The 57,671-nt window shown below is 39.0% G+C and carries 52 protein-coding genes and 1 pseudogene (2 of these 53 running past the window's edge); 31 read left to right on the forward strand and 22 right to left on the reverse strand.

Annotation, left to right across the window (positions count from 1 at the left end):
• From A6E06_RS03610 to A6E06_RS03620, 3 genes are all read left to right on the forward strand, one after another.
• A protein-coding gene (locus A6E06_RS03610) for a glutamate decarboxylase (protein ID WP_065591676.1) crosses the window boundary here: on the forward strand, positions 1-1,326 show its 3' portion. Its footprint begins 69 nt before the window's first position; only the last 1,326 of its 1,395 coding nucleotides appear in the window; its start codon lies off the left edge, out of view; its stop codon occupies positions 1,324-1,326.
• A 99-nt stretch (positions 1,327-1,425) separates the two neighbouring features.
• Entirely contained in the window at positions 1,426-3,303 is a 1,878-nt protein-coding gene (locus A6E06_RS03615) for an aspartate:alanine exchanger family transporter (protein ID WP_065591677.1), read from the forward strand.
• Positions 3,304-3,533: 230 nt separating this feature from the next.
• Complete coding sequence (locus tag A6E06_RS03620) at positions 3,534-4,388, forward strand: pirin family protein (RefSeq protein ID WP_255312048.1); 855 nt, start codon at positions 3,534-3,536, stop codon at positions 4,386-4,388.
• A gap of 68 nt (positions 4,389-4,456) precedes the next feature.
• Here the strand turns inward: A6E06_RS03620 and A6E06_RS03625 are convergent, their stop codons facing one another.
• The gene (locus A6E06_RS03625) at positions 4,457-4,660 is read right to left on the reverse strand and encodes a hypothetical protein (RefSeq protein WP_065591679.1); all 204 of its coding nucleotides are present in this window, start codon (positions 4,658-4,660) and stop codon (positions 4,457-4,459) included.
• A gap of 184 nt (positions 4,661-4,844) precedes the next feature.
• On the opposite strand from A6E06_RS03625, the gene A6E06_RS03630 reads away from it, so the two are divergent.
• Entirely contained in the window at positions 4,845-6,764 is a 1,920-nt protein-coding gene (locus A6E06_RS03630; protein ID WP_255312049.1) for an alpha/beta fold hydrolase, read from the forward strand.
• Between the two features lie 36 nt (positions 6,765-6,800).
• Here A6E06_RS03630 and A6E06_RS20085 read toward each other — a convergent pair.
• Positions 6,801-6,938 (reverse strand): annotated as a pseudogene (locus A6E06_RS20085) (LysR family transcriptional regulator); the annotation flags it as partial.
• A 40-nt stretch (positions 6,939-6,978) separates the two neighbouring features.
• Here A6E06_RS20085 and A6E06_RS03635 point away from each other — a divergent pair.
• A complete protein-coding gene (locus tag A6E06_RS03635) occupies positions 6,979-7,284 on the forward strand; it encodes a monooxygenase (RefSeq protein WP_065591680.1) in 306 nt (101 codons plus the stop codon).
• A 133-nt stretch (positions 7,285-7,417) separates the two neighbouring features.
• Here the strand turns inward: A6E06_RS03635 and A6E06_RS03640 are convergent, their stop codons facing one another.
• From A6E06_RS03640 to A6E06_RS03650, 3 genes are all read right to left on the reverse strand, one after another.
• Positions 7,418-8,371, reverse strand: a complete 954-nt coding sequence (locus tag A6E06_RS03640) for a DUF2860 domain-containing protein (protein WP_065591681.1) — start codon at positions 8,369-8,371, stop codon at positions 7,418-7,420.
• 138 nt (positions 8,372-8,509) lie between these two features.
• Positions 8,510-9,319: an AraC family transcriptional regulator gene (locus A6E06_RS03645; RefSeq protein WP_255312050.1), complete on the reverse strand. Its 810-nt coding sequence runs from the start codon at positions 9,317-9,319 to the stop codon at positions 8,510-8,512.
• A gap of 13 nt (positions 9,320-9,332) precedes the next feature.
• The gene (locus A6E06_RS03650) at positions 9,333-9,935 is read right to left on the reverse strand and encodes a LysE family translocator (RefSeq protein WP_065591682.1); all 603 of its coding nucleotides are present in this window, start codon (positions 9,933-9,935) and stop codon (positions 9,333-9,335) included.
• A 149-nt stretch (positions 9,936-10,084) separates the two neighbouring features.
• On the opposite strand from A6E06_RS03650, the gene blaALI reads away from it, so the two are divergent.
• Positions 10,085-10,825: an ALI family subclass B1 metallo-beta-lactamase gene (blaALI, locus tag A6E06_RS03655; protein WP_176713270.1), complete on the forward strand. Its 741-nt coding sequence runs from the start codon at positions 10,085-10,087 to the stop codon at positions 10,823-10,825.
• Between the two features lie 65 nt (positions 10,826-10,890).
• Here blaALI and A6E06_RS03660 read toward each other — a convergent pair whose 3' ends face one another.
• Positions 10,891-11,517, reverse strand: coding sequence for a DUF1993 domain-containing protein (locus A6E06_RS03660; RefSeq protein WP_255312051.1), 627 nt, complete (start codon positions 11,515-11,517; stop codon positions 10,891-10,893).
• A 496-nt stretch (positions 11,518-12,013) separates the two neighbouring features.
• Between A6E06_RS03660 and brnQ the strand changes: the two genes are divergently transcribed.
• Positions 12,014-13,318: a branched-chain amino acid transport system II carrier protein gene (gene brnQ / locus A6E06_RS03665; RefSeq protein WP_065591827.1), complete on the forward strand. Its 1,305-nt coding sequence runs from the start codon at positions 12,014-12,016 to the stop codon at positions 13,316-13,318.
• Positions 13,319-13,600: 282 nt separating this feature from the next.
• Positions 13,601-14,068, forward strand: coding sequence for a DUF2127 domain-containing protein (locus tag A6E06_RS03670; protein ID WP_065591684.1), 468 nt, complete (start codon positions 13,601-13,603; stop codon positions 14,066-14,068).
• A gap of 105 nt (positions 14,069-14,173) precedes the next feature.
• Here the strand turns inward: A6E06_RS03670 and A6E06_RS03675 are convergent, their stop codons facing one another.
• Both A6E06_RS03675 and A6E06_RS03680 read right to left on the reverse strand, forming a co-directional pair.
• The gene (locus tag A6E06_RS03675) at positions 14,174-16,930 is read right to left on the reverse strand and encodes a hypothetical protein (RefSeq protein WP_065591685.1); all 2,757 of its coding nucleotides are present in this window, start codon (positions 16,928-16,930) and stop codon (positions 14,174-14,176) included.
• A 199-nt stretch (positions 16,931-17,129) separates the two neighbouring features.
• Complete coding sequence (locus A6E06_RS03680) at positions 17,130-17,735, reverse strand: porin family protein (protein WP_065591686.1); 606 nt, start codon at positions 17,733-17,735, stop codon at positions 17,130-17,132.
• Between the two features lie 332 nt (positions 17,736-18,067).
• Between A6E06_RS03680 and A6E06_RS03685 the strand changes: the two genes are divergently transcribed.
• The 7 genes from A6E06_RS03685 to A6E06_RS03715 all read left to right on the forward strand — a co-directional run bounded on the left by A6E06_RS03685 (position 18,068) and on the right by A6E06_RS03715 (position 27,758).
• Positions 18,068-18,976 (forward strand): winged helix-turn-helix domain-containing protein, encoded by a 909-nt coding sequence (locus tag A6E06_RS03685; RefSeq protein WP_065591687.1) that lies wholly within the window; start codon positions 18,068-18,070, stop codon positions 18,974-18,976.
• The gene (locus tag A6E06_RS03690; protein WP_065591688.1) at positions 18,967-19,449 is read left to right on the forward strand and encodes a hypothetical protein; all 483 of its coding nucleotides are present in this window, start codon (positions 18,967-18,969) and stop codon (positions 19,447-19,449) included. Before A6E06_RS03685 ends, A6E06_RS03690 begins: the two co-directional genes overlap by 10 nt.
• Positions 19,450-19,810: 361 nt before the next feature.
• Positions 19,811-21,124, forward strand: a complete 1,314-nt coding sequence (locus A6E06_RS03695; protein ID WP_065591689.1) for an anaerobic C4-dicarboxylate transporter family protein — start codon at positions 19,811-19,813, stop codon at positions 21,122-21,124.
• A gap of 374 nt (positions 21,125-21,498) precedes the next feature.
• On the forward strand, positions 21,499-23,304 hold the full coding sequence (locus A6E06_RS03700; protein WP_065591690.1) for a choice-of-anchor I family protein: 1,806 nt from the start codon (positions 21,499-21,501) through the stop codon (positions 23,302-23,304).
• Between the two features lie 239 nt (positions 23,305-23,543).
• Positions 23,544-24,476, forward strand: a complete 933-nt coding sequence (locus A6E06_RS03705; protein WP_065591691.1) for a TAXI family TRAP transporter solute-binding subunit — start codon at positions 23,544-23,546, stop codon at positions 24,474-24,476.
• 83 nt (positions 24,477-24,559) lie between these two features.
• Positions 24,560-26,473, forward strand: coding sequence for a TRAP transporter fused permease subunit (locus A6E06_RS03710; protein WP_065591692.1), 1,914 nt, complete (start codon positions 24,560-24,562; stop codon positions 26,471-26,473).
• A gap of 184 nt (positions 26,474-26,657) precedes the next feature.
• Positions 26,658-27,758 (forward strand): transporter substrate-binding domain-containing protein, encoded by a 1,101-nt coding sequence (locus A6E06_RS03715; RefSeq protein ID WP_065591693.1) that lies wholly within the window; start codon positions 26,658-26,660, stop codon positions 27,756-27,758.
• 21 nt (positions 27,759-27,779) lie between these two features.
• Here A6E06_RS03715 and A6E06_RS03720 read toward each other — a convergent pair whose 3' ends face one another.
• Both A6E06_RS03720 and A6E06_RS03725 read right to left on the reverse strand, forming a co-directional pair.
• Complete coding sequence (locus A6E06_RS03720; protein ID WP_065591694.1) at positions 27,780-28,112, reverse strand: LysR substrate-binding domain-containing protein; 333 nt, start codon at positions 28,110-28,112, stop codon at positions 27,780-27,782.
• Between the two features lie 110 nt (positions 28,113-28,222).
• On the reverse strand, positions 28,223-29,650 hold the full coding sequence (locus tag A6E06_RS03725; RefSeq protein ID WP_065591695.1) for a methyl-accepting chemotaxis protein: 1,428 nt from the start codon (positions 29,648-29,650) through the stop codon (positions 28,223-28,225).
• Between the two features lie 277 nt (positions 29,651-29,927).
• On the opposite strand from A6E06_RS03725, the gene A6E06_RS03730 reads away from it, so the two are divergent.
• Together A6E06_RS03730 and A6E06_RS03735 are read left to right on the forward strand one after the other, a co-directional pair.
• Positions 29,928-30,863 carry a LysR family transcriptional regulator gene (locus A6E06_RS03730; protein ID WP_065591696.1) on the forward strand — a complete coding sequence of 312 codons (936 nt, stop codon included), beginning with the start codon at positions 29,928-29,930 and terminating at the stop codon, positions 30,861-30,863.
• 286 nt (positions 30,864-31,149) lie between these two features.
• On the forward strand, positions 31,150-32,355 hold the full coding sequence (locus A6E06_RS03735; protein WP_065591697.1) for a NupC/NupG family nucleoside CNT transporter: 1,206 nt from the start codon (positions 31,150-31,152) through the stop codon (positions 32,353-32,355).
• A gap of 97 nt (positions 32,356-32,452) precedes the next feature.
• Here the strand turns inward: A6E06_RS03735 and A6E06_RS03740 are convergent, their stop codons facing one another.
• Positions 32,453-33,226: a hypothetical protein gene (locus A6E06_RS03740; protein WP_065591698.1), complete on the reverse strand. Its 774-nt coding sequence runs from the start codon at positions 33,224-33,226 to the stop codon at positions 32,453-32,455.
• A 185-nt stretch (positions 33,227-33,411) separates the two neighbouring features.
• Between A6E06_RS03740 and A6E06_RS03745 the strand changes: the two genes are divergently transcribed.
• From A6E06_RS03745 to A6E06_RS03755, 3 genes are all read left to right on the forward strand, one after another.
• Positions 33,412-34,827 carry a coniferyl aldehyde dehydrogenase gene (locus A6E06_RS03745; protein ID WP_065591699.1) on the forward strand — a complete coding sequence of 472 codons (1,416 nt, stop codon included), beginning with the start codon at positions 33,412-33,414 and terminating at the stop codon, positions 34,825-34,827.
• Positions 34,828-34,868: 41 nt separating this feature from the next.
• A complete protein-coding gene (locus tag A6E06_RS03750) occupies positions 34,869-35,312 on the forward strand; it encodes a hypothetical protein (protein WP_065591700.1) in 444 nt (147 codons plus the stop codon).
• Positions 35,313-35,453: 141 nt separating this feature from the next.
• Entirely contained in the window at positions 35,454-35,897 is a 444-nt protein-coding gene (locus A6E06_RS03755; RefSeq protein WP_255310640.1) for a DUF302 domain-containing protein, read from the forward strand.
• 79 nt (positions 35,898-35,976) lie between these two features.
• Here the strand turns inward: A6E06_RS03755 and A6E06_RS03760 are convergent, their stop codons facing one another.
• From A6E06_RS03760 to A6E06_RS03785, 6 genes are all read right to left on the reverse strand, one after another.
• Positions 35,977-36,549: a TetR/AcrR family transcriptional regulator gene (locus A6E06_RS03760; protein ID WP_065591701.1), complete on the reverse strand. Its 573-nt coding sequence runs from the start codon at positions 36,547-36,549 to the stop codon at positions 35,977-35,979.
• Between the two features lie 159 nt (positions 36,550-36,708).
• Positions 36,709-37,617 carry a glucosaminidase domain-containing protein gene (locus tag A6E06_RS03765; RefSeq protein WP_065591702.1) on the reverse strand — a complete coding sequence of 303 codons (909 nt, stop codon included), beginning with the start codon at positions 37,615-37,617 and terminating at the stop codon, positions 36,709-36,711.
• 92 nt (positions 37,618-37,709) lie between these two features.
• Positions 37,710-38,207, reverse strand: a complete 498-nt coding sequence (locus tag A6E06_RS03770) for a peptidylprolyl isomerase (RefSeq protein ID WP_065591703.1) — start codon at positions 38,205-38,207, stop codon at positions 37,710-37,712.
• Between the two features lie 50 nt (positions 38,208-38,257).
• Positions 38,258-39,109: a class A beta-lactamase gene (gene bla, locus A6E06_RS03775; protein ID WP_065591704.1), complete on the reverse strand. Its 852-nt coding sequence runs from the start codon at positions 39,107-39,109 to the stop codon at positions 38,258-38,260.
• Between the two features lie 42 nt (positions 39,110-39,151).
• The gene (locus A6E06_RS03780; protein ID WP_065591828.1) at positions 39,152-40,069 is read right to left on the reverse strand and encodes a 1-aminocyclopropane-1-carboxylate deaminase/D-cysteine desulfhydrase; all 918 of its coding nucleotides are present in this window, start codon (positions 40,067-40,069) and stop codon (positions 39,152-39,154) included.
• Between the two features lie 81 nt (positions 40,070-40,150).
• Positions 40,151-40,495 (reverse strand): YajD family HNH nuclease, encoded by a 345-nt coding sequence (locus A6E06_RS03785; RefSeq protein ID WP_065591705.1) that lies wholly within the window; start codon positions 40,493-40,495, stop codon positions 40,151-40,153.
• Between the two features lie 71 nt (positions 40,496-40,566).
• Between A6E06_RS03785 and A6E06_RS03790 the strand changes: the two genes are divergently transcribed.
• Complete coding sequence (locus tag A6E06_RS03790; protein ID WP_065591706.1) at positions 40,567-41,034, forward strand: isoprenylcysteine carboxylmethyltransferase family protein; 468 nt, start codon at positions 40,567-40,569, stop codon at positions 41,032-41,034.
• On the opposite strand, the gene A6E06_RS03795 is transcribed toward A6E06_RS03790, so the two are convergent.
• Complete coding sequence (locus A6E06_RS03795) at positions 41,031-41,294, reverse strand: DUF2798 domain-containing protein (protein ID WP_045101833.1); 264 nt, start codon at positions 41,292-41,294, stop codon at positions 41,031-41,033. The genes A6E06_RS03790 and A6E06_RS03795 overlap by 4 nt on opposite strands.
• Positions 41,295-41,405: 111 nt before the next feature.
• On the opposite strand from A6E06_RS03795, the gene A6E06_RS03800 reads away from it, so the two are divergent.
• From A6E06_RS03800 to A6E06_RS03810, 3 genes are all read left to right on the forward strand, one after another.
• Positions 41,406-42,275, forward strand: a complete 870-nt coding sequence (locus A6E06_RS03800) for a LysR family transcriptional regulator (RefSeq protein ID WP_065591707.1) — start codon at positions 41,406-41,408, stop codon at positions 42,273-42,275.
• A gap of 107 nt (positions 42,276-42,382) precedes the next feature.
• Positions 42,383-43,159 carry an outer membrane lipoprotein-sorting protein gene (locus tag A6E06_RS03805; RefSeq protein WP_065591708.1) on the forward strand — a complete coding sequence of 259 codons (777 nt, stop codon included), beginning with the start codon at positions 42,383-42,385 and terminating at the stop codon, positions 43,157-43,159.
• Between the two features lie 217 nt (positions 43,160-43,376).
• Positions 43,377-44,282: a DnaJ C-terminal domain-containing protein gene (locus A6E06_RS03810; RefSeq protein WP_065591709.1), complete on the forward strand. Its 906-nt coding sequence runs from the start codon at positions 43,377-43,379 to the stop codon at positions 44,280-44,282.
• A gap of 120 nt (positions 44,283-44,402) precedes the next feature.
• On the opposite strand, the gene A6E06_RS03815 is transcribed toward A6E06_RS03810, so the two are convergent.
• Positions 44,403-45,386: an HAD family phosphatase gene (locus tag A6E06_RS03815; protein WP_065591710.1), complete on the reverse strand. Its 984-nt coding sequence runs from the start codon at positions 45,384-45,386 to the stop codon at positions 44,403-44,405.
• A gap of 206 nt (positions 45,387-45,592) precedes the next feature.
• On the reverse strand, positions 45,593-46,444 hold the full coding sequence (locus A6E06_RS03820) for an SIS domain-containing protein (RefSeq protein WP_065591711.1): 852 nt from the start codon (positions 46,442-46,444) through the stop codon (positions 45,593-45,595).
• Positions 46,445-46,703: 259 nt separating this feature from the next.
• Here A6E06_RS03820 and murQ point away from each other — a divergent pair, with 259 nt between their 5' ends.
• From murQ to A6E06_RS03840, 4 genes are all read left to right on the forward strand, one after another.
• A complete protein-coding gene (murQ, locus tag A6E06_RS03825; protein ID WP_065591712.1) occupies positions 46,704-47,606 on the forward strand; it encodes an N-acetylmuramic acid 6-phosphate etherase in 903 nt (300 codons plus the stop codon).
• A 59-nt stretch (positions 47,607-47,665) separates the two neighbouring features.
• Positions 47,666-49,120 carry a PTS N-acetylmuramic acid transporter subunit IIBC gene (gene murP / locus A6E06_RS03830; protein ID WP_065591713.1) on the forward strand — a complete coding sequence of 485 codons (1,455 nt, stop codon included), beginning with the start codon at positions 47,666-47,668 and terminating at the stop codon, positions 49,118-49,120.
• 153 nt (positions 49,121-49,273) lie between these two features.
• A complete protein-coding gene (locus A6E06_RS03835; protein ID WP_065591714.1) occupies positions 49,274-49,813 on the forward strand; it encodes a YaeQ family protein in 540 nt (179 codons plus the stop codon).
• Positions 49,814-49,925: 112 nt separating this feature from the next.
• Entirely contained in the window at positions 49,926-50,639 is a 714-nt protein-coding gene (locus A6E06_RS03840; RefSeq protein WP_065591829.1) for a sulfite exporter TauE/SafE family protein, read from the forward strand.
• A gap of 86 nt (positions 50,640-50,725) precedes the next feature.
• On the opposite strand, the gene A6E06_RS03845 is transcribed toward A6E06_RS03840, so the two are convergent.
• Both A6E06_RS03845 and A6E06_RS03850 read right to left on the reverse strand, forming a co-directional pair.
• The gene (locus tag A6E06_RS03845) at positions 50,726-52,678 is read right to left on the reverse strand and encodes a BCCT family transporter (RefSeq protein ID WP_065591715.1); all 1,953 of its coding nucleotides are present in this window, start codon (positions 52,676-52,678) and stop codon (positions 50,726-50,728) included.
• Positions 52,679-53,044: 366 nt separating this feature from the next.
• Entirely contained in the window at positions 53,045-53,989 is a 945-nt protein-coding gene (locus A6E06_RS03850) for a LysR family transcriptional regulator (RefSeq protein WP_065591716.1), read from the reverse strand.
• A gap of 122 nt (positions 53,990-54,111) precedes the next feature.
• Here A6E06_RS03850 and A6E06_RS03855 point away from each other — a divergent pair, with 122 nt between their 5' ends.
• The 3 genes from A6E06_RS03855 to A6E06_RS03865 form a co-directional block, all read left to right on the forward strand.
• Complete coding sequence (locus A6E06_RS03855) at positions 54,112-56,019, forward strand: alkyl/aryl-sulfatase (protein ID WP_065591717.1); 1,908 nt, start codon at positions 54,112-54,114, stop codon at positions 56,017-56,019.
• A gap of 82 nt (positions 56,020-56,101) precedes the next feature.
• Complete coding sequence (locus tag A6E06_RS03860) at positions 56,102-56,386, forward strand: hypothetical protein (protein WP_065591718.1); 285 nt, start codon at positions 56,102-56,104, stop codon at positions 56,384-56,386.
• Between the two features lie 128 nt (positions 56,387-56,514).
• A protein-coding gene (locus A6E06_RS03865) for a prolyl oligopeptidase family protein (protein WP_065591719.1) crosses the window boundary here: on the forward strand, positions 56,515-57,671 show its 5' portion. Its footprint extends 880 nt past the window's final position; the window shows 1,157 of its 2,037 coding nt (coding positions 1-1,157); its start codon is at positions 56,515-56,517; the stop codon falls past the right edge of the window.

A 57,671-nucleotide genomic window follows, 5' to 3' on the forward strand; every position in this document is an offset into this window, starting at 1 on the left:
TCCCTATCTATGCCAAAATACAAAATGCCTGAGCACGAACATGATCCTCGTCATGCTTATCAAGTTGTTCATGATGAGCTAATGATGGATGGGAATTCTCGACAGAATTTAGCGACCTTTTGCCAAACTTGGGTTGAAGATGAAGTCCACAAACTAATGGACGAATGCATCGATAAAAACATGATCGATAAGGATGAATATCCTCAAACCGCAGAGCTTGAAGCGCGTTGTGTGCATATGTTAGCCGATTTATGGAACTCTCCAGATGCAGAAAATACGTTAGGCTGTTCTACTACGGGGTCAAGTGAAGCCGCAATGCTTGGCGGAATGGCGCTAAAATGGGCTTGGCGTGAAAAAATGAAAAAACTTGGCAAACCAACAGACAAACCAAATATGATCTGTGGTCCTGTTCAAGTGTGCTGGCATAAATTTGCTCGTTATTGGGATATTGAATTACGTGAGATCCCAATGGAAGGCGATCGTCTAATTATGACGCCTGAAGAAGTGATTAAACGTTGTGATGAAAATACCATCGGTGTAGTTCCAACGCTGGGTGTGACATTTACTTGTCAGTATGAACCCGTAAAAGCAGTGCATGAAGCGTTAGATAAACTACAAGAAGATACTGGTTTAGATATTCCAATGCATATTGATGCGGCGAGTGGCGGTTTCTTAGCCCCATTCTGTGATCCTGATTTAGAGTGGGATTTCCGTTTACCTCGTGTGAAATCAATCAATGCATCAGGCCATAAATTTGGTTTGAGTCCATTAGGTGTGGGTTGGGTTATTTGGCGTGATGCGTCTGCATTGCATGAAGATCTTATTTTCAACGTGAATTACTTAGGTGGCAACATGCCTACTTTCGCGTTGAACTTCTCGCGCCCTGGCGGCCAAATTGTAGCGCAATACTATAATTTTTTACGTTTAGGTAAAGAAGGGTACCGTAAGATCCACCAAGCGTGTTACGACACGGCGGTGTATCTTTCTGCTGAAATAGAAAAAATGGGCATGTTTGACATTATTTATGATGGCAAAGGTGGTATCCCTGCAATGAGTTGGTCGCTAAAAGAAGGCGTGAACCCTGGGTTTAACTTGTTTGATCTGTCGGATCGAATTCGTTCTCGTGGTTGGCAAATTGCGGCGTATGCAATGCCACCAAAACGTGAAGACTTAGTGATCATGCGTATTTTGGTTCGTCATGGCTTTAGCCGAGATCAAGCCGATCTACTGGTTGCCGATTTAAAACATTGCATCGAGTTTTTCGATAAGCACCCAATCTCTCATGGCAGTGATGAAGTTGAATCTTCAGGCTTTAATCACGGTTAATGTTTCTTGGGCCGTTTTTACGGCCCATTTTCGTTCTAATGGGCTTCTATAAATATTAATAGAAGCCTGCTTCATCTTTATTCTATATGGGAAATAATTATGAATATGGATCAATTGAACCATGCCTTTCATTGGATGAAGTCTCAACGCCGGACTTTATTACTTACTCTGTCACTTTTTTTATTCTCTAGTCGCCTTATGGCTGCCGAGTCCGTTGAAGCGTTAGCACAACATGAAGCCTCTGGATTATTTGGGTTTTTGTTTACGTATATCGCTCATAATCCTTTTGTGTTTCTTTTCTTAAGCATTGCCATTGGTTATCCGTTAGGAAAAGTAACAATTAAAGGCATTAATTTAGGATCAACAGCAGGTACTTTGGTTGTTGGTGTTGGTATCGCGTTAACCGCTTTCTCTGTTTATGGTTTACATATTGATGCGCCGGGTTTGGTGTCTGACATCTTCTTAATGATGTTCATGTACGCCATCGGTATGAAAGTAGGACCACAGTTTTTCTCTGGATTGGCACGAGGAGGAATAGACTTTGTTGTTATTGGTCTTATTGTCGTGTTCAGTAATTTCCTAATTGTTTTCTTTGGTTCTAAATTACTGGATTTAGCACCGGGTTATGCGGCAGGGATTATTTCTGGAAGTTACACTGTAACTGCCGTGATGGGCGTAGCTCAATCTGCCATTAATTCAGGGGCAGTGAAAGCACCTGCAGGAATGACGCTTGACCAAATCAGTGCCAACATAGCCGCGGGTTATGCCATTAGTTATATTCTTTCTAGTGTCTTCATTATTCTACTTATTAAATACCTACCTGCGATGTTTGGTATTGATCCGGTGAAAGCGGGTAAAGATGCTGAAGCCGATTTTGGTGCGGGTGGTGATACAGAAGCATTACCAAGCACGAATGGTTTCTCAAACTTAGGTGTTCTTCCTCTAGATATTCGAGCGTACAGAGTTGATCACCAAGAATTAGTTGGACAGAATGTAGAAGCGTTATTTCATCGTTATCCCCATGCTGCGATCCTTAAAGTCGTTCGTGGTGATGAGGTGTTTGATGCGGTAGATAAACCACAACTTCAACTTGGAGATGTCATCGGTATCCGAGGTGACTACCATGTATTAATCGAAGGCGGAGAATCCACTGTTGGTGTTGAAGTTGATGAGCCTAGAGCGCGTAATGTTGATATCGAAGTTGCCGATATTCATTTAGGTAAGTCAGCTTACACAGGCAAAACTATCGAAGAAATGAGTAAAGAAGTTGGTTTTGGTATCTATATGAAAGCGGTGTTTAGACAAGGGCACCAACTTCCTATGCTACCTCAAACAGTGGTTGAAGTAGGGGATGTTATCCGTGTTGCTGGTTCTGATTGGTGTGTTAAACAAGCTGCTAAAAAACTGAACAGTAATCCGATTGTTGAGAGCACGTTGACAGAAACATTCTATCTAGCGCTTTCTTTATTGATTGGTTATGTATGTGGTCACTTGAGTGTCACTTTAGGTGGGATCCCATTTGCATTAGGAACTTCTGCGGGCTGTATGTTGACGGGGATTGTATTTTCATTCTTACGTACTCGTAATCCCGCATTTGGCGGACCTATGAGTGAGGGTGCTCGTAGCTTCTTACAAGATATTGGTTTGAGTTTGTTTGTTGCGGTATTAGCAGCGACGGTAGGGCCAAAAATCTTGGCTTCATTCCAAGGTATTGTGGTAATTAAAATTGCAGGTTTAGGTTTAGTCGCAGCGTTACTTCCACCATTATTGGCTTGGATTTATGGTTTGTACTTCCGCAAGATGAATCCTGCGATCCTTGCTGGTGCATGTGCTGGTGGACGTAATAGTACCCCTGCAATGAAAGGCGCTCAGGATGAATGTCAAAGCGATATGCCTGCGGTAGGCTATCCGGTTCCTTATGCGTTAACGTCTATGATAGTACTGGTTCTAGGCTATTTAACGATGGTGCTGTACTAAAAGAAACAACAGTTGCAATATTTGGTGTTAGTTAATCAATATTGCAACTGCCTTTACCTTCCATCTATGTTTCCAATTGACTCGTAAAAACACCCATCTGAATATTATTACCTTTCATATGATAATAGTGTTTTCTCAATAGTGCTGTTTATCTACCTCTGTTCAACGACTATTCTTTAAATCAAACGATAGGCACAAGCCTAAAGATAAAAGAATTGAGTGGGAGAGAGATGATGACAAATAAAAATAGAGTACTAAAAAATGTATTCCCAGGGGTAGAAACCTCTGATGGTGATGGCGTGAAACTAACGCGAATTATTGGTACGCAACAGTTGAATGTTCTTGATCCATTTTTGCTTTTAGATTGTTTTGAAAGTGATGACGCATCGGATTATATCGGTGGTTTTCCAACCCACCCGCACCGCGGTTTTGAGACCGTGACTTACCTGTTAAATGGGAAAATGCGTCATAAAGATAATGCAGGGCATGAAGGGGTTGTTGAGCCCGGAGGTGTTCAATGGATGAGCGCAGGCAAAGGTGTATTGCATTCTGAAATGCCAGAACAAGAAGAAGGGTTATTGAAAGGTTTTCAATTATGGGTGAATTTGCCTAAGGCTTCAAAAATGATGGCGCCGGCATATCAAGAGTACCCACCAGAATCAACACCAGTAGAGTTAAGAGAGAACGGGACTGAGGTTCGAGTAATTTCCGGTACAACTAATGAAGGCACGACTGGACCAGTAAAGAATACGCACATTACACCGACATATATGGACGTGAAATTGCCAGAAGGAATGACTTTTGAGCAAGCACTACCTGTTAGTCACAACGCGTTTATCTACGTGATTGAAGGGGTGTTGAATGTGGAGAATGACGTTACCAAAAAGATAGGGAAGAAATCTCTTGGAGTATTTGATGAGGGAGAACAAGTCTCGGTGATGGCGTCTGATTCTGAGACTCGATTCTTATTGATCGCAGGGCGACCATTGAATGAACCGATTGCGCGTGGCGGCCCTTTTGTGATGAATACCAGAGAAGAAGTATTGCAAGCGTTTGATGATTATAGCCAAGGTCGTTTTAACTAAAAATATCGTAGTTAATTATGCTCGTTTACGTAACAAAAAAGCCATTGTGAGTAAGATCATAATGGCTTTTATATACCTCTTTTTTTCTTTTTCTTGGGTCTTTTTTTCTCAAGTACTTTCGTGAGTAGTTTTCTTTGTGGTTCCGAAATCGGAAATCTGTCCATTAACTGGTTTTGAACACTTAAAAGTAACGTCTTTTCCCATGGTTTAAATACATCAAACTCAAGTAATATCGCATCATTTATTCTGATGAAAAATTCATAGTCGTTCATAGGACTCCTTATTATCAAAAGAACCATAACATAGATGGTTCTTAAATATCGAGTTATGAAGGAGGTTTCTTTATCCACGAGAGGAATAACCTCATTATTTATAGAAAGCCCATTTATTTCCCCGAGTTTTATAGCGATATGCCATAATAGAAGGACATAATTACTCTATCGGAAATGGTCAAATATGATGGGTGAACATTATTCGATTAGTAAAAATAACGTTGATGTTTTTCGTTTTTCTAAAAGAGACGTCGATAAAATTGCGTTAGTTACGGAAGGCGGTGGTCAAAGAGGCGTGTTTACCGCGGGAGTATTAGATAGCTTCTTACAAGCGAATTTTAACCCGTTTGATTTATTGATTGGAACCTCCGCTGGATCACTGAATTTAGCGTCTTATATCTGTGGTCATAAAGGACACGCTTATCGAATTATCGATCAAGTCACTCGCAGTCCAGATTTTTTCAAGTTATCCCGTTTTTTATTGACTGGCGAAGGGATGGATTTAGATTGGTTAATTGATAAAACAGAATCTGATATTCCACTCAATTGGAAGGTTGGGGAGGAACACCTCAATACCAAACAAGTGCTTGCCGTTGCAGCCCACGCAACCAATTTTGAAACCAAGTACTTCGACCTTTCTACCACTAATTGGAAAGACATTCTACGAGCTTCTTGTGCTATTCCTGCGCTACATAAACAGCCCGTCATTATGGATGATAATCGTTGGCTTGATGGTGGCTTAACTACCCCGATCCCAGTGCAAGCCGCGTATGATAGAGGTTTTCGTCATATTGTTGTTATTCGTACCGTACCTGTTGATTTTAAAGAAAACCATGATTGGCTGATTTCTCTCGCCAAGATGACAAAAAATAATACCTTAGATAATATGGCTGCCATGCTTGTTACTCACGAAGAAAGCTATCGTAAGACTCAAGCATTTTTAGCGAACCCACCAGATGATGTCATCATTTATGAAATTTCACCGAATCGAAGCCTTCAATCTAAGGTACTTGGTAGTACGAAAACACAATTAGATGCGGATTATCAGCACGGTAAAGAGGTGGGTAAATTATTTCTTGAGACGATTGCTCCAAAGTTGAATTTAGCGCATTTATCACAAGAACGTTTTTTAGTGAAAACACGTGAAGATCGTTTTACGGATCAAGTAAAGCAACAAGAATATAATGATCAAATTGACGCCATTTGGAATAATAAAAAATGTGGCGAAGTTTTAGGTGTCGAGCGTATTCCATTAAAATGGATCAATGTGAATCCTAACGATAAAAAGCAAACATTAGTGATTGTGAATGGTCGTAATGAAAGTTATTGGAAATATAAAGAAGCGATTCTTGAGCTAAGTCAGTATTTTAATATCTATACGTATGATCATCGTGGTCAAGGTGAATCGGGTCGAATGACACAAGATCATGAATTAGGTCATGTGGATGATTTTCATGATTATGTGATGGATCTTTATATTTTTATGGAGAGAGTCGTGCGGCCAAATTTAGAGGGCGAATGCTTTATGCTTTCTCATTCGATGGGAGCTGCGGTAATGACTCAATATTTATCAATGTTCGATCATCCAGTGAAGGCATCGGCTGCGACTTCTCCTATGTTTGGTGTATACATTTCTGGTAGGGCGCATGGCTTTAAAAAACAAACGTTAAATTTACTTGATGCGTTAGCAAATAAGCCAAATTATGCCTTAGGCCAAAGTCATTTTAAAAAGCTTCAATACAAAGATAATGTATTAACCCACAGTAAAGCGAGATATCAACTATTTCTTGATTTGTTTCTAGATAAACCACACTTAAGGCTAGGCGGGCCAAGTACTCATTGGATTGTAGAATCTATTAAAGCGGGTAAAAAATGCATCGCGAATGCGCATAAAGTAAAAATCCCTATTCTGATCTTGCAGGCAGGGGACGATTTAGTGGTGAGCAATGTTGCACAAGCTGAATTCCATGAGAAATGTCATACAAGCCATTTAGAACCCATTGCAGGTGCTTATCATGACATGTTAATTGAGAAAGATACTTACCGAGATATAGCGATTAATAAGTTACTGGATTTTTATACCAGTGATTATCGTTACTATTGATAATAAAACGTCTTTTAACATCGATGTTAGAAGGCATTATTCTCTTGTTTGAACGGATTTCATGAGTAATTGATAAAGGCATTTTGCCGCAGGGCCTGTTTTTGCTCCTTTTGGCAGAGTGAGGTGTAAGGGAACTTGATAACTGGCCGCTCCTTCTATATTCAAAATTATCAACGGTTATGCGTTGGTTTGATTTTGGCCAACCCACATAAAGATGAGTAAATTACTGCAAGTAGATTTTGATTTTACCGGTCCATTTGGTAATGAAATGACACAAATGATGACAGGCTTAGCGGAATCAATTAACCAAGAACCGGGTGTTATTTGGAAGATTTGGACGACAAGTGAGCAATCTCAACTTGGTGGTGGCATTTATTTATTTGAAGACGAAGCCTCTGCTCAAGCCTATTTAGCAATGCATACGGCACGTTTAACTAACATGGGTATCACTAATATTCGAGGCTATATCTTTGATATTAATGAATCGTTATCAATGATTAATAATGGCCCAATCGCATAATTTAATTGGATATATAGAGTAATGACTAACAAAACTTTCTTAGCTGTGCATAGCGCAATTTAGAAAAATATAGTCATTCATAAAAAAAGCCCTGCTGAATAATCTCAGCAGGGCTTTTATGTTATTCCTGACATTAGAATTTGTAGTTTAAACCTACAGTAACAATGTATTCTGATTCATCATAAAAGGTAATGTTTGAATCGGTGGAGTTATAACCCGCAAAAGAGATGAATGACCAATCTTGCCAATCCATAAACTTAGTATATTCATAAGCGGCAAATAAGCTTAACTTATTGTCTTTACGAATTTTATTATAAATAGGATTGTCTGCGCCGAAGTTTTGTTGGTTGTAGCCAGCGGTTAATACTAACTGGTGTCTTTGCATTAATTTGAAAAAACTCAGTTCAGCACCGTATTGATCGTAAGAGCTTGCTTTTCCGTCCGCAGAGGAAGATTGGTAAATAACAGAAGGTAGGACGAAAGAAGTGCGACTTAATGGTAAACGATATTGACCTTTTAAGTAGATCGTATCAGCGTCCCTTTTCAGTATATCGTCGACATCATCGTTCTCGATGTCTTTGGTGGCATAAGCGGTATCAATCGTAAAATTTGATCCCGCAATATTCTCGACTTTAAAACGAAATGCATTACCTGATGCGTCTGTTTCTTTACGAGCTGAACCGACCAAATATGGGTCAGCCCATGTCTTGCTCGACATAATGGTTGGCAGAATAGAAACATCAATCGCCATTCTTGATTCAAATTGATATTTATAACCGACTTCGAGAACAACAGTACCTGTGGCTACATCTTGACGAGTTGTACCTACGTATACTTGCTGATTTAACTCTTGACCAAACGTATAGGCAATATTACCAAGAGGAAAGGCCATAAAACCGTCGTCGCTAGAGCCTTTTTGATCCACAGAGCTAATGGTGTCATCAGCTTCAGTATTAAAGTTGGAGGTTGAAGAGGCAAACCCTGTTGTTAGTGCAATTTCACCACTAATGCCTTTTTCGTCCGCTAATTTTGCTAGCGTAGGCATACTTATTACGCAAGAAGTAAGAAATAAATAGCGTAAATTCATTCGTTGTCGTCCTTTGGTTACTACAGTGTTAATAACTACATTGAAACAGTTATAGTAGAAGTTATCAATGATGACGAACTATAAGTTGAAATTATATTTCCTTATATAAAACAACTCCCCCAACGAATCACTTTTTATTTATCTATTTTTCTTATATTGCCTCGGTGTAGCTGCAACGATACTTTTAAAATGTCGATGAAAATGGCTTTGGTCGGTAAATCCAAGATCTGTAGCGATAGAAACAATATCGTTTCCTTTTTTTAATAAGATTTTTGCTTTGTTTATCTTCATCATCATTTGATATGCATGAGGGGTTATTCCATATTGCTTTTTAAATGAATGGATAAGATAAAAATGGCTCAGGCCTGACTCTCTGGCTATTTCGGAGATTGAAATATTGTTATCGACATTATCTGAAATGTATTGGTAGGCGAGGTGAGTCGCTTGTTTTGGGATAATATTGATGAACGGTGCTTTAAGATCATTGAGAATAAGGTTTGAGAAAAAAGTGATCGCCGATTCTTCGACTAATAGGGGAGATTCATTTTCAATCAGAACTTGGCTCAATGATTGAAAGTCTTGGTACAAAGTAGAGCATCGGCTGTGTTTTTGTTTAAATAGTTGAAATTCATTTTTTTCCGTGCCGGAAATACTGTTTTGTAAATCAGTTAACCAATCCGGTTGAACAAACAGCATTTTATAGCTCCAGTTGGTGCCGGTCTTTGGGTTGCAAGAGTGCACCGCTTCAGGATTAATGATTACCGTAGAGCCAACGCTTATTTCCTGTTTTAAATTTTGATTTATGTATTCACTAACACCACTATCTACAACACCAATTGAAAACTCTGGGTGAGAATGCTTTTTATAGCAGGCGTTTGAATTGTCGGAATAACGTAATTCAAATGGTAGAACGGATGATCGTAAAAAATGCGTTTGAGAGTTAGCCAATATAACGTCCATGTTATTTTGATAGAAAGAATACATACACGACTGTCAGTGCAAGCAAAGCCCCCATGATTCGGTTAAATATTTTATAATGAATTGGGTGCTCAAGGTATTTGCCAATGGTGAGACCTAATAAAGCCCACGTCGATATACAGCAGTAACATACGATAAAAAATATCATACTAAATGCCCCGAGGTCTTCGAGTGGAATCACACCATTACTAGAAAATACGGTCACACCAGATAAAGACACAATCCAAGCTTTTGGATTTAACCATTGGCATAACAGGCCTTGGAGCATCGTTGGTGCGTCGTTTTTTTTTGTTTTATTTTGTTCTGTCTTTTTGCTCGTAGCTACTTTATAGGCGAGATAAAGTAAAAAGGCACTACCAAGGTAATTTAAAACAAGTGTTGCTGTGTGAGAGTCATCAAAGGCTTGTATCACCCCTAATCCTAATATAATAAGAATAGACACAAAACCGACGGTTGCACCAAAGATATGGGGAATAGTTCTTTTATATCCATGATTCGCGCCGGTAATGGTGGCTAGAATGTTGACTGGTCCCGGAGACAATGATGTAACTAATGCGAACATTGCCATGGCTAAAAATAGGGTCATGCGTGTGCCTTTTTTGGGGGGTAATGCCAAATAGAATAAGCGAACAGAGTATGTTAGTTATTGTACAAAATTGTTTTTTACATTTATCTAACACTTCCAAAAGGAATTATGTTGTATCTTTGTGGCACACGAAAAAAGGAATGGAATTCATGTTTAAAATTACGTTAGCGCTATTAAGTGCTGTTATTGGCTTTAATGCTTCTGCCGCAGATGAGTCAGTAAAACCACTTCAATTTGAAGAAATTACGAATAATGTTTTTTTGGTTAAATCATACCGTGAATTTAAAAATTTACAGAATCCAGATAAGCCTATTTTAATGGACGCGAACTCATTGGTCTATGTTGATGGGAAGGATGTGTATTTAATTGATACACCATGGAATGCATCGAACATGCCTCAACTGATGACGTGGATTGAAAACAGAGGCTTAACGCTAAAGAAAACCGTATTTTCTCATTTTCATGAAGATCAAACTGGTGGTTTAGAATATCTACAAGAGCATAATTTTGATACCTATGCGTCTGCATTAACCAACACATTTTTGAAAGGTGATAATAAGAAAGCCACTAATCATCAATTTTCAGATGATAATTTTGTGCTATTAGAAAATAAGATTGAAGTTTTCTATCCCGGAGCGGGTCACACGAAAGATAATGCAGTTGTATGGTTACCCAAAGAGCAAGTATTGCTTGGCGGTTGTTTAATGCGAGCGAATGAAGTTAATACGATTGGATGGACTGGTGATGCTGATAAGAAAGAGTGGGCAAACTCGGCTCAGAAAGTATTAACAAAATACCCTGAAGCTCGGTTTGTCGTTCCTGGACATGGTAACGTTGGTAAGGGAACCAGTATTATTAGCCACACTGTCGATATTACGGAAAGTTTGTAAGTCGCCATAGAACATAAAAGCCCTGTTTAGTGCTCACTAAACAGGGCTTTTTTATGAAGTAATATTTATTCTGAAGGACTAAGAGATAACGCACCAATAAAATCTATTTTACTTAACGGAACCCCTTCTTTTCGTAATAGATTATACAGCGTTGTTTGATGGAAATAGAGGTTAGGGGTTGAGAATGAAGTAATAAAATTCTCAGCAGTAAATGGCATTGGTCGCTCTGGGTAGTGGAAAATAATGGCTTCACCTGAGCGTGAATTCACTTCATTTTCTGTAATTTCACTCAACTCTTTTTGTGTATTTTTCAGTAAATCAATTAAACCATTAAAATCGATTTCTCCTAGTGGTGATGGAATATAAAAGTCACCGCTTAATACGGCTTTTGTTGCCCCAAGAGTATGCTTACAAATTGAACTCACTTGGAATGAAAGAGGAAGCATATCGTCAACTAATTGAAGATCAACAATGTCATTTGTATTTCGATTTTGTGCCTCAAAATGCGCTTTTGCTTTAGTCATTAAATGAATGGCAACATTTAATGAATTAGAAAAAGGAGTAAGAGTGATATCAGAAAGCATTGTCATGAGAGTTCCTTTATTAATGACGAAAGTGAGTTCAATGTAGGTAAATAATAACGAATTTGCAAATGCATTAGTAAATAGAGTCTTAACCATCACTCTGCTCATAATGCTCTTGCTTCCTTAAGTCATGAAAAAGCCTCTGATACGTGATCAGTTGGTGATAGGCTACTTGCTATGTCTGATGAGGAATTAAAACACATTCTAGATTGGGTGGCAGAAAGAATAGAATTTTCCAACACTTAAAGTGAATCAAACTAAACAAAATAATAATAGTGATATTTTTAACTATTATGGTGTTTACAATGTAGTTTATTACTTATATATTGAATTGGTTACCACGATAAACGACTAGGATACATTCATGCTTTCTTCTACAGCCCTACAATTTGCTGCTTTGTGCCAGATAGTGCTCGGTGCTGTGTCGCGTGTAACATCATCTATTATTGCTGTCATTCTAGTGATTATTAACTAGGCTGGCGGCACTTCCGTCAGCCAGGCTGATGGGAGACTGCTTTATTCTCTTCTTGTTTTTCTCAGCCAATCTGACGGTCCACAATAAAAGCTACTAGGGTTAATCCCAATAGCAATAAGGACTATGACATTGAAAAAACAAAATTTACTTGCTATCGGTTTAATGACTTTCGCCATGTTTCTTGGCGCAGGCAATATTATCTTTCCGCCTTTTTTAGGTCTTGAAGCGGGGACTCAATTTCTCCCTGCAATGCTTGGTTTTTTACTTACTGCTGTTGGACTCCCTGCGTTAACATTAATTGTTTTAGGGCGATTAAGTGACAGTGGTCAATTAACTCAAGCGTTACCGAAACCATTAGCCATTGCTTTTTGGGTATTGCTTTTTATTGCCATTGGTCCTGCGTTTGGAATGCCACGAGCAGTAACCGTTGCGTATGAAATGGGAATCAAGCCTTTCTTTTCTGGTGATCATTTAATGCTTTTCTCCGCTCTCTTTGTTGGTGCAACATTATTGTTGGCTTTCCAAAGAGGTAAGTTGGTTGATTACATTGGAAAGGTGATGACACCACTGCTTGTTCTAATGCTTGCTGCGTTAGCATTAGCTGCCATTATTACGCCATTAGGTGTCCTTGGTGATCCGAGTGTCAGTTATCAGAATAAAGCCATCACAAGTGGTTTGATTCAAGGTTACATGACGATGGATGCGATTGCGGCTGTTGGGTTTGGCTGGGTCATCATTAAGGCCATTCGTGATAAAGGCTGTGAATCACCGAAAGATGTTTTTCAAGCCACGCTTAAAGTAACGTTAATTTATGCGCTGTTAATGTCGGCATGTTATTTAGCGATGGCTTATGTTGGTGCAACATCAACCTCTATTGCTGAAGGCGCAACCAATGGTGGTGAGTTATTAACGCGTTATGTTGCGGCGATATTCGGACCACTAGGGCAATACTTATTAGCGGGTATTATCATTATGGCGTGTTTAACGACAACCGTAGGATTAACCAATGCATGTGCAGAATACAGCCAACAAACGTTCCGCACTCCGTTTGCGATAACCGCGATTATCGTTACAGCGATGACAGGCGTTGTTGCCAATTTTGGTTTAGAGCAAATTCTAGCCATCAGCCTACCAGCCATACTTATACTGTGCCCAGTGGCGATTGCTTTAGTATTAGCGGCATGGTTTTTACCTACGACAAAACACAACACCATTTCATACGTTAGTGTTGTGATAATTAGCGTTGTATTTGGTGGATTAGATGCATTGCATATCTTGGGCTTATTACCTGAATCTTTATCAGCACCTTTAACTCGTTACGTCCCTTTATTTTCGGCTCATGCGAGTTGGTTTTTACCTGTTGTGCTAGCGGTATTTATTAGCTTATTGCTAAACCGACAATCAAGAGTGTTAAAAGCGTCAGCAGAAGTGTAGCAGGTCTACATAAAGTGGATGACTAACCGCGAAAATATGAATGTACTTAACTTGCTAATTACTTATGTTAGTCGTTGGTTTGGTTAATATTTGGTAACGTTATACTCGTTATTGTAAAGGCGTCTGTTGCCTTAATTGTTAATATTAACAATAGTCTTAAATTCTGTGATATTTCATTCTTTTATAAGGGTTTATACTCTTTTAAAAATGGTATTTAAGGAGGATACTCACTCTATTAATGACTTTTGTCATCAGAGAAATAGTGAGTTGAAAGAGGTCAGTATGACAACAATAAAGAAAGGGTTACGTGCGGTTGCCGTATTGGAAGCAAGTAAGGGGGTTGTATCTCTATTAGTTGCTTTTGGGGTACATGCTTTAGCGGGTCATAATTTACGCCATTTAGCTGAGTTAATAGTGAGTCGTTTGCACTTAAATCCGGCAAGTCATTTATCCAGTGTATTTATTAATGCCGCGAGTGGATTAACTGATGGAAAAATCCTATTTTTTACCATTGGTGCAGTGGTGTATTCAATCATTAGGCTGGTTGAAGCTTATGGATTATGGCGAGCGCAAGTGTGGACAGAATGGTTTGCTTTGGTGAGTGGAGCAATCTATATCCCGTTTGAGCTGTATGAAATTATTTTCCGCACAAGTATTCTTAGTATCGGTGCATTCATTATTAATATTGTGATTGTGGGATACATGGCTTATGTGATCTTTGATAAGAAGAAAGTCGCGCCAATAGCTTGATCGTTAATTTACCTTCAAATACGCACTGAATAAGTTTCGTCATAAATACAAAAAATCCCCATACTCTTAAAAAGTAAGGGGATTTTTGTATTTATATATTAGCAATTATAATGGAACCGAGAATCCTGCTTGAAAGCTGTTTTTATCGGTGATTGGATTATCATCATTGTGAATATATTGCGTGTAAAATCCAATCGGTAATGCATTCATAATTAACGTATCAAAATGAAGTCCAACAACGCCTTGGTTAACATCCACATCACCCAGAGTATTTACACTCCCTAAATCATAACGTCGATAAGAAAACTCAATCATTTCACGACGCAGTGATATTGGACCTTTGAAAGAATAAGCAGATAAGTTGATCACTTTTGAAAGTTTTAATTCAGCCAAGCTAGCGGTTTCAGCAAAGGCATCGTCTTTAAGTGATGGCATAATAAAGCTGCTAGGGTCATTATTTATAAAGTCACTGCCTTGTGTTAGCTCGACACCTCGACGTTCATATATGCCTGCTTTGTTTGTATCGCTGGCTGAATATTTACCTGATAGATTAATGTAAAACTCTGATGGTAAATCAGTACCAAAAGATAAAGAAGCACCGTGAATCATGTCATGTCGATCTTGAACACCATAGAGTGACACAGCCGCTTCTTTGTTTAATAGCCAGCTATTGCCGTAATGCTCGGTACGAGAAATATCTAATTGAGCAGATAATGGTTCACGTTCGTCTAATTTATAATCTTGATAGAAATTACTTGAGATCTCTGCATTCCAAAATCCTGTTTGAAGGAAAGGTAAGCGTAATTGAGCAGCAATACCGCTATTTCGAGTTTGATCTTTTTGAATATTATTATCGGAGTAATTGTCATTTAAGACATAGTAAGCACGAACACCACCCATGATGAAAAATTGGTTATTGCTGAAACCAGCACCGATCAAATCACTGTATTCATCATCATTCATAGCCCATAAACTATAGGTACTGCGCTGTAGAGGGTCAGAAAACTCAAATGTCGCGTTGTAGCGCAATTTTTGTTTACTATCACCGTTATCCTCTTTCTCAGTTACCGCACCAGCCGTTAACGCCCCTCGGGTGTAGTGAATGTTGTTGAAAAGCCCATAAGACGTTTCAGTGTTGAGTGGTTTATCTTCAATATTCGCTAATTTCTGCTGTTGTTGATCGGCTAGACCACCTTTGTCATCCCAAAAAAGCTTAACTTGATAAGGCGCTTCTGCAGTTATCGCCATATCTTCAACGACATAATAGTAATCATTTGCAGAGATCGCGGTTGCGAGTACTTTGTCATCATTAATCAATCGTGCATCAATCACGTTGTCTGCACTAAGCACACGCTCAACTTTGCCATCTTTAGTTCGATAAAGAGAGCTACCTGTTTCAGTGTTTGCGATAAAGTAAACTCTGCCTTGGCTATCCACATCTTTAACGATGGTATAGAAAGCGGGTAGGGTTAAGAGCGCTTCTTTGTTGCGATATAACGTGCGGTCATTGCCTTTTTGGACAAAGTAATAGAGGTTGTCATTGTTAACTAAAACCGATGAATTAACAGCGCTGTAAAACTTGTCGCCAACATAGAGTTGAGGTTGAACAAAAGACTCCGTGGTTTTGAAATACACGTCTTTGCCATCGCTCATATAGCCTTGATGAACTCGGCCTTCGCTGCCTTCCTTAATTTGGGCATCGTTATCAAATAAACCTTGAGTGGTACGCCAAACCGAAGTGCGACGTCCTGAAACCGTATAGTATTTATCTTGATTGTAATAGACTTTTCCCATATCTAGGCTGCTGCTTTCTTTTGTTATTTCATTATTGGTTAAATCATAATGAACAAGCATTGGCGCACGAACAGCAGTCGGGTTGGTTAAGAAAAGAATATTGCCTTGCTGGGTATTCAGTTCACCATAATATTTAGATCGGGCAACGATTTTCCCTTGCGCCAATTGCATTCCTTTTGCTTCTTGGCTTTCTTGTTTAACCCATGCCGCGAAAGTGGTATCAAAATCTTCTCCAACCGTTTGTTTCATTGGTCTGTTGACTTGGAAAGGCCATAACCAATGTTGAGATCGATTTTTGAAATACTTATTAGTGACATCTAGGCCGTAAGTTTCTGCTAGATAATATTGGTACTGAGAACCGAAAACATAAGCACTTTCTCCATACGGGAAGAAAAGCGTGTCGTTATAAAGGCGCTCTGGCGATAAGTTACCGGCTTTAGCGTGCACATGTGTCATTGCTCGGTATCGACCACTATAAAGTCGCCCCCCTTGACCATGCCAAGATTCATTTAAAACTGCATTACCCTCAAGCATAAAACTGGAAGAGGTTGAGTTAGGTAATACAGCAGGAATGATGCCAATAGGTCCAATAGAACCATTATGAAGAACAGCAAACATAGACTTAGAAACTACGTTATCTTTCGCGTTCATTTGATAATCATGAGCGGTTTCATGAAATAATAAGGTGTCGAGCCAAGAGCTTGATGAGAAATAGTCGGGAAGTTGTGCTCCACCCATATAGTTGATTTGTCGGTTAAGTGGGAATTGAGTTGAAAAACCATTGGCAATTTGATTATAAGATGACATCAAGCCAACATTTAAACGGTCATCCATTTGATAGCCAAAGGTGTCCTCATAAGCTGGTTGTAATATGCTCTCAACACCGGCGGCATGTTCGGCGTGTTGTTTGTTTTCTTCGGTGAAAATAAGGCGAGTATTACGTACATCTTGAGTGTAGTAATCCTGATCTTGTGCAACACCCGCTTCATTTGGCGTTACCAATGGTGCAGCATAGGCAAGCGTAGGGATTGCAATAAAGATAGTTAATCCGGTAATGAGTATTTTCATTTAAATTCTCTTAATATATTAAAAGGTTGTGTTGCCTAGAACTGATATAAGTAAGTGAGCCATGAAAAATGCAATGAGCACAAAGGTGATGAGATAAATTATAGGTCTATTTTTAGATATATAGAGTGATTAGAGGAGGAATAAAATGGGCAGTCGAAAACTACCCACAGATTAATTGCCTAGCCAACAATCGTTATTATTAGAATTTGTAAGTTGCGCCAGCGTAAAATGAACCAATGTTCATAGCGTAATCATCAGAATAGCTATAGTAATCGTAGTCGTTTTCTTCAACGAAAATGTCTCCCTCATAAGCGACACGGAAAGCTAAACCACGGAGAGCTTTTGGTGCGTACTCAACTCCTGCGCCATAATGGAAAGTGGTGCTATTATCACTAAAAGAATGGCCTAATACTTTTGTTGAAGATTCTAGTGAACCTAAACCAATAATTCCAAATGGACGCCAGCCACTATCAAAGGTGTAACCAAGATTTGCTGCAAGTGAAAGAGAAGATGACTCAATTGCCAATCCCTTAAAGCCTTTTGATTTAGCTAAAGGGTGGTTAACGGTAACATCACCATAATTTGTATATTGCACTTCTACAGCAACAATACGATTGAATTGATAGCCACCAATAAATTTAATGGTTGAGTCATCAGTATCAATAGATACGCCACTATAATCAAAAGCACCACCATCATCAAAAGTTGTAGTACCAAGACCAGCACCTAGGTAAAAGCCTGAAATGTTATCGTTAGCGCTTGTAAATGCCGAAAAGAGTGTGAGTAATAATATGATTTTTTTCATGAGGTTCTCATTCTATAATGGGGTGCTTAAAAGTTGGTTGAATTATAAGAACACGAAAAAAATAAACTAAATAAGTTCCACACTAACAGCAAACATTTGAATTTTATTTGATTTGTCGTTTTTATAAAAATCTAAATTTAACTGATAACACAATTTGTTGAATGATATAACTAAATGTTTTAAAAGATAATTCTATGATTTAACATCAAATAAAGAGTCTGTTATTGATTTGTTTTATAATTGCGGTAGACTTCACGCTATATGTTTAAATGTTTGTTTTTTCAGCGTGTTTTTAGTTTTTTATTTAAATTATCACTAATCGTTAGGCCTAGATGCAGAAAATCACAATTGCAAATTTGGTTTTAGAACCCGCGACAAGAAGGTTAAGTAATAATGCGGATGATGCCATTATACTTAGGCCTTTGCCTTATAACGTCTTCACATTATTGTTAGAGCAAAAAGGAAATTGCATCGATCGTGATGAACTGTTTGATGTTTGTTGGGAAGGGGCGATTGTTACCGATCAAGCCTTAACGAATGTTATCTCCGGATTAAGACGTAATCTTATCCAATTAGAGGCAGAAGGCATTGCGATAAAAACCGTCAGTAAAGTAGGGTACTTACTGACCGTAGATGAAACCGTCGTTATGCAACCGGTAGTTGAACCAAAAATTATACCGCCAGTTATTGATGATATCGAACCGAAAGCGGTTTTGGTGTCACCTCAAGTTGAAGAACCCTTAATGGTTCATGAGAATGTCGAAATCAGTCACGATGTGCCGGTGTTGTCGACGACTGACGTTGGCCGTTCTCGCGTGCAATTATTAACAAAGCCCTCTTTGAAATCGGCATTAATCGCTTTTTGTTTATGCTCACTAATCGCCGCAGTGTGCTGGTATGAGAAAGCATCGTCTGTTCCTTATTTTTTAGTGAAAGAAAATTACAATCATTTTGAGATAAAAAATACAGATTTCTACATACTGAATAACACAAGAGGTACAGATAATATTGAAGCTATTCAATCTGGTCTTGAATCTTTAAATTTAGTTGAGTGTAATGCTGAAATTTATATCCGTATGTATGACTCTGTGTACGATGATGATACCTATTCATTGAAAGGGTATATTGTTGCAAAAAACAGCAACCGTAATAGTAATTATTCATTAAGTAAGTTTTCACATGAAAATTTACCGGGCATTATTGCGAAGGGCCTAAAAAGAGCGAAATTAATATGCGAATAGTAAATCTAGTCCTATTCTTAATTTTAATTGGGGCCGGTATTTATAAATGGATGCCTGAGAATACCGAGTTTTCTGGAACTCGTTGGTCTTGCAATGAATTGTCGACGGGCTTCACTTCAGCACCTTATGAAAAGTATCAAGAAATTCTTGAACGAGATTTATTTGATTTTGCTTCGTCTTCGAATTTAACACTCTATCAATCAGGCGAGTTAGTGTTTAAAAACGGAGATAGGGAAAAGTACGAATTGCTTTATGAATTAGGGTACAAAACGGTTACTAAGAATAAAATATCACTGGTTTATAAGAAAATAGATTGGCATAGGCAGCCTAAGAATGCGCCTATTTTTATTCGAGATATTGAATCCCTAAAAGGGTTTGAGTTTGATCTAAAATACATGATTGATGATGGTCAATTGTATTTCCAGAACCGTATTAAAAATGAAGATAAGAATTTTGTCTGTTTTGCTTCTTAAGTAAAGGAGAGGTAGTTGTTATTTACCTCTTCTTTCTCATAATTCCACATTAAACGTCATCGAATATGCCATAGTTCCTGTATGTTCATCCGCTTGTACTACTTTATATAAAACCTCACCAAAAACACAATAAAAGTAAATCATTTGTTAGCGATTTGTACTAACTAAACATTAGGCATAACAATGGTTTATATATTTCATCTTATATTTATATAATTCTTAATAATGTGTGATCTGCCGCTATTTATTTAATGAATAACAGGACTATTATCCCTGCGATTTTTGGAGTTTAAATTACTAACGGTATACCCCTGTAATTTAAAAAATTAATTATATTAAATCTATCATCAGGGAGATTGATGTGTTTTTAATTGAGTTTTTAATCGTTCTAGTTTGTATTTTAATTGGTGCTCGAATTGGTGGTATCGGTTTGGGTGTTATGGGCGGTATTGGTTTAGCAATACTGAGTTTTGTTTTTGGTTTACAGCCAACAAGTCCACCTATTGATGTAATGTTGATGATCATGGCCGTTGTTGCAGCAGCAGCAGCAATGCAAGCGGCTGGTGGTCTTGAATATTTAATTAAGATTGCTTCAAATATTTTACGTAAAAACCCACGTCACATTACTTTCATTGCACCTTTAGTGACGTATATGTTCACCTTCTTAGCTGGTACTGGGCATGTTGCTTATTCTGTATTACCTGTAATTGCAGAAGTAAGCCGTCGTAGTGGCATTCGTCCTGAACGTCCATTAGGTATGGCTGTTATTGCATCACAATTTGCGATTGTTGCAAGTCCAATTGCCGCAGCTGTTGTTGCTTTGGTTGCTTTTTTAGAGCCTCAAGGCATTACATTAGCAGATGTGTTGATGATAACAATTCCAGGTACTTTCTTCGGTTTGGCTACTGCTTGCGTTATCGTAAACAAGCTTGGTAAAGACTTGAAGGATGATCCTGAATACCAACGTCGTATGGAAGATCCTAAGTTCCGTAGCGAGATGGAACAAGAAGTTAAGGTTGAGGATATTGAGATTAAAGCTGGTGCTAAAAAAGCAGTAGGTCTGTTCTTATTCGGTGCCGTAGTGGTTGTGGTTATGGGTGCATTCCCATCATTACGTCCTAACTTCAATGGCTCGCCAATGGGCATGGCACATACGATCGAGATCGTCATGCTAGCAATGGCCGCATTTATTATCTTACTTTGTAAACCTGATGGTAATGAGATCACTCAAGGTTCTGTGTTCCATGCTGGTATGCGTGCAATCGTTGCTATCTTTGGTATCGCATGGTTAGGTGACACGTTTATTGCAGGTCATGATGCAATGGTTAAAGAAGCGGTTTCAGGTTTAGTTGAAGTTGCTCCTTGGACATTTGCTTTTGCATTATTTGGTTTATCTGTAATGGTGAACAGCCAAGGTGCGACAACGGCAGTATTAGTGCCTGTTGGTATCACGTTAGGTCTTCCACCTGAAGTTATTATCGCAACGTTTGTTGCTGTAAATGGTTATTTCTTTATTCCTAACTACGGTCCAATCATTGCGTCAATTGACTTTGACCGCACGGGTACGACTAAGATTGGTAAATACATATTCAACCACAGCTTTATGATCCCAGGTCTATTAAGTATGGTATTTAGTATTATCTTTGGTTTCATTTTTTCGAGTATGGTTCTATAACCCTTTATTTTTCGTAAAAATGTATCAAATACATGGCCATGGTTTGATTAAAAATGGTGGCCGTTTTTAATGTTTAACTTAATTTAACTGTATGTCGTTCCAATAGTTTGATATCATTATTTAAATAAAAGAAAGTAGTAACACTTATTAACATCGACTTTGGCTAGATACAAAAAATAAGAAATAAGACATCATACAAAATAAACGTATGGGTCCAAAAAAAGGTAATAGTATTAAGCTATTGCCTTTTTTTGTTTTTGTATTTTATTCAGAGAGAGTAATCTTATTCTTGTCTTTAAATTGAAATAAATCCGACAACAAACTGTCACATAACCATTCTATGATCGCCAAATCAAATTGATCATGGAGGATACATGAATCGTAATACACTCACTTTAACCACATTAGCGGTGGTCACTTCAGCATTATTAGGTTGTAGCCAACAATCAAATATACCAACATCAGAAAATACATTTTCAGCAATAGACACTTTTGGTATTCAATGTAAATCACAAGAAGAACCAAAGCGCGGCAGTTTAGAAATTAGCGGGCTGACGTTGGTAGGATCATCCATCGCTGATGCCCCCTTCGTTACCTCAGCAGCAGAGATCGTCAGCTACGACTCGTGTACTGATAAGTTGTATGTAGTAAACGCTCAAGCTAAAAAGATTGATGTATTAACCCTTGATGCCAATAGCCAACCAAAGGCGGCAGGGTATATTGACCTTCAATCAGCCGCTAAGCAGTCTGGGGTTGAGATTGGTGCAGCAAACAGTGTCTCTGCTCATAGTGGGTTGGTTGCTGTTGCGATTGAAAACAAAGATAAACAGAAGAATGGCATTATTGCTTTGTTCCGATCGGATTCTCTTGAACTACTCACGACATACCCCGCAGGGGCTTTACCTGACATGGTGAGTTTCTCTAAAGATGGCCGCTATATTGCTTCTGCAAATGAAGGTGAACCTAATGCTGATTATTTGATTGACCCTGAAGGCAGCGTAACGTTAATTGATATCACTAATGGGCCACTAAATGCGTTAGTGACTCAACTTGATTTTAATGCGTTTGATAAGGGGGGCTCACGTCATTCAGAGTTAACCGATAACGTTCGTATTTCTGCACCGACGGCAAGCGTTTCCCAAGATCTCGAACCTGAATACCTCACTTTTGCCGATAACGGTAAACTGTATGTCGCATTGCAAGAGAACAATGCATTAGCTGCGATTGATGTAAAAAGTGCATCGATTGATGGTATTTTTGGTTTGGGTGGAAAATCATGGGAAAACGCTCAATTAGACGCTTCAAATAAAGATAAAACACTAGGAAATTTCCAAAATTACCCAATGCTTGAAGGGTTGTATATGCCAGACAGCATCACAAGTTATAGCGTTAATGGTAATACTTATATTGTGACGGCTAACGAAGGTGATGGCCGAGAATATGGGGTCCAAACAACCCAGAAACAGTGTGATGAAAAAGCGTATGAGTGGGATGGAGATGACTACAAGGGCACTGCCGAATATGTGACTAAACAAGATTTTTGTATTGCTTACGTTGATGAAATTCGTGGTAAAAAATTAGATGTTGATAATAATCATCCATTAGCATCGGCATTGAAAGATAAAAATCAGCTAGCCCGTTTAAAAGTGGTTAAGCCGCAAGGCACGTTAGCGGCTGATGAAAAAGTACAAGCGTTTGGCAGTCGTTCATTCTCTATTTGGGATGAATCTGGAGAGCTTGTATTTGATAGCGGCGATGAGTTTGCTCGTGTTGTGTTTGAAAAGAATAAAGAAAATTTCAATAGTACTAATGACAATAACAGCAGTGCAGATGATCGCAGTGATGATAAAGGCGCAGAGCCAGAAGCCATCGAAGTCGCTAATATTAATGGGCATCAATATGCGTTTATAGGCCTAGAGCGTCAAGGTGGCGTGGTGGTGTATGACGTAACAGAACCTAAAGCCTCTCGCTTTATTACGTATGTAAATAATCGAAACTTTGATGAGCCTGTATGCACGCAAGTGGATGAAGAGGGCGAATGCCAAAATGGTATTTATAACCCTAAAGCCGGAGATTTAGGACCTGAATCGATAAAATATTTTACGCGCCTAAATCAGCATTTTATTGCGGTTGGCAATGAAGTAAGTGGAACGACATCGGTATATCGCCTTGATTTTTAATCTCGATATATAGGATGAATAGATAAAATAACGTAAAGGGTAATCAAGAAAATTGATTGCCCTTTTTTATTCTTTATAAGACCATGTAAATACGATAATTTAACACTTAGTTCACATTTGTTGTGTAATTTATTGGACTTTAGTTTCACCGCGAGTAATGTGAGCTTGCTGATAAATTAATCTATTATAAACGGGTTTATCTAGTGGTGATATCTAGATAAAGCCTAATAATCAAGGAGATGATTGTGCTTAAACGTAATTTACTATTGGCTTTAATGCTTATATTGCCATCAGCGGTAAACGCTGAAAACTACTCAATTGGTACGGGTGGACAAAGTGGGATTTATTATCCATTTGGTGGTGCACTAGCGAAAGTATGGTCAGAGCATGTGCCAGATGTGAATGCCAAAGCGGAAGTGACGGCAGCCTCAGTAGAGAACACAATTAAAGTGGTTCGTGGTGATATGATCGCAGGTATCGCAATGGGGAATGTGGTGCTTGATGCTTATAAAGGGGAAGGTAAATTTCCAACAAAAATGCCTGTAAATACACTTTTTGCACTGTATCCAAACCTAGTGCATACCTTAACTCTTGAAAAATCAGGCATTACGTCATTATCACAACTAAAAGGCAAACGAGTCTCTTTAGGTGCACCAGCAAGTGGTACCGCCGTGACGTCAGCAGCCTTACTTGAATCACTTGGTATTGATGTGAAAAAAGACATTGATGCAGTGTACTTAAACTATTCTGAAACCACGAACGCATTGGCTAATGGTCAAATTGATGCAGGCTTTATTGTTGGTGGACAAGGAGTAGGGGCTGTTACACAAATCGCGCTAACACATAAAATTAAAGTACTTTCTATTACACCAGAAGAAAGTGCAATGTTCATGAAACAATACCCAGCATACAGTAGCTATGATATTCCTGCGGACGTATACAACAACGTTGGTGAAGTATCGACATTAAGCGTTTGGAACGTATTGGTAGTGAACGCAAAAATGAGTGATGACATGGCCTACAACTTAACGAAAGCCGCGTATGAAAATATGGGTGATGTTCGTAAAGTAGTAAAAATGGCAGAGATGACAACACCAAAAAATGCAGACCGCTTGCAAGGTGTTCCTCTTCACCCTGGTGCTCAAAAATACCTTGATTCAATCATGAAATAATAAGTGCCAAATAAACGCAAAACGAAAGGGTAAGTGTCTCGCTTACCTTTTCTTCTTTTCTGACTTTATCCAAAGGCATTAATATGGATATTATGACCGATAAAAACCAACCTGATATAGAGCATTTACCCCATGAAAGAACAGTAACCGTATTTGGGTATCTTATTTTAGGTATTGCTGTTGCATTATCTGTTTTTCAAATTTGGCAAGGAATAAGCTCAACCATTTCTGCGACGTACTTTAGACCAATCCATCTCTGTTGGGTGCTTATTCTTATTTTCTTACACTATCCATTGATAACAAATCGAAAGAGCTCATTTTATCTTGCTGGACGAGTCATTGATCTCGCGTTATGTGCTCTGATTGTTTTTTCAGCTTATCGCATGTCGATATTTGATTATAACGACATAAACCATCTATTTTATGGCTTACAGCTGCCCGATATGATCGCAGGTTGTTCATTACTTTTACTATTAATGGAAGGGTGTCGTAGAACGGTCGGCTGGGTAATGGTCCTTATCGCAGTACTATTCTTATCCTACAGTGCATTTGGTGATTTATTACCGAGTGGCTTTGCAATTAAGTCGTACTCTCTGCAAGAGCTGATTCAATTTCAAATATTTTCGGCTAACGGTGTTTTTGGTTCTGCATTAGGGATCGCGGCAACAACGGTGTTTATCTTTGTGTTATTTGGGGCATTCTTAGAAGTCACTGGCGCAGGGAAATTCTTTATTGATTTAGCATTCTCTATTGCCGGTAAATATCGTGGTGGTCCAGCGAAAGCGGCAGTATTGGCCTCGGCAGGGTTAGGTTCAATTTCAGGATCAGCAATAGCAAATACCGTAACGACAGGCTCAATCACCATTCCTATGATGAAAAAGCTGGGTTATAAACCAGAACAAGCCGCAGGGATTGAAGCGGCGGCCTCAACGGGTGGGCAGATAATGCCACCAATTATGGGAGCGGGTGCGTTTGTAATGGCGCAGTTTACCGGTGTGCCTTACAGCGAGATCATGCTTGCTTCTATCGCGCCAGCGATTTTATATTTCTTCTGTACCTTATTATATGTGCATTTAATGGCGTGTAAGCTTGATCTTAAAGCGGTAAGTCGAACAGAAGCCGTTATTAGTGTGATGAAAGATGGCGCGCATCACTTAATTCCACTAGCGCTAATCACTACCTTATTAATGATGGCATATTCTCCATTATTAGTGGGAGTTGCAGGTTGTGCTGCGATTTTAGTGACGGCGGCGCTGCGAAAACACAGCCGAATTGGCTTGAAAAAATTCATTGAAGGCATGAAAAGTGGTGCCTTAATGGCATTGCCTATTTCCGCAGCATGTGGAGCCGCAGGGATCATTGTTGGTGTAGTCGGGCAAACGGGGATTGGCCTACAGTTCACTCAATTTGTGATGGATTTCTCTGGTGGCTACATGCTAATTGCTTTGGGCTTAATCAGCCTTGTGGCTTTAGTGTTAGGTATGGGACTTCCTGTTACTGCGGCTTATATCGTGCTCGCGGTAATGGCAGTGCCGATGTTAAGTGATTTTGGTTTACCCTTATTAACAGCTCACCTTATTGTGTTTTGGTTATCGCAAACCTCAAACGTAACGCCTCCGATTGCTTTAGCTGCCTTTGCTGGTGCTGGTGTTGCAAATGCCAATCCAATGAAATCTTCTGTTGAGGCGTTTAAATTAGCGGGTGGGTTATTCATTATTCCAATCATGATGGCGTATACCGACCTTGTTAATTCAGACGCAGGAGTCGTTGATTTAACATTTTCAATCATTCAAACGTTAACCATTATTATGGCGATTGCGGTTGCTATAGAAGGGTATTTATTACGCCCATTAACGGGTGTTGAACGACTGCTGGCGTTTCTTACTATCCCATTAGTGATGCTTGACCCTTTTGGCGCTGGTTTTCTTGGTATTGTTATTATGATCGGTTTGATTTTAGTTCAGTGGAAAGGCAGAGGGCGATCCAGTCAGAGTTAGTCTTTTATAATTACATAATACATCTTACTTAAAATCCTCTTTAGTCATTAAAGTTAAAGGGGATTTTTTGTCTCTGTTCCTAAATTTTGAGTTCGATAATTAGAAGAATAGCCATTCAACTGCTACCTTTTAATAAGAGAATCAATTTAGTAGGGCGTTTTCGACGTATGGATAGGAGAGTGTTATGTATGATGAGAAAAGGGTTTTCCGTCATTATATTATTTCAATGCTTATTTTTGTATTCGCTATGTTTACAGGGATAGAAAAAAGCCAAGCGAATACCGAGCTTAAAGTAGGGACATATCATTGCCCACCGTTTATCTTTCACGATAAAGGCCAAGAGTTTGAAGGCCTAAGCATGACGTTATGGGAACGTATTGCGGAGATCATGGGCGTGACTTATACCTTACAGAACTACGAACTTGATGATTTGTTACTGGCGTCAGAAAAAGGAGAGATAGATGTTGGTGTATCTTGTATTTCGATCACGCCAGATCGTGAAGAACATGTCGATTTTTCCCACTCATTTTATGAAACGCATCTTGCTATTGCCGTAAAAAGCCGCAGTTATTTAGATACCTTTATTAGCATCATTACCAATAAAACGTTATGGAAAGCGATGGGTATTTTCTTTGCGGTAGCGATTAGTGTTGGTGGGTTTTTCTATCTGCTAGAGCGAAAAAATAACGATAAGTTATATTCAATGCCAACGAAAAAAGGTCGCTTGGCAGAAGCATTGATCTTAGGGGTTTTATTCATCACAAAAGGTCCTTTTAATTATTTTGAATTTAAAACGTTATCGGCACGAGTTATGACGGTATTGATCGCCATGTTTTCTACGGTATTCATTGCCAGTATTACGGCTATTTTAACTAGTTCACTTACGTTAGAGCAGCTAAGATTTGATGTGAAAAACGTAAATGATTTATCTAAGTTAAGAACAGGTGCAAAGGAAGCCACAACGGCATCACTCTTATTGGCTGACCACAGCATTGCTCATGAAAATTATCAAACTATGGATGAGTTATTATTGGCATTAGAAAATGATCAAGTCGATGCGATTGTTGCCGATGATGCAGTACTTCGCTACATGATAAAGAAAGGAAAGGGAAAAAATAACTTTTCTGATTTAGTTGTATTGCCATACCAACTTGAAAAACAGAATTATGGTCTAGTTTTAATTGAAAACAGCGAATATGAAGAAGATATTAATCGCGCCTTACTGCAGATCCGAGAAACAACAGAATGGCACCAGATATTACTAGAATATTTTACTGAGAAGTAGAATTGAATGATTAATCGTATTTTATTGTTCAAACATGTCTACGGAAAATGCAAAATGAACATTCCAAGGGCTATGCATATTAGTCAGTAATATTTGATGGTATCGCTTTAATTCATTGAGATGAATAGAATCTTGTGAATGCAAGGGATGATTATTATTGGCTACCATCGAAATAGGTAAATAACCCACCAAGCCAAGCTCCACTTTTTGAGGAAGAGCATCGTCACAGAGCATAAACCCTATACAGGCTTTTCCTTGGGCGACTAATTCAGAGATATGTTTATTTTCTGCAGTATTAATATGCAGCTCTGTATGAGGAAAAGACAGATAATGGATTGTATCAAAAGTTAGCATGATAATGCATAAACTTAATTAAAAGCACGGCGGCTTTTGTGGAAAGATAGATTATAAATAAAAATTAGGCGCTTATTAATTAAGCGCCTAATTACCTAATACGATACAAACTAGATAGTACGATAGTGTTTTAGAGCTTCACCAAGAGAAAGTGATGCTTGTGTGATGTGAGAAATTTGGTCAGATGATTGCTCTGCGACTGCTTTTACTCTGCTTGACTGAATACGAATATCACTTAATTCTGAGGCGATATCATTAGCTACCGCGCTTTGCTCTTCAGAAGACGTTGAAATTTGAATACTCATGTCCATTAATGCAGTTGCAGAGTTAGCAATAGTGCTTACATTATTACCGATATCTGAAATCAAATTACTGCTTGTGTGAGCTTGGTTTACCGTCTGTTGGGTGATGTTCGCGATATGTTGGCTTTCTGATTGCAATTTCTCAATCATCACTTGAATTTCTACAGTAGCCGCTTGAGTTCTACTTGCTAATGTTCTTACTTCATCAGCAACAACGGCAAAACCACGACCTTGTTCTCCAGCTCTAGCCGCTTCAATGGCAGCGTTTAATGCAAGCAGATTGGTTTGTTCAGAAATCGCATTGATTGTAGTGATAACATCGTTAATGTGAGTGGCATTCTCATTCAGAGTAGCCACTGAGTTTGATGTTTTTTCAATGTACTGAGACAGTTGAGCAATTTCATTAATAGCTTGCTGAACGCGTTCGTCACTCGAATTAATGTGCTTAGCGTCTTGATCGGTTTGCGTGGTGGCTTTTTTAGCAATACTAGACACTTCTTGTGCTGATGCTGTCATTTGTTCCATTGCGGTTGCAACTGAATCGAGAGATGCATATTGATTTGCTATTTGTTCCTCGCTTTGTTTCATTTCTTTTTCAAAAGAAGAAGAGGTACGAGTAAGTGTCTCTACATTATCTTTTACACTAACAACAAGCTCGGTAAGCGTGTCCATCGATTTATCTAAAGCACACCCAATGCTACCAAACTCATCACGACCAGGATGAAAATTTAATCGTGAAGTAAGATCGCCAGCACCGATTTTCTCTGTAGTTGTAAATAGAACCCATAATGCACCACCAAGGAAAGTGGCAACCCAATAGATAAAAATACCGACAGGAATAGCCCACAGATAAGTTAAGAAAAAAGAAGTAAGGGCTTGTTGCTTTTTATCATTCTCAAGAGCTTTTACATTTTCTGTTAAGGAGAATGCCTGACCAGAAGAGTGAGATGCACTTGCAGTAACCGTTCCGTTAATATATTTAGTTGATTGAACACGGTTACTTTTAACAAGAGATGATGAAAGTGTATCAACATCGGGGTTGGATAATATGCCTTGAAGTTTATATTCTACAGCAGTAATGGATTGAGCTTCAATTTGTTCAATACTGTTGAAATAGCGAGCGCCTGCTGTTGATGTTATTGCGATTAAAAATAATCCAAAAATCACCCACATCTTGTCATTAACTGACATTTTTATAAATAGTCGATCAATTGTCCTAAATTCTACTTCTTTCATGAATCCCCCAGAATAAAATAATATTGCATTAGTTTGACTTAATAAAAAACAATTTAATGTGCTAAGACTCACTTTGCTGTGAAATGAAATCACTGTTACTTTATTTTAGTGACACATCTATCATTTTCTTATTGACTGGCTAGTAATGACTTTGGGGTAAGCGCTAGTGAACTTATCTCATTTTAAATGCATTATTTTTGCTATCATTTATTTTAACTGTCTGAGTAGATGTTATTATCCGCCGCCCAGATACCCTTTGAGTTAAAGGACAAGAGAGATGCATGATCGTGCCAGCCAAATGGTGATATTTTACGCCCTAGCCAAAGCGGGAAGCTTTACTGCTGCCGCAAAACAAATGGGCGTATCTACCTCTCATGTGAGTAAGCAGCTGGGAATATTAGAAGCAGAGCTTAACGTTAAGTTAGTACAGCGCACGACACGCTCGTTAACACTGACTGATGCAGGGCAACAGTTCTATTTGTATTGTGAAAAGATGTACAGTGCGATGACCGAAGCCAGTGCCATTATGGATAATGAACGTGATGATGTCGCGGGCATCTTGCGTTTAGGGTTATCACAGTCTTTTGGTACTATGCATATTATCCCAGCGATAGATAAATTACGTCACCAATATCCAGATCTTCAGGTCGAAGTTCGTTTGTTCGATCATCGTGCAGATATGCTTAAAGACGGTCTAGATCTCTGGGTAACCAACTTTGAAGACTTACCAGAAGGTTACGTTGCACAGCGATTAGCGGATTCGCATTTTGTATTGGCAGCATCACCTGATTATTTGATTGATAAAGCGGTTCCTCATCATCCTCAAGATCTCACTGAGCACAATTGCTTAACGTATCAAAGCCGTCACCGTGATTACAGTAATTGGGATTTCAGTAAAGGTAATGAAGCATTGTGTGTGAAGGTATCTGGTAATTACCGTGTCGATTTAGCTGAAGCGGTAAGAGATGCCGCTATTTCAGGATGGGGCGTGGCGTATTTAGCCAGTTACTTACTTACCAATGAGTTTAATGATGGCAAATTGATTCAGCTTTTACCCGACTGGAAAGCGAGTCAAAAAATGCCAATTTACGCGGTTTACCCAAGCCGTAAACACCTGCCAAGAAAGATAAGTGCGGTGATTGATTTTTTACGAGAGCACATTGGACAACCGCCATATTGGGACAAAGCGCTAATGAAACGGGTTAAGTTATAATCAACGTTTGATTCGTTCAACATTGTCATTGATTAAATAAAATACAGCGCAATGATGTCTTTTTAATCAATGACTTAAATCTATTATCAGCCTTGAAATAAATATCTTTTCCATACGGCAACAATCCCCTTTCTATATTCTTTTCTTATGCTATAAATCAATTAGTTAACGAGGCCTACAAAATGTGATCTAAATCACCATTAACAGAGTGTTAGCAAACCCGACTTGCACGCAAACCTTTGCGCATTAGAATGCAGGCTCATTTTCGATAGCACAGGTTTCTATCATGACATCTTTCCTTGGTATTTTTGCCATTTTACTATTTGCTTACCTATGTTCGACTGATCGCCGTAATATCCCTTTAAGAACTGTCTCTTTGGCGTTTGGCTTACAAATCCTATTTGCTCTATTGGTACTTTATGTTCCAGCAGGTAAAGAAGTTTTAAACTCAGTAACTGCAGGCGTTTCAGGCGTTATTGAATATGGACAAGAGGGCATTGCCTTTTTGTTTGGTGGTTTAGCAACGGGTAAAGTCGGCTTTGTATTTGCCGTTAACGTTCTTGGTATTATCATCTTCTTCTCTGCCCTTATTTCTGCGCTTTACCATCTTGGTATTATGCCTAAAGTGATCAACTTTATTGGTGGTGGCTTACAACGCTTATTGGGTACAGGACGTGCAGAATCACTTGCTGCTACTGCTAATATTTTTGTGAGTATGGTTGAGGCTCCACTTGTCGTTAAACCTTACTTGAAGCACATGAGCGATTCTCAGTTCTTTGCGGTAATGACCTGTGGTTTGGCGTCAGTGGCAGGCGGTACAATGGTTGGTTATGCATCACTTGGTGTTGATCTTAACTTCCTTATCTCTGCGGCATTCATGTCGGCACCAGCTGGCTTATTAATGGCTAAAATGATGGTGCCACCGGGTGACGAAGAGAATAATGACGATGAAATTACATCGGTAGAAATCGATCACGCAACCAATGTATTTGAAGCACTAGCTGATGGTGCAATGTCTGGTTTACGTATTGCTGTTGCTGTTGGTACAACGTTATTAGCGTTCGTGAGTGTGATAGCATTGCTAAATGGCTTATTAGGTCACGTGGGCGATTTATTCGGTTTAAATCTGAGCTTTGAATTGATCCTTGGTTACGTATTTGCTCCTGTGGCTTTCTTACTTGGTGTACCGTGGAACGAAGCGATCCTTGCAGGTTCATTAATTGGTAATAAGATCGTCGTGAATGAGTTTGTTGCCTTCATCCAATTGATGGAAGTGAAAGATCAATTAAGTGATCATTCAGTGGCTATCGTGACTTTTGCCTTGTGTGGTTTTGCGAACATTTCAACCATGGCGATTTTGATTGGTGGTTTGGGTAGTTTAGTACCAGAGCGTCGCTCATTCATTGCTAAAATGGGTTTCCGAGCAATCACTGCAGGTGTATTAGCGAACTTAATGAGTGCTGCGATTGCTGGTGTGATTCTTTCTTTATAGAAACGCACAATAAGTTGATTAAATAAAAAAGAGGCGCTCAATTGAGTGCCTCTTTTTTTCGCTAGTTTTGCCATTATTAAGAGGTAGGGTAGGGACTTTAGAAATACAATCCAACACCAACAAGGAAACCTTGAGACGCGGTGTTATAAGTGAATGTGCCTTCATTATCATAATCAACCCAAGTGGATTTATACGCCATGTTTAAATCTGACCATTCGTTCATTTCATATCGCACCCCAGTTAATACCGAACTTGTGAAGCTGGTATCGCCACTTAACCCGGCATCAATACTGGCGTGAAATTGCCATTTATCAGTAATGTCATTTATCCAACGTGCACCAATTAAGTAATCCACCCAATCTTCATTTAAGCTTTTGCTTGACGACAAATTTCCGTTGGTGGTATATAACTTGGCATCAATGTCATTATCCCACCAACGTATACCAAACATATAATCAATAGAACCAAAATCGTATTGATAACGTTTGAAACCTTTGGCTTCTAGTACACCTTGTCGTATTTCAGTCTTACCTTTAAGTAACTCTAGATTCGTGTTAAGTACAGAATTAGTACTCGCGCTTAGGTTCATGTAACTGTAATCAATGTAATAACCCCATTGATTATCATAAATGCCTTCAAGTCTAAGCATAGCCCCCATGTCGATATGATCCATGATGAATTTAGGATCAACATCAACGTCTGTTGAAAGGTTGCCAATCGTACTGTCGCCTCGAATATTGAGTGCAAGCGCATAGATCTCGACACTGTGTTCCCATCCGGATTTTTCTGTATTCATTTCCTCTGCAATAGCAGAAGTACCAACAAAAGAGAGAGCAAGTAAACTGGTAGAAAGTGCATGAATTCTGGTCATTTTCACATCCTTGTTTTTAGGCTATTTTTTGTTCTTCATATAAAGCCTAGTGTATAAAAAAGTGAAATCCAGACTGAGGTAGAAAAATAATGAGTCATAACGATTAACAATACGCTGACAAATAAACGCTAGACCGACTGGTTTGTATTGTGTATTCTGTAGTCAATCCAATAACGAGGTGACTTATGAATAACGAAACGATGATTGAAGGTATGGAACATTCATTGACAACAATGAAGGCGGCATTTTCTCAGAGTCCAATGCCTTCGCTTGAACAACGAATCGAAAAACTAACTAAGCTAAGAGTGGCTTTGATTGATCATTGCGACCAGATTTGTGAGTCAATGAATCGTGATTATGGCCAGCGTAGTGAGCAAGATACGTTGATTGCAGATCTACTGCCTTGTATTGGAAATATTGATCACACCATCAGTCATTTGGTTGAATGGATGGCGCCTTCAGTCAGAAACGCAGGCCCATTGTTGTCGTCTTCAAGTGTGGAGGTGATCTATCAACCAATGGGTGTTGTTGGCATTGTGACTCCGTGGAACTTTCCTATCATGTTATCGGTTGGCCCATTAATCTCAGTCATTGCGGCCGGTAACAGAGCAATGATAAAGATGAGTGAGTTCACGCCAAATACCAACCACGTACTGTCTACACTATTAAGCACCGTGTTTGAGAAAGACGAAGTGAATGTAATTGAAGGTGAAGCGGGTATCTCTGCGCACTTTACAGGACTAGCGTTTGATCATTTATTGTTTACTGGTTCGACTCAAGTTGGACGCTTAGTAATGAAAGCAGCATCAGATAACTTAACACCAGTGACCTTAGAGCTTGGTGGTAAGTCACCGGTGATTATCGCGGATGATGTTTCTATGGAATTAGCCGTAGAGCGCATAATTTATGGAAAAAGTCTGAATAACGGCCAAGTGTGCGTTGCACCAGATTACGTATTACTGCCTGAAGATAAAAAAGAAGCCTTCATTACTGAATACAAAAAACAATATCAAACCTTATTTGCTCGTGGTGTGCATTCAGACAATCTGACTTCTATTGCTAATCAACGTCAGTTTGAGCGCATTAATGGGCTATTGAATGAAGAAATTACGGCGAACACACGAATCGAAGCGTGTCACAGTGACAGCATTGACGAGCCTCAACATCGTTTAGTGACTCACTTAGTAATTAATCCAAGTTTAGAATCAACAATTATGAAGGAAGAGATCTTCGGGCCATTACTGCCTATTTTGACTTACCAACATATAGATGATGCGATTAACCTTATCTTAAACAAGCCACGTCCATTGGCGTTGTACTTGATGTCATTTGATGAAGTGCTACAGAATCGAATTAAAACCACGGTTCACTCTGGTGGTATGTGTATTAATGATTGTGTATTCCACTTAGCAGTCGATGATGCGCCTTTTGGTGGGATAGGGGAATCAGGTAAAGGTAATTATCATGGACACGAAGGGTTCGTTACTTTTTCACACGCCAAAACAGTGATGACAAGCGGTGATGATCACCAAATAAAACATCTGTTTTCAGTTGGAAATAACGATTTTAAAGCCGCTGTAATGAGTATTATTGGAAAGTAATTCCTATACTTAGTTTATAACCACTTTTTGAGAGTTGAATTATGTTAGAACGTTTTTTTGAAAAAACCATGAAAGCCTATTTATTGGGGACAGGATTTTTAACCGCAACGGCATTCTTGACGTTTTTAGCGCCAGAATGGAGCATGCAAAACCTCTTTTTTTACAACGACGCGATGATGGAGAACAAAGAGTATCTTCAAGCCACTTATCAACATTGGGGGGTAATGGTTGGTTGTATTGGTGTGTTGCTGATGTTCTCGGCTAAATACAAACAATTGCGTACTTCAACCATGATTTACAGTGCATTTGAGAAATCAATGTTTGTTGGATTATTCTTATATAACGTATGTGTTAATGAGTACAGCTGGTTCTATGGATGGAGTGGGGTATTTGCATTGGATGGCTTTGTTACTGTCTACTCACTTGTTTATCTATATTATTATTTAACGCGTGATAAATCAAAAACGCCAGCTCACTTGCGCTAATTTAAATGAGTCATAATCACCAGATTTTAGGAAGGAAATACGATTCATACCATTTATACCGATGCTCAGTTTATTCCAAAAAGACATGGTATTCGCGATGAATCGATACTTGTCAGCTATAACCAACATATTAATGAGCTTGTGGATGGTTTAGATAATACGAAGCCTGTAAATAGTGAAGGAGTGACAGAGGGTTATGGCATTGAAACGTTAGTTTCTGAATATGATTTTGACATGACATTAACAAAAATTAAAAAAGAGGTATTAAATCAAGATGACACCGTTTGGTTTATGAACTTTGATTATAAAAAGCGTGCAGAAGCGATAGGTAAAACGTTGCCAAATACAACCTTGCTCGTTTTTGGAGGGCCAGCACCAGGTGCTAAAGCAATGGTTGATTTTCCTAGCATTGGTTTAGATGCTTTTGGGCAAAAAGTACTTGTTATTGAACAAGATGGTCAGGTCTTAGTTAAATACAATAACATCGTTGATTTCGCAGAACTTCATTATGGCGATAATGCAATAGCTCACAAAGTCATCAATTATCGTTTAAGTAAAACATTGAGCAGAGCTATTGAGAAATAACGGATACGCTAAAAATCGGTCTAAGTAATTAAACTAAGGCCGATAATAAAGGCAGTTAATGTTGTATTTTTAGGATAATTTAACGCTCAAGAACCGCGAGCGTTTCTTTCATTGCGCTGTCAAGAATATCTCGACGGCGTTGCATAGCAGATGACAAGGTACTGCCTAACCACAAGCTGTATATCATTCGAGAGGTTTCTTCAGGATTTTGAATAGTAAAATCGTTTTCAACACGGCCTTGCTCAAAGAACTGAGCCATGCGTTGAATCACTTTTTCAGCGCCTTCTGCCATTACCATCTGCATCTTGCCAGAGGCTCCAGATATTTCACCTGCCAGTTTTACGACTAGACATTTAATATGGAAATCTTCTGTCAATTTAGACGTCGCCCAAAACTCGAAGTACGCTTTTACACGCTCACTGCGAGTCATTGAATCATCATTCAGAAAAGATTCCAACGTTGCTAAGTGTTCTTCAAAGTAGTCGCTCAGTAAGATCTCGCCAAAATGTTCTTTAGATTTGAAGTAATGATAAAAAGAACCTTTCGTTCCTTCGGCTTCATTGATGATTTTCATCAAGCCGACACCAGCAAAACCATGTTCATTAATCAGTTTTAACCCTGCATCGAGCATAGATTGTCGCATGTCTTTCATCATTATTTACCTATAACTAAAGTCAGTTAGAAAGTGTAACTGGCCTGTATACCAACCGTCCAGTTTAATTTGGTCAAAAATGTGTCAGAATAGTATAAGCAATCAATAAATAGAGGTTTTAATCGCTACATTACAACCTCTATTTACAGTAAATCTGTCTTATTTTGTTAGTTTAATACGTATCGGAGCTGTGTTATTGAACTCAACATTATCAAAGCTATCAAGTTGATGGTGCTTGATTAGAGATTGTAAATTCTCTACATAAGCGTCGCCACGAGTAGAGTAGTGAGATAAAGCCTCGACTAACTCATACCCTGATAATTTACCTTCACGACTTAGTTTTTTACGTAAAATCCAAAGATCTTTATAAGCCGATGTCGTATTTAAGTTATACATATAACGAGCAGTTCCTGCGAACAGGTTATCAAATGCAGCAACTTTTACATGCCCACCTGGGGTACTTAAATACTTACCGCCTTTAGAAGATAAGTGCTCTCCATATAAGCTATTCCCTTTAACTGCGAAATAACTGGTTCCCCAGCCACTTTCATCAATTCCTTGAGCGAGAACCATACCGACAGGAATAATATCTAGGCGCAAAAGCAGGTCATCAATGCTGTTTGATTTAATATCATAAGACGTCATTAACTCATTTAGCCATACTGTTTCTTCTTTCGACCATTCACTTTTAGGCTGCTTCGATAGCGTAATTACGTCATTTCTAACCGCACTTATGCGTTTATTCACCTCAATAATGGTAGGCAGTAATAAACGAATAAACCCTGAAATTTTCTCTTGAACAGGTAACGAATTTAAATCACTAGGAAGATTCTCAACAAAGAACGCTGGGATTTGATCCGTGCTGCTAACATTCGCTAATTGATACTGATGCAGCTTAAATTGATTGATAAGCGATTGAGCTGAGTTAAGTGTGGTGACTTTTACTTCAGGGTAGGGATTGTGGAGCTTCTCTGGTGAAATAGGCAGTTGAGTATCCGCAAGAGTGCTAGAAGATGCGATGAGAAGTAAAGAGGCAGAGATATGTTTTAACTTTTTAGATAAAGACATAAATGGAGTTCCATTTTAATATTAATAGGATCGAAAACGGCGCTATATTCAGCACCGTTTTTAGTGTTTATGTAGAGTTAACAGTCGCTCTGTTATTCTTCTACAATAGTCACTTTCTCGATCACAATACTCTCTTTTGGAACATCGTCAAACTCACCGATAGATTTAGTTTTAATTTTTGCAATTTTCTTAACTACATCCATACCAATAGTTACTTCACCAAATACCGCATAACCCCAACCAGTATTCGTGGTGGCAGTGTGATCAAGAAAAGTATTGTTAGCGATGTTGATAAAGAACTCACTGGTTGCAGAGTGAGGTGCATCAGTACGTGCCATAGCGATAGTACCGTTTAAGTTTTTCAAACCACGGTTCGCTTCATTCACAATCGGTGCGCGCATTTCTTTTTCTTGCATGTCCGCAGTAAAACCACCGCCTTGGATCATAAAGCCTTTGATAACACGGTGAAAAATAGTGCCTTCGTAAAAACCCTCTTGGCAGTATTTTAAGAAGTTTTTTGAGCTTACCGGTGCTTTTTCTTTGTTAAGCTCAATGTGAATGTCGCCAAAATTGGTGGTTAAAATGATCATATAGTTAATGTCTATTTAAAAGTTAATTGAGAAAGATTATACGTAGTTTCTTAGTTTATGTTGAACTCTTTGAATATCGCATTGCCCACTTCCACAATAATTTGGTTGCGTGAGGCCATATCTAAATTCGTTTGAGTTAAGTAGATAGAGATAATGATAGGGGCGCGTTTGTTACTCCAAACAATGGCCGTGATCCCGCGTGATCCAAAACCACCTGCACCAGAGCGATCAGCAATGGACCACTTAGCAGGTAAAATAGAACGCAATAGCGGATCAGATACCTTGTTATCGACCATCCAGGCCTTTAGCGTGCGTTTGTCTTTGGTATTAAGTGTTTGACCAAATAACAATTCGTTGAGTGTATTTGTCATCGCATTCGGAGTAGTCGTATCTCTAACATCTCCCTTTTGAGCTTCATTTAATGCAGGTTCAATACGGTCTAATCGAGTCATGTCATCTCCGATCAAACGTAAGAAAAGAGTCAGTGACTTAGGAGAGCCTGTCTCTGCTAGTACGATATTTGCGGCCGTGTTATCGCTCATTAGCATGGTCGCTTCACAGGCTTTTTCGGTACTAATTGTCTCGCCGATTAACTTTTCAGTGATAGGGGACCATGGAATGATGGATTCTTTGGTGATCCTTGTTAGCGCATCTTTATCCAAGAGATTATTGCTTGAGTTATAAAGCATCTGAGCACAAGCCAGAGTTTTAAAGGTACTCATCATAGGAAAGCGATGGTCGCCTTTATAACTCCATGTTGTATTTGTTTCGGTATCTAGAACTGAAACACCGATAGTGCCAGAGCTTGATAATTCAATAGTTTCAACGGTTTCTAATACAGAAGAAGCCATTGCGGTGTGAGAGAGCAAAGTTAAACAAAAAAGAAGAGTGATACGTTTCATTATTACGCCTAAAGGGAGGGCTGTTGTATATACAGTGATAGATTAATCAAATTTTCGCTGGTAGCGAGGTAGCATACTTTCATTACCTAACAAACCACCTTGGTGGATGTACAGTAGAGTCTGATTGGTGTTGTTTGGTAGCCAATCACTTAAGCAGCGCCACATCAAAGGATCGTATAGAAGTTCAAATTCAACGTCAGTTTGTAAGAGAAGCGTTTTCCACATCTCGTAATCGTGACGATATAACTTCCCAAAATGGTGTTTTTTCGTTGGCGTTAGAATCTCAGGATGATCTGTTTCACCAAGCTCTAAAAATTGCTCGGTAAGATAAGAATTACCACCGACACAAGCACAAGTAATCACTTTTATATCATGAGCTTTTAAGTGCTTATGAAGAAATAAAGCCGTTGTTCCTGTTCCTGATGGTAAGGCAACCGTTAGAGAATTGAGTGCTTGCTCTTTTTTCCATGTAATAAGCTCTGTCGCCAGCTGTTTTACTCCACTTTCAGCTAAACCACAGCGACCCCCTTCAGGCACAAATAACTCATGAGCGTTGGGTTGTCGAACTTGGTGGATGTAGTCGAAACTTGAATAAAGAGTACCGTCACTTTTTATCGCATCGTCACGCTCATTCAATGCAATTATATTTCCCCCTAATGCCAAGGCAGCGCGGTAGTTCCCTTTTGGATTTTCTTGTAGAAAAGAGGGAATATGATCAACGTAAAAGTCTAACTGCCAGCCTTTTAATTGAGCCAATGCCGCTAATGAGTAAAGTGAGTTTGCCTGTGGTGAGCCATAGCCAATAATCGTGGTAATCGCAGGGAAATCACCGTCTAACAATCCCATAAACTTACGAGCTTTGTTGCCAGAAAATTGAGGGTGAAGTTTATCATCGCGCTTTAAATAGAAATCGACACCATTAAATTGATGCTGAGTTACTGGGCTGTTTTGGATTTTCATGATGAGATATAAATATAGAGTGTAGGGAAGAAGAAATGACCTTTCAGTGAGTTGAAAGGCCATATAAATCTGTAATGAGAATTACTTTTTCATCATTGATTTTAAAGCAGCAAACGGGTTGTGCGTTGCGCCTTGATGATCATCTTCACCGGCTTTAATTTGAGAGCCGTATTGATCATGCTCTGTGTATTTAGAGTGCTCATGATCGTGACAGAAAAGACAAAGAAGCTCCCAGTTACTGCCATCATTTGGGTTATTAGTATGATCGTGATCTTTATGGTGAACCGTTAATTCACGTAAGTTTGAATAGACAAATTCACGCGCACAATTACCACAAACCCAAGGGTACAGTTTTAATGCTTTTTCACGGTAACCAACTTCTTGACGGGCATAAGTGGCACTAGAGCCATAAAAATCTGATGACATATAAATCTCGACTGCTAAAGTTAATACAATAATTATATGGAAAGAATATACCACGTTTTTAAGGAGAATAAATGCTATCAAAACTAGAACTGAGAATTCCACCGCCGTTAGTCATGCTACTGTTTATGGTAACCGTATTTGGCTTTGATAAAATAATGCCATTTACTCTATTTTATTTACCATGGTTAACTTACGCTTCGGTTATTAGCTTAGTCACGCTTGGTGGTGTCATTGCATTGTGGGGAGTGAAAGAGTTTAAAAATGCCAAAACAACAGTTAATCCACTCAAGCCAGAAAGCAGCTCATCACTTGTGAACTCTGGTATTTATCAATACACACGCAATCCTATGTATCTTGGTTTGTTACTGATCTTATTGAGTGCAGTGATTTATAGCCAACATCCACTTGGTTTAGTGAGTGCGTTAGGTTTTGTTCTGTATATGAATCGCTTTCAAATTGAACCAGAAGAAAAAATGCTAGTTAAGCTATTTGGTGATGAGTTTGTTGATTATAGCAATCAAGTAAAACGCTGGTTCTAATTTGCCATTTTAGATTGCGTCGTTGCTGTGTTGGTTTTGTTATCTCGACATAACCACGCGGCGAGTTCGCGAATCTTCGGTAAAATAGTTAAGTTAGCAAATATCGCAACAGGCCAAGCGATAGTAAACCCATTCATCCACGCAGATACCCATTCCGAACTAAATCCACCCATTCTAATCGCAGACATTGAACCAGACATTATTAATGCCATTGTGACTGAAGACAGTAAGGCTGAAAGCCAAAATTGTTTTTTACTCATAAATCTCTCTCTCTTTATTAACGAATTATTTTTTAACACTAATCGTGATTGTTTCGATAGAGTGAAGTATATTAATTTCATTAATGATAAAAAATAGCGAGATATAAAACCATGAATTCCATATTTGGAAGTATTGATGATCTGTTTTTATTTTGTAAAGTGGTTCAGCTTGGATCTCAACAAGGCGCAGCCAAAGAGTTAAAACTACCAGTATCAACCGTGTCCCGACGACTCTCTTTAATGGAAGAAAAACTCGGTGTTCGCTTGTTAGAAAAAAAGGGACGAGAGCTTGTTGCAACAGAAACAGGTCAGCAATATTACCAACTGCTTGAAAGTCAGTTTACCGATTTAGAAAGTCACTGCCATCAGTTAAAAGACCACAAAGAGGAAGTAACAGGCACGTTACGTTTATCCCTGCCTTATCGTTTTTATAATAGCTATGTTAGAGAGCTGATTACTGATTTCTTATTGGAATTTCCTCACACTCAAATAGAAGTCAATTTATGTGCTGAAGACGCTTTACCAGAAACAGATCGAGATTTAGTGCTAACTTTTGATATTAGCCGAGCCGAAGGGATGATCGCTCGTCCGCTATTTTTAGCAAAGCATAGCGTATTTGTCTCTCAATCGTATTGGCAAAATAATGACGTAACAAATATAGAGACTATTGATTGGATCCGCTTAGATGACCAGAAAAGTTTAACTTATACCGATGCAAAGCAAACGCTAAAACAGATTAATGTACATCCTCGTCTGCAAGTTAACGATTTGGATCAAGTCATGCATGCGGTTATTAAAGGATTAGGCGCAGCACGATTACCCATTCATCTTGTCACTCCAGAGATGGATCTCGTTGAGGTTTTTTCTGAATATCAATTCCCACCAAGGCAATCTTATCTGGTTTATAAACAACGAAAATTTCAACCCAAAGCACTAACCATATTAATCGAACGCATTATGAATGCTATGGAACGAATTTGACATTTTCATGACAGAGATTTAGATAATTTCGTCTTAGAGGTCACGATTTAATCATTTTAAATCCATTAAAATATGTTCATAAATTCAACATCATGGCTGGGTGTATTATGAAAAATAAGATCAAATTTATAATTAGAATTACGTTATTTTTTGCTTTTTTCGGTGTCGTTGGGCAGGTTTTTGCCACAGAAGCTTTGTCAGCAAAGACTATTATTGAGAAATCAGATAAACAGATGCGAGGAGAATCAAGATACATTGAATTGACCATGAATGTTATTCGTCCTGATTCGACACGAAGTCTGAGTATGAAAAGCTGGAACAAAGGAGAAAATTTATCTTTAGTACTTGTTACTGCTCCGGTCAAAGTACGTGGTAATGCCTTTTTGAAACGTAATCATGAGATCTTGAGCTGGGATCCAAGAACAGCAACAGTCAGTGAAATTGTGCCATCAAAATTAGATCAATTATGGCTAGTGTCGGATTTTACCAACCATGATGTGATTAACCAATCATCAATATTGACCGACTATGACCAAAAAATCATCAAAGAAGAGGTGATTGACGGCGATAAAACTTGGGTGATTGATGCCATTGCAAAGCCCGATGCCCCTATTATGCTGAGCAAAGTCCGTTTATGGATTTCACAAAAGACGTTTATTCAACGTAAAGTAGAATCGTATGATGAGTTTAATAAATTAGTTAATACCATGAGCATGAATGACATTAAAGAATTTAATGGTCGTAATGTTGCCACTCGTATCGATATGATCCCAGCCAATAAATCCGGTTATAAAACCGAAATCCTAATTAATAAAGCGCAGTTTGATTTCATTATTGATGATGAGTTTTTCTCTGAATTACAAATGAAATCACTACGTAACTGATTCATTTGAGAACTCACACGTTTGTTGTCTTGTTACTACAGCTTTAATCTGGTAATTAGCAATATAGAGGAGATAAATGGCAAGAACTTACTGCATTATGTGAGATAGATCTTGACCTTAATCTGAGAGGACATAAACTCCATTGATTAGTATTATTTTATAACAGGCGTTTGAGCTTACTCTAACGCCTTTTTCTATTCATTGACGAGGTTAAGTCATGTCTAAGCGTGATTATTATGAAGTCCTTGGTGTCTCTAAAAGCAGCACAGAAAAAGAGATTAAAAAAGCGTACAAACGTCTTGCGATGAAATACCACCCAGATAAAAATCAGGGAGATCCACAAGCCGCAGACAAATTCAAAGAAATCAAAGAAGCGTATGAAATTTTAACGGATGCCGATAAACGCGGGCAATACGATGATTATGGCCACGCTGCATTCCAAAATGGTGGTTCAGGTGGTGGTGGTTTTGGTGGTCAAAGCCAAGGTTATGGCGGATTTGATGATATCTTTGGTGGTGCATTTGGTGGCGGCGGTCGTAGTCGTGGTGGTTTTGGTGGCGGCTTTGAAGATATGTTCTCTCAACAGCGTCGTCCTCGCCCACAAAAAGGCCAAGATCGTCAATTCAATTTAACGGTTGAGTTTGCGGATGCCATTAATGGGTGTGAGCAAGTTATTGAATTACCGATTAATGGTGAGAATAAAAAAATCAACGTTAAAGTACCTGCGGGTATTGATGATGGTGAGAAAATTCGCTTTTCTGGTAAAGGTGAGTCCGGCGCTAATGGTGGTCCGGCAGGGGATTTATTAATTCAAATTAATACGCGTCCTCACACTCATTTAAAACGTGACGGAAACGATTTAATTTGTCCTGTTACGATGGATTTTGCAACCGCAGCTCTTGGCGGTGAAGTTGAAATCCAAACGTTAGAAAGCCGCTTTAAACTTAAAGTGCCTGCGGGTACTCAAAGTGGTCGTAAATTCCGTATGAAAGACAAAGGTGTGACAAGTCGTAAAGGGATTACGGGAGATCTAATGGTAGAGATTATTGTCGCGACTCCGACAAATCTAACGGATAAGCAAAAAGAATTATTGATGGCGTTTAGAGATCTAGCGACAGCATAAAGAATTCATATTTATAAAATTTAAGGCATGAACGATGAGTATATTATTCATCGTTCATGCCTTATTTATTCATAACCAGTTGGCCCCCTTCAGACAGAAAGGGACACATTGAATTTGATGCTAATAAACGGTGCACCACTCATTTTTTATATCGATAAGATACCAGTTATCACGTTGGTTAGCTTCATCCATCGCTTTATCTAAATGGCCAATGCTCGACTTGCGGTCATATTCCCACTCACGTTTTTTATCGGTGTGATGAACAATCATTGCCATTGAGTTTGGTTGGCTAGTTGCCCATTGCATCATCGCCTGATCGCCATCTGAGTTACCAATGGCTAATACCGGTTTTTTCCCAATGATGTGTTGAATGTTTTCTACTTTTCCTGCTTTATCATCATTGGTTAGTAATTGAGGTTGCTTAGTCACCGTTGGGTTACCATTGTTATAATCATACTTGTATTTAAGTGCGCTGCCGATGATTTGCTCTTCAGGAATACCATAGACTTCTGGTGCCCACGCACGCATGAAGTCAACACCACCGCCAGAGACGATGTAAGTTTTAAAATCATGATCTTGTAGGTAAGTTATCATTTCTCGCATCGGTTTATACGTTAGTTCTGTGTATGCTTTTTTGAAGTGCGGATCTTTTGCTACTGCTAACCATTGAGTAACGGTTTCTTGGTACTCTTCCACAGTCATGCCACTATGAGTCGCAATGATAAGCTTTAGTAGTGATTTCTCTCCTCCAGCAAGCACTCCTTTAATATCGTTATTCAAAATAGATTTAAATGGTTCTTGTGTTTTCCATTCTGGATGTTCTTTCGCCATATTCTTCACTTGGTCTAGCGCGAAAGCTAACTGGAAGTAATACGGTTTTTCCGACCATAATGTCCCATCATTATCAAAAACGGCGATACGATCTTGCTGTGGAATAAATGTCTTTTTTGAGCTGTTGGTTGATTGTTCTACGTAGTTCACAATCGCCGTTTTGCTTGTGCCATCTTCCCATGAAGGGAGCAGATTTGGATCGCAATCTAAAGCCATCGCTGAAAATGATAGGCCAGACAAGACTGCTAGGGTACAGATTCTTTTCTTATTCATATTATTATTTACCTAAATGTTTTATATTCAAGGCTAAGAGTAAAGCCATATTAGTCAATCTCAGATATAACTATAGACTGGTTACGAAGCTATTATGAATATTAGCAATAAATTTCATGAAAAAAGGTTATAAACGCTATTACGGTCTCATTGATTTTTGTGCCTTTTATGGTTGTAACAATCATCTCTTAGCTAATATGAAGGTATTAAATTCTATTCATTGTCGATGAGATTTCATCAATCAATAGTTTTGCAGTGTCGCTTTTTATTTGCAGTAACGTCATAAACAATAAATCGGTAATTACATTCTGAGCGGTTCTTGAAGATATTGATGAACTGCGGAATTGTCTTTCATCTGCTATCGTATCAATACAAAAATTAGCGAGTTTACGTAAAGGGCTCTTTTTTGTACTGGTTAATGCAATCACGGTTGCCCCTTTATCTCGTGCGGTTTGTGCTGCCATTAAAATGTCTTTTCGACTACCAGAATATGAGATAACAATTTGAATATCATTTTTGGTTAAGGCGTTCGCTGTTGCAATTTGAACATGACTATCTTGTTCAGTCAGAGCGGTCATTCCTATCTTTAATAACTTAAAGGCCAGATCTTTAGCCGTTAATGCTGACCCCCCAATGCCTACTATTTGAATACGTTGTGCTTGGTTAAGTAGGGTGGTAATGACTTCAAATTCTGAAAAATCAATGGCGTTGGTTGTCGCAATAAGTGCGTGGTTTTTTTCTTGCACTAATTTTTGCGCAATCGTTAGGGCAGAGTCGTCACTATTTATCTTGTTATGAATGGGGCGATCTGGTTCTAGTATTGCTTGTTTTCGTCCTGCATCTTCAATGATAGCTAATTTAAAAGCGGTAAATCCTTTGAAGCCAAGTTTCTGAGTGAATTTGACAATGCTTGATTGAGATACACCGATTTTAGTGGCAAGCGCTTGGCTTGAATAGGCGCTAATTTCTGATGGTTGCTCAATGATAAAGTCTAAAATTTTAATACCATTGGTTGATAAATGGCTTCTTTGGTTTTGTATCTTTTCTAAAATACTCATAGTACCTATCTTTCTTGAATTAATTATTCCAAATATATTTTGATTATTCTTTGTGGTTTTACTTAATCTAATATATTGAATTTAAAGTTATTTATGTGCATGTTTGTGTGGGGTTATCTTATTGTTAATTTTGTTTATTCCACCTATTTTGGAAGCTTAGAATAACTTTTGTTGTGATTTTGGTCACTAAATGGAATTTTTTATTCTTTATGATGGCAACCATTGAAATTGAGAATTTATCTTTGAAGAGAACGCCATTATGAAAATTGATCTAACCACATTGGTAACTGAAAGCCGTAATCAAGCAAGTGAGCAAATTGATGTGTTATCAACCGTAGATATGTTGACGGTTATTAATAAAGAAGACCAGAAAGTGGCGTTAGCCGTTGAAGTTATTTTGCCTCAAATCGCAGAAGTGGTAGATGCCATTGCAGTGGCATTTCAATGTGGTGGACGTTTAATTTATACCGGTGCAGGCACATCTGGCCGCTTAGGTATTTTGGATGCAAGTGAATGCCCTCCAACCTATGGTTCTAATCCTGACCTGGTTGTGGGTTTAATTGCTGGTGGTCATAAAGCGATTTTAAAAGCCGTTGAAAATGCAGAAGACAATCGTGAATTAGGCGCGTCAGATCTGCAAGATTTGGGATTGAACGAGAAAGACGTATTAGTGGGTATTGCTGCGAGTGGCCGCACTCCTTATGTTCTTGGTGCGATGGCATACGCAAAATCAGTCGGCGCAACCGTAGCAACGCTGAGTTGTAACCCAAATAGCCCAATGACAGAACTGGCAGACATTAACATGACACCAGTTGTTGGCCCTGAAATCGTAACGGGCTCTTCTCGTATGAAAGCCGGAACCGCTCAAAAATTAGTACTTAATATGCTAACAACAGGCGCGATGATCCGCACTGGTAAAGTCTTTGGTAACTTGATGGTTGATGTCGAAGCAACCAACGCAAAATTAGTGCAGCGCCAAAAGAACATCGTAATAGAGGCGACAGGTTGTTCAGAAGAAGAGGCTTCTACCGCTTTATCTCAATGTAATAATCACTGCAAAACGGCAATTCTTATGGTGTTGTCTGGACTTGATGCGAAAAGTGCGACGGAAAAACTAGCGCAACATAATGGATTTATTCGCGACGCTCTCGCTGATAGCTAACCTGACTGTGCAGATTGTTATGGTCTGCAATAGCCTCTAAATTGAGAAAGGAAAATGGCATGGCCAAGATAACAACATCAATGGTACAAGAGATTTTAACTGCAATTGGTGGCAAAAATAATGTCATCAAATGTGGTAACTGCATGACGCGTTTACGTCTTACCTTGCATGATGACAGTTTAGCGAATCGAGATACGATTAAACGTATTGCCGGCGTGATGGGTTTGGTTGAAAGTGATGATCAATTTCAAATCGTTTTAGGTCCAGGAAAGGCACAAACCGCCGCTGAAATGATGAATGAAATGATGGAGGGAGAAGAGAGTAGCGACAGTTCAAATACGTCAGAAGTGAAAGATTTGAAAGACGTAGCGTCTGAGCATAAGCAGAAATTAAAAAAGAAACAAACCAGTGCGACACAGCGATTTTTAAGTAAGTTCGCGACCATTTTTACTCCGTTAATTCCGGGTTTTATTGCCGCTGGTCTGTTATTAGGTTTTGCTACGCTGCTAGACCAAGTTTATGTGATGGGTAATGAGTCACCAAATGCCAATTTGGTTGATTTAATCCTCTATATGAAGGTATTCAGTAAAGGGTTGTTTAGCTTTTTAAGTATCTTGATTGGTTACAACGCGCAGCAAGCTTTTGGTGGATCAGGTGTAAACGGTGCGATTTTAGCCTCATTGTTTGTATTGGGTTATAACCCAGAAGCAACCACTGGTATTTATTCTGGAATGACAGACTTTTTTGGTCACGGTATCGATCCTAGAGGTAATATTATTGGGGTATTGATTGCTGCGATTGTTGGTGCGGCTGTCGAGAAAAAAGTACGTCAATACATGCCAGACAACTTAGATATGATTTTAACCTCAGTGGTTACGCTGCTTATCATGGGAGCGGTTACCTTTGTGGTCATCATGCCACTGGGCGGTGTGTTATTCCAAGGGATGTCATGGTTGTTTATCAACTTAAATGGCAATCCGTTTGGTAGTGCCATCTTAGCTGGGCTGTTTTTAATCTCAGTGATGTTTGGTATTCACCAAGGTTTCGTTCCGGTTTATTTTGCTCTGATGGATGCGCAAGGTTTCAACTCATTATTCCCAATTCTAGCAATGGCTGGAGCAGGGCAAGTCGGAGCATCATTAGCTTTGTACGCTAAAGCAGGAAAAGACGCTTTACTTCGAACTCAAGTTAAAGGCGCTATTATTCCAGGATTTTTAGGAATAGGTGAGCCACTGATTTACGGGGTAACCTTGCCACGAGTAAAACCGTTTATTACGGCGTGTATCGGTGGTTCAGCAGGTGGCTTCTTTATTGGATTAGTGTCGTATATGGGATTACCTGTTGGTTTGAATACGGTCTTTGGGCCATCAGGTATTGTTGCGTTACCATTAATGACGTCAAGTGCTGGTATTTTCGCAGGTATGATGGTGTTTGCCGCGGGTCTTGTGATTTCTTATGCGGTTGGTTTTGTTGCAACTTGGTTCTTTGGTACTAAAAACGTAGATTTGAGCTAAATTTAGTATTAGATAAATACAGAATTAATAAGTACTTTCCCCTATAAGTACACTAAGGCCTCGCAGGTACCACTGTGAGGCCTTTTTTTATGCCTAGCTAAGCAACAAGAATCGCGTACAATGCCCTCAATTCTCAAATAGTTAGGAAAGCCAGTGGCTATCAAACCAACCATCTACAAATTTCGTGTCGCGTTAACAGATCTGAATCGTGATCATTATGATTCAGTAAGCTTGACTATCGCTCAGCATCCATCAGAAAGTGAAGAGCGTATGATGGCTCGTGTATTGGCATTTTGTTTGAATGCTGAAGAGCGTCTAACGTTTACGAAAGGATTGTCTGCGATTGATGAGCCTGATATTTGGGTTCGTGAATACGATGATACGATCTCTCTTTGGATTGATGCGGGTGAGCCTGATCCTGAGCGCATGAAAAAAGCATCACGTCAGTCTAAAGTCACTAAGGTATACAGCTTTAATTCAAAATCTGAAGTGTGGTGGAAGCAAAACCAAAGCAAATTCAAACAATACCCTGTTGATGTGGTTCGTTTTGATTCTGTTCAAATCCATTCATTTTCGGCATTGTTAGAAAGAACGATGGAAATGTCAGTGATGATCACTGGTGACTCTGCGTTTATTTCAGCAGCGAAAGGCGACTGTGAAGTGACGTGGGAAACTCTGCAATCGGTTGAATAATAATGAAAGGGAAATAGAGTGTAATACTGCTATTTCCTTTCTAAAATCTAGTTCATAATGCCTTCTGTTTTATATTAATAATCAGAAGGCATTTTTTATGGAACTACCATTGATGGATCTTGGTTTACTCTTTGCAATGATCCTGATTTTTATTGGCTCATTTGTGCAAAGCGCCATTGGTTTTGGCTTAGCCATTGTGACTGCTCCACTATTATTTTTAATCTCTCCAAGCTATGTGCCTGCACCCATCGTGATTGTTGGCTTATTCCTATCTATCATTAATGCCTATAAATACAAAGCGAATGTCTCTTTTCGCGGCTTAGGCTATGCATTTTTAGGTCGAATTCCCGGTTCTGTATTTGGTGGTTTACTGCTTTATTACGTAGATGCAAAACTGTTGTCTCTTTGGATTGGCGTGGTTGTATTACTTGCTGTTGCGATTAGCTTACTTCCATTTCGTATCGAACCAAATAACTCAAGAATGACGATTGCGGGTTTCTTCTCTGGCCTATTCGGGACCAGTTCAGGTATTGGTGGCCCGCCAATGGCGTTGTTATTACAGCATCAAGAAGCAAATCTTATTCGAGCTAACTTATCGGCTTTCTTTGTGGTGAGTAGTGTTATCTCATTAGCGGTTCAAGTGCCTGCTGGGTACATGAGCTTGAATCATTTATATCTTACATTGCCATTACTTCCGGCTTCGGTTATCGGTTATCTAGTCGCTATGAAAGTGGTGGATAAAATAGATAAAGAGACGATCAGAAAGATATCTTTGGTGATGTGTTCAGTATCGGGTGTGGCAGCGATTGTGTTGGGAATGAGATAGCGATTTGTTATTTAATGAAAGGTTAGAAGAAGAGAAAAAGGGTTAATGCCTGCATATTAGCTACAGACATTAACCACAAAGCTAGATTAGCTTGGCGAGTTCAATCTTGTTTTAATCGCCGATTTAACATCTTCATTTGCTTGTAAAGCTTCGTCTTCGGCCTTTTGACGCATTAATGTATCAAAGGAAACACGCGCTTCTTGAGCAAGCTCAGATGCCGCTAGTTTCGCTTCTTTAGCTGACATCGAGTCATCCGTTAATTGGCGTAACTTTTCAATGATTTCATCAGGTGCATCGCCTAAATCAACGCTTGATTCACCACGTGCTAATGCTTCTTTACGTAATTGTTTTTTCAGCATCCAAATAGCATCGTTCGCTTCACGCTCAAGATCGGCTGCTTCAATTGCGTTATCACGTAGTTGTTCAAAACGAGCCAATGCTTGGCCTTCTTTGCTCCAAGGATCAACATCTGGTAAGTCAGAAATGTTGATCACAGGATCCACGTAATCATCTTGGTGTGATAAGTCTAGCATTGCTGCTTTTACACCAGAGATCATTAGCATAACTGCGATAACCAATAGTGGTAAACCACCAACAATTGCCGCTGTTTGTAATGTTGCCAAGCCGCCCATAAACATCAACGCCGATGGCATAAATGATAAAGTGAAAGCCCAGAACAGACGGTTCCAACGCATTGGATCTTCAGTCACGTTAGTTTGAACTACTGACGCTAAAATATAAGAGATAGAGTCAAACGTTGTCGCGGTGAAAATTACACACAACAAGGTAAATACAGCAATAACGAAGGTACTAAATGGCAGTGTTTCTAAAATAGAGAAGATAGCGCGAGTAGGGCCTTCTACATTAAGAATACTTACCACATCTAACTCACCTGATAGCTGCAGTGATAAACCGTAGTTACCTAGAATGATGAAGTACATTGAACAACCTAGAGAGCCGAAGAACACCGCTCCAGATACCATTTGCTTAATTGTTCTACCGCGTGAAATACGAGCAACGAACAGGCCCATACTTGGTGCAAATACTAGCCACCATGCCCAGTAGAAAATAGTCCAATCTTGTGGGAAGTGAGTATCTTCAAAAGGACCCATACCACCAAAAGGTTCAGCCCACGTCGCCATCACAAAGAAGTTAGACAGCATACGACCGATTGAATCTAGACCCGTTTCCAACATAAAGATTGTTGGACCACAAACCAATACAAACAGCAATAAACCTAACGCACCCCAGAAGTTAATGTTACTTAAAATCTTAATGCCTTTGTCCATGCCCATGTACGATGAGTAAGCAAAAATCGCGGTACATACCATCAATACTAAAATTTGGCTGCCAGTGGTTGCAGGAATACCAAATAAGTAGCTAATACCTTCGTTAATCAGTGGTGCTGCTAACCCTAAGGTCGTAGCCGCGCCGCCTAATAAACCAAAGATAAACAGTACATCAATGACTTTACCTAACTTACCAAAACTGTTTGCTTCACCAATAACAGGCATAAGTGCAGCAGAGACTTTTAGGACAGGTTGTTTACGGACATAGAAGAAATAAGCGATTGGAATTGCAGGGATCATATAGATACACCAAGCAATTGGACCCCAGTGGAACAGGCCATAAGTCGCAGCCCAACGGATAGCTTCTTCACTGCCTGCTTCTAGTTGAAACGGTGGGTTTTGGTAGTAGTATGCCCATTCAATGGTACCCCAGTACAAAATACTGGCACCGATGCCACCACAAAATAACATTGCCGCCCAAGACGATAATGCAAATTCAGGCTTTTCATCTGGGTCACCCAGTTTGATCTGGCCGATATCAGAAAAAACGATATAGATCATGAAGAAAAATGCTGCTAAACCAAGGCCTAAATAAGCAAAGCCTAGCTTGTCGGTCATAAATGTTTTAGCAACGGCAATCCACGCAGCCCCTTCTTCTGGAAATATCAGTAAAGGAATTACAACAGCACAAAGCAATAATATTGCGCCGAAAAAAGTGGGTTTATCGATAAGCTCGAAGTGTTTTTTCATTTTTATTGTCCGTAATAAAAACAGAGTCAATGATTAAGTACGCGCACTAACAACTCCCCGTACTGAGGGGTTCAGACAGGTTTAACTTAAAATTAATAGAGTATAAATAGTGTAGGCGGACGGTTTTTTGTGAGTAATATAGCGCTCGAAAATTATCCAAATCACGATTGATATGGATTCGAGTTAAAATAGTGCTAATTCATCAATCTGTCGACAAACTTATTTCTTTATTTTATAAAAAGCGTGACGTAGGTATCATAATTTTAATGATTAAAATCAGTTATTTAATAAATTTCACTAAAGTGATTAAAACCTAAATCATCAAGATGAAATCATTTTAGGATCTCAAGAAGAAGAGAAGCATCGTTAGGTCAGTGATGACACAGCAGATGATTCATCTTGGTATTTTTTAGCGGCTTTGCTAAATAGCTCTCTGAACCATTGATGAGTTGGGTCGTTCGTACGTGATGAATGCCAATAAATGGCTACTTTTATTGGCTCTTGTAAGAAATCAGCGTCGAGCTGTTTAAGTTGGTGTACATGAAGATACCGGTCTACGAGTTTTTGTGGCAATAGCGCAAGGTAGTCACAACGTTCAATGATAGGCAACATTTCCATAATACTACTCGCTTGCCATGCTACTCGTCGCTTACCAAGAATACCTTCGTCTTTTAATCCTCGCCCTTGTAAATAACCGCCTTTCTTATCTAATTGTGAATGAGTGACGTGGCTTTCATGCAAAAAGGCTTCTGGTGAAATGGTGGTACCGGTTAATCTTGGGTGATCTTTTCGGCACATAACACTTAACGTGTCTTCCATTATGACTTTAGATCTAAGTAATGAATGTTGGTTTGAATAAGCTTCTATCAGTAAATCGCATTGCTGCGAACGTAGTGTATTGACGTGGTCTTGATTATATAACGGTTCAATTTTGACACTGGCTAACGGAGCTTCTTTACTCATGAGTGCTGATAACTCAGGCAATATGGTATAACCCAATACGCTAAGAGAAGAGACGATAAATTCTTTATCGCATTTTAATGGATTGAATTTTTTAAATTCCGGCATCATATAAGCGATATTTTCGACCGAACTGGCTAAGGTTGGGTAAATATCTAATGCAAACTGAGTGGGTTCAACCCCTCGACTGCCTCGAATAAAAAGGGGGTCTTTGAAGATCTCTTTTAATCTGATCACACCTTGACTTACTGCTGACTGACTAATACCTAAGCGTTTTGCGGCTTTGGTGTAGCTTTTCTCTTCAACAATGGCCACAAACGTAGGAATTAAACTGTAATCTGAATGCTTCATATCTTCTCATTAGATGATTTATTTAAAGTGATATAACTTAACTTATATCATGTATTAGCCTACTTTTGTATTTTTTATGTACGATAGCATCATTAAATATTGACTATATGAACGAGGCTATTATGAATAAATCTATCATTACGTTATCTGTACTTCTTGCGACTTCTTTTTCTGGAATTGCTGCTGCTGGTGAAGACCATAACCATCGCTTTGATGGTGTTAATGTTGATATCCCAACATTGTCCCACGACTACTATTTAGGTGAGAATTCAGGGGCTACGCATTTTTGGCATGGCGATACGAAAGACATGAAATTTATTCGTACTGGTGGCAATGATGCCTTTGATGCGAAATCAGACAAAGTACATCCGCAATTAACCGCCCATTCAAAGAAAATGGATAAAGGTATTTTTGTTTATAAAGATAAATTTTTCCAAGTTTATGGTTACGGTTTAACATCACCAATGATTGTTGATGGTGATAATGGCTTGTTGATCCTTGATCCTGTTGAGTCAGTAGACAAAATGCAGTCGGTAATGGCAGATTTCCGTAAAGTTACTGGTAATGACAAGCCTGTTGCTGCTGTGATGTATTCACATTGGCACCCTGACCATTACGCTGGTGTTCGTGGTATTAAAAACGTTGAGGATGCAAAAATCATTGCGCACGACACTTTTATGACGAATGTAGTGAAAGGGTCAATGGGAGGAACGGGCCCAGCTCTTGGTTTCCGTGTTGATTATTCATTGGGGACGTTACTTAATGTTGAAGAAGATGGCCGTATTAATGGTGGTTTAGGGCCTGATTTTGAAATACGTCAACACAGTCTTATTAAGCCAAATACATTAGTTGAAGGTAAATTTGGCACACTAGATATGGAGATTGAAGGTGTGAAGGTTGAATTTCGTCATGTTCCTTCTGAAGCGTCTGATGAAATTACCGCTTACTTCCCAGAGTTTGATCTGCTGTTTGGTTCTGAAGTAATTCAAGGTGAAAGTTTCCCTAACCTTCACACTATTCGTGGAACACAATATCGTGACCCAAGTATCTGGTTCCCAGGTGTGGACATGCTGCGTGAATACAACGCGGACGTTATGATGCTATCGCACGGCCGACCTGTAAATGGTGAAAAATATGTGGATGACACATTAACGTCATACCGCGATGCGATTCAATTTACGTACGACCAATCAATTAAAGCGATTAATGATGGGGCAACTCAAGAAGATTTGATCCGCCAAATCAAACTGCCTGCACACCTTGTTAACCACCCTTGGTTAGGTGATTTTTATGGTTCAATTCGTCACGCTTCAAAACAAATCTTTGTCGGCGAAATGGGGTGGTTTGATGGCGACCCAACAACGTTAAACCCAACTTATTCTGTCGAAGCCTCAAAGCGTTATGTTGAAATGGTTGGTGGTAAAGAGAAAATGATGGGTTTTGCAATCGATGCGTGTGATTCTGGTGATTTCCAATGGTGTGCTGAACTGGCCACTCATGCGATCCGTATTGAATTAAGTGATATGGAACCGCGTGAATTGAAAGCAAGAGCATTACGTGAACTTGGTTACCGTGAAACCAATAATAATTGGCGTAACTGGTACTTAACATCAGCGCAAGAGTTGGACGGAACCATTGATTACTCTAAGAAAATCAACCTACAAGCACCAGATTTGATGGCAGAATTTGAACCATCACAATTAGTTAGTGCAATGCGCTTTAGCTTGAATGCTGAACGTAGCCAAGATAAGCACTTCACTGTTGCGTTTGAGTTTGGTGATTCTAAAGAAACACATGCTTTAGAAATTCGTCGTAGTGTTGCTCAATTCCACAAAGACTATGAGGGTGAGCCAAAAGCAACGGTCAAGTTAACGAAACCTGTTTTCTTAGGCTTGTTAGTCGGTAAAGTTGATTTTGTTGAAGGGGTTAAGCAAGGCTATATCCAAATTGATGGTGATGCTAAAGCAGTGCCAGAATTCTTCAGCTTATTTGATAAACCTGCGGAATCTCCAAAAATCACACTTCGTTAATTACACGACCTATGATTGAATAACGCTAAACATGCCATCTCTATTTAATAGGGTTGGCATGTTTATTATGAGGAAAAGATAGATGAAAAAGACAGTATTTATAAAATCGATGCTAATCGTTGGGATGAATCTATTGTCATTTAACGCGATAGCTTGCGGTGGTGATGTTGATATGACGGTGCCACATATACATGATGAAAACGGTATGCTTGTTGCGATAGAGCAGACTAAAAACAATTCATTAAAACACATCAATATTTATCAGATTTTTGCGGGTGAATTGGCCTCTAAAACCTTAATACATTCTCATTCAGATGAGGGGATATTTCACGACCATGAGAATGAAGCGGAAGTTATGTTTCATTAGTTGTATTAAGAATGTAACGCTGCTCGTACCAATAAATAACCTATCTTAATCAAATCATTGCATTCTTATTTTTAATGAGCGTATTCTAGTGAATACCTGCAAATAAAATTATTAATATAGGGATGCTCATGACTTATCCAATGACCAAACAAGGCTCAACCTCAGATACGTATTTCAAGCAGACCATCGCTGACCCATATCGCTGGCTAGAAGACGACAGAAGCGAAGAAACGGAAGCGTGGGTAAATAAGCAAAATGAAGTCACATTCGACTGCCTTTCTCATATTGATTTTCGTGATGATATTCGAGCTTTAATCGCAAAAGGTCAGGATTACCAAAAAACCTCACAGCCATTCAAGCGTGGTGATTACACCTACTTCTATCAAAATGACGGTTTACAAAACCAAAGCGTATTGTATCGTTCAAAAGAAGATGGAGAGTTTGAAGTTTTTCTTGACCCAAATACCTTTAGTGAAGAGGGAACGACCTCTTTAGGTGCTGTCAGCTTTTCTAAAGATACCTCTTTAGTGGCTTATTCAATTTCAGAAGCAGGCAGTGATTGGCGCAAAATCTTCGTATTAAAGACAGAAACTAAAGAGCAAATTGAAACGCCGATTGTCGATGCCAAATTTACTGATATTTCATGGTTAGGTTCAAAAGGATTCTATTATTCAAGTTATGACAAGCCAACGGGCAGTGAGTTATCGGCAAGAACAGAGCAGCATAAACTCTATTTTCATGAAATAGGTAAACCGCAAGCAGACGATATTTTGGTGTTTGGTGCGACTGAAGAAGAGAAGCACCGTTATGTCAGTGGTTATACAACCGAGGATGATGCGTATTTGGTGATCTCAGCCGCGACCTCGACCTCTGGTAATAAGCTTTATATTGAGCGTTTAAGTTGTGAGAACCCAACTCGAATCACCGTATTAGATCATACAGATTCAGATACCTACGTCATTGAAAATGAAGATACTCGTCTATTAATGTACACCAATCTCAATGCGCCAAACGGTAAGATCGTTTCTTATAATGCCGTAACGTGTGATTGGCTAGATGTAATTCCAGAGCAACCACAGCCACTTGAGATCAGCGTTGGTGGGGGAACCTTGTTCGCAAGCTATATGGTTGATGTGTTAAGCCAAGTGAAGCAATATGACTTCTCAGGCAATTTACTAAGAGAGATTGACTTACCGGGTGAAGGGCAAGTTACAGGCTTTTCAGGTAAACGAGAGCAAACCGATTTGTTCTTTACCTTTACCAACTATGTAACACCACCTACGAT

Origin of the sequence: Aliivibrio sp. 1S175 (assembly GCF_001690985.1) — a bacterium.
In the GTDB taxonomy this organism is placed as follows: Bacteria; Pseudomonadota; Gammaproteobacteria; order Enterobacterales; family Vibrionaceae; genus Aliivibrio.

Coding starts and splice junctions, on each gene's coding strand:
- A6E06_RS03615 (WP_065591677.1), top strand. CDS start 1,426: ATGAATATGGATCAATTGAACCATGCCTTTCATTGGATGAAGTCTCAA.
- A6E06_RS03620 (WP_255312048.1), top strand. CDS start 3,534: ATGATGACAAATAAAAATAGAGTACTAAAAAATGTATTCCCAGGGGTA.
- A6E06_RS03625 (WP_065591679.1), bottom strand. CDS start 4,660: ATGAACGACTATGAATTTTTCATCAGAATAAATGATGCGATATTACTT.
- A6E06_RS03630 (WP_255312049.1), top strand. CDS start 4,845: ATGATGGGTGAACATTATTCGATTAGTAAAAATAACGTTGATGTTTTT.
- A6E06_RS03635 (WP_065591680.1), top strand. CDS start 6,979: ATGAGTAAATTACTGCAAGTAGATTTTGATTTTACCGGTCCATTTGGT.
- A6E06_RS03640 (WP_065591681.1), bottom strand. CDS start 8,371: ATGAATTTACGCTATTTATTTCTTACTTCTTGCGTAATAAGTATGCCT.
- A6E06_RS03650 (WP_065591682.1), bottom strand. CDS start 9,935: ATGACCCTATTTTTAGCCATGGCAATGTTCGCATTAGTTACATCATTG.
- blaALI (WP_176713270.1), top strand. CDS start 10,085: ATGTTTAAAATTACGTTAGCGCTATTAAGTGCTGTTATTGGCTTTAAT.
- A6E06_RS03660 (WP_255312051.1), bottom strand. CDS start 11,517: ATGAGCAGAGTGATGGTTAAGACTCTATTTACTAATGCATTTGCAAAT.
- A6E06_RS03670 (WP_065591684.1), top strand. CDS start 13,601: ATGACAACAATAAAGAAAGGGTTACGTGCGGTTGCCGTATTGGAAGCA.
- A6E06_RS03675 (WP_065591685.1), bottom strand. CDS start 16,930: ATGAAAATACTCATTACCGGATTAACTATCTTTATTGCAATCCCTACG.
- A6E06_RS03680 (WP_065591686.1), bottom strand. CDS start 17,735: ATGAAAAAAATCATATTATTACTCACACTCTTTTCGGCATTTACAAGC.
- A6E06_RS03685 (WP_065591687.1), top strand. CDS start 18,068: ATGCAGAAAATCACAATTGCAAATTTGGTTTTAGAACCCGCGACAAGA.
- A6E06_RS03690 (WP_065591688.1), top strand. CDS start 18,967: ATGCGAATAGTAAATCTAGTCCTATTCTTAATTTTAATTGGGGCCGGT.
- A6E06_RS03700 (WP_065591690.1), top strand. CDS start 21,499: ATGAATCGTAATACACTCACTTTAACCACATTAGCGGTGGTCACTTCA.
- A6E06_RS03705 (WP_065591691.1), top strand. CDS start 23,544: ATGATTGTGCTTAAACGTAATTTACTATTGGCTTTAATGCTTATATTG.
- A6E06_RS03710 (WP_065591692.1), top strand. CDS start 24,560: ATGGATATTATGACCGATAAAAACCAACCTGATATAGAGCATTTACCC.
- A6E06_RS03715 (WP_065591693.1), top strand. CDS start 26,658: ATGTATGATGAGAAAAGGGTTTTCCGTCATTATATTATTTCAATGCTT.
- A6E06_RS03720 (WP_065591694.1), bottom strand. CDS start 28,112: ATGCTAACTTTTGATACAATCCATTATCTGTCTTTTCCTCATACAGAG.
- A6E06_RS03725 (WP_065591695.1), bottom strand. CDS start 29,650: ATGAAAGAAGTAGAATTTAGGACAATTGATCGACTATTTATAAAAATG.
- A6E06_RS03730 (WP_065591696.1), top strand. CDS start 29,928: ATGCATGATCGTGCCAGCCAAATGGTGATATTTTACGCCCTAGCCAAA.
- A6E06_RS03735 (WP_065591697.1), top strand. CDS start 31,150: ATGACATCTTTCCTTGGTATTTTTGCCATTTTACTATTTGCTTACCTA.
- A6E06_RS03740 (WP_065591698.1), bottom strand. CDS start 33,226: ATGACCAGAATTCATGCACTTTCTACCAGTTTACTTGCTCTCTCTTTT.
- A6E06_RS03745 (WP_065591699.1), top strand. CDS start 33,412: ATGAATAACGAAACGATGATTGAAGGTATGGAACATTCATTGACAACA.
- A6E06_RS03750 (WP_065591700.1), top strand. CDS start 34,869: ATGTTAGAACGTTTTTTTGAAAAAACCATGAAAGCCTATTTATTGGGG.
- A6E06_RS03760 (WP_065591701.1), bottom strand. CDS start 36,549: ATGAAAGACATGCGACAATCTATGCTCGATGCAGGGTTAAAACTGATT.
- A6E06_RS03765 (WP_065591702.1), bottom strand. CDS start 37,617: ATGTCTTTATCTAAAAAGTTAAAACATATCTCTGCCTCTTTACTTCTC.
- A6E06_RS03770 (WP_065591703.1), bottom strand. CDS start 38,207: ATGATCATTTTAACCACCAATTTTGGCGACATTCACATTGAGCTTAAC.
- bla (WP_065591704.1), bottom strand. CDS start 39,109: ATGAAACGTATCACTCTTCTTTTTTGTTTAACTTTGCTCTCTCACACC.
- A6E06_RS03780 (WP_065591828.1), bottom strand. CDS start 40,069: ATGAAAATCCAAAACAGCCCAGTAACTCAGCATCAATTTAATGGTGTC.
- A6E06_RS03785 (WP_065591705.1), bottom strand. CDS start 40,495: ATGTCATCAGATTTTTATGGCTCTAGTGCCACTTATGCCCGTCAAGAA.
- A6E06_RS03790 (WP_065591706.1), top strand. CDS start 40,567: ATGCTATCAAAACTAGAACTGAGAATTCCACCGCCGTTAGTCATGCTA.
- A6E06_RS03795 (WP_045101833.1), bottom strand. CDS start 41,294: ATGAGTAAAAAACAATTTTGGCTTTCAGCCTTACTGTCTTCAGTCACA.
- A6E06_RS03800 (WP_065591707.1), top strand. CDS start 41,406: ATGAATTCCATATTTGGAAGTATTGATGATCTGTTTTTATTTTGTAAA.
- A6E06_RS03805 (WP_065591708.1), top strand. CDS start 42,383: ATGAAAAATAAGATCAAATTTATAATTAGAATTACGTTATTTTTTGCT.
- A6E06_RS03810 (WP_065591709.1), top strand. CDS start 43,377: ATGTCTAAGCGTGATTATTATGAAGTCCTTGGTGTCTCTAAAAGCAGC.
- A6E06_RS03815 (WP_065591710.1), bottom strand. CDS start 45,386: ATGAATAAGAAAAGAATCTGTACCCTAGCAGTCTTGTCTGGCCTATCA.
- A6E06_RS03820 (WP_065591711.1), bottom strand. CDS start 46,444: ATGAGTATTTTAGAAAAGATACAAAACCAAAGAAGCCATTTATCAACC.
- murQ (WP_065591712.1), top strand. CDS start 46,704: ATGAAAATTGATCTAACCACATTGGTAACTGAAAGCCGTAATCAAGCA.
- murP (WP_065591713.1), top strand. CDS start 47,666: ATGGCCAAGATAACAACATCAATGGTACAAGAGATTTTAACTGCAATT.
- A6E06_RS03840 (WP_065591829.1), top strand. CDS start 49,926: ATGGATCTTGGTTTACTCTTTGCAATGATCCTGATTTTTATTGGCTCA.
- A6E06_RS03845 (WP_065591715.1), bottom strand. CDS start 52,678: ATGAAAAAACACTTCGAGCTTATCGATAAACCCACTTTTTTCGGCGCA.
- A6E06_RS03850 (WP_065591716.1), bottom strand. CDS start 53,989: ATGAAGCATTCAGATTACAGTTTAATTCCTACGTTTGTGGCCATTGTT.
- A6E06_RS03855 (WP_065591717.1), top strand. CDS start 54,112: ATGAATAAATCTATCATTACGTTATCTGTACTTCTTGCGACTTCTTTT.
- A6E06_RS03860 (WP_065591718.1), top strand. CDS start 56,102: ATGAAAAAGACAGTATTTATAAAATCGATGCTAATCGTTGGGATGAAT.